A 46116-nucleotide genomic window follows, 5' to 3' on the forward strand; every position below is an offset into this window, starting at 1 on the left:
GCATGCCATGCAAGCGCTCTCCCAGCTGAGCTATACCCCCACTTGATAACCTCGATCACACTGCAACCGTTGTCATCATCTGAGCCTTGAATTATAGACAGATTTTTAGCGGTTTCGCAAACGCGCTACAACTTTTTCGCGTCCGACCAGTTCCAGCACCGCATCGACCGATGGCGTGTGGGCCGATCCGACGGTCAGAACCCGCACCGGCATGGCCAGCTGCGGCATCTTCAGCCCCTGCGCCGTCAACACCTGCTTGAAGGCCGCACTGATAGACGCTTTGTCCCATTCGGATGCGGACAACGCATCGGCCAGCGCATCCAGAGCAGGAGCGATGGCATCGGTCACATGCTGTGCGCGCTCTGCCTCCAGGACCGAAACGGGCCCATAGAACACAAAGGCCCAGTCCGCGAGGGCCACCGTGGTATCGCACCGGTCTTTGAACAGTGCACAGATACGTGGCAGACGGCCATCGGCCAGGTCTGCCGCAGCAATGCCGCGCTTTTCCAGCTGGGGGGCGACCAGTGCCGCCAGCGCATCATCGGCCATGGCCTTGAGGTGTTGGGCATTCACCCAGCGCAGCTTGGCTTCATCAAACTGCGCGGCGCTGCGCCCCAGATGGTCCAGGTTGAACCACTGCAGAAACTGCGCGCGGCTGAAAATTTCGTCGTCCCCATGGCTCCAGCCCAGGCGCGCCAAGTAGTTGACCATGGCGTCTGGCAAGTAACCCTCGTCGCGGTATTGCGTGACGGGCTTGGCGCCGTTGCGCTTGCTCATCTTCTCGCCCTGCTCGTTGAGCACGGTGGGCAGGTGGGCATACACCGGCGGTTCCTTGCCCAGGGCGCGGAAGATATTGATCTGGCGCGGCGTGTTGTTCACATGGTCATCCCCGCGGATCACATGGGTGATGGCCATGTCGATATCGTCCACCACTACGCAGAAGTTGTAGGTGGGCGTGCCGTCAGGGCGCGCAATCACCAGGTCGTCCAGTTCGTCGTTGCTGATCTCGATACGGCCCTTGACCTTGTCGTCCCATGCCACCACGCCGCCTTGCGGGTTCTTGAAGCGCAGCACGGGCTGGACACCCTCGGGCACGGGCGGCAGGGTCTTGCCCGCCTCTGGGCGCCAGGTGCCGTCATAGCGGGGTTTTTCCTTGGCGGCCATCTGCTTTTCGCGCAAGGCATCGAGCTCGGCCACGCTCATGTAGCAGGGATACACATGGCCTGTGGCCTGCAACTGAGCCAGCACTTCCTTGTACCGGTCCATGCGTTGCATCTGGTAGAACGGACCTTCATCATGGTCCAGCCCCAGCCAGGCCATGCCTTCAATGATCACATCCACTGCCGCCTGGCTGGAGCGCTCCAGGTCGGTATCTTCAATGCGCAAGATGAAATCCCCGCCCGTGGCGCGCGCAAACGCCCACGGATAGAGCGCCGAGCGGATATTGCCCAGGTGAATGAAGCCAGTAGGCGATGGTGCGAAACGGGTGCGCACATGCACGGGGAAATTCTGTTCAGTCATGGCAGGTAGGCCGGGCGCATCGCCCCGGCTTGGTGGTCTTGGTCTGCAATAGGGGCAGCATGCACAGGCTCATGAGGAAGCCCGGCCTGCAATCGTCGTGTCAGGCGACCTGCGCGTTGGGTAGCGCCAGGCGGGAAGTGTCTTCTTCGCCCTCCTCCCCACCCACGCGGCCTTCGTTGAGGCGCGCAATATCGTCCGCCGTGATGTCTCCGGTGACATAGACACCGTCGAAACACGAGGCATCAAACCCCGCAATGGCGGAATTGAGGGCACCGACGGCCCGCTTCATGCCATCCACGTCCTGGTAGATCAGCGCATCACAGCCAATGGCCTGGCGCACCTCTTCCACCGTGCGGCCATGGGCCACCAGTTCGCTGCTGGTGGGCATGTCAATCCCGTACACATTGGGGTAGCGCACAGGGGGCGCAGCGCTGGCCAGATACACCTTGCGGGCACCGGCGTCGCGCGCCATCTGCACGATCTCGCGCGAGGTCGTGCCACGCACGATGGAGTCATCCACCAGCAGCACGTTGCGGCCCTTGAATTCGCTGCCGATCACATTGAGTTTCTGGCGCACAGACTTCTTGCGCACGCCCTGGCCGGGCATGATGAAGGTGCGGCCCACGTAGCGGTTCTTGACGAAGCCCTCGCGGTACGGAATGCCCAGCAGATGCGCCAGCTGGGTTGCGCTGGGGCGGCTCGACTCTGGGATGGGAATGATCACATCGATCTCGTTCGGTGGCACGGTGGACACCACCCGTTTGGCCAGCGCCTCGCCAAGATTCAGCCGCGCCTGGTAAACCGAAATGCCGTCAAGCACCGAATCCGGCCGCGCCAGATAGACAAACTCGAAAATGCAGGGGTTCAGCTGCGGATTGTCCGCGCACTGGCGCGCATGCACCGTGCCGTCGAGCGTGATGAAAATGGCCTCGCCCGGATCGATGTTGCGTTCGAAAACATGCGAGGTGCCTTCCAGCGCCACCGATTCGCTACCCACCATCACGGTGCCATCCTGGCTGCGCCCCATGGCCAGCGGGCGGATACCGTGGGGGTCGCGGAAAGCCAGCAGACCATGCCCAGCGATCAGGGCGATGACGGCATACGAGCCCTTGATGCGCTTGTGCACGGCACGCACCGCCGTAAAAACGTCCTCGGGCTGCAGCGGCACACCCCGGGTGGCGCGTTCAAGTTCGTGGGCAAACACGTTGAGCAACACTTCCGAATCGCTGTCGGTATTGGTGTGCCGATGGTCGGTCTGAAAGAGCTCGTTGCGCAGGGACAGCGCATTGGTCAGGTTGCCGTTGTGCACCAGCACGATGCCAAACGGCGCGTTCACATAAAACGGTTGCGCCTCTTCTTCGCTGAAGGCGTTGCCGGCCGTGGGGTAGCGCACCTGGCCCAGCCCCACATTGCCTGGCAAGGCCCGCATATTGCGCGTGCGAAACACATCGCGCACCATGCCCTTGGCCTTGTGCATGAAGAATTTGCGGCCCTGCTGGGTCACGATGCCTGCGGCATCCTGGCCCCGGTGCTGCAGCAGCAGCAAGGCGTCATAAATCAGCTGGTTGACGGGCGCTGCGCTGACGACGCCGACGATTCCACACATAGTTCGATTCCATCCATTTGCGGGAACATCCCGCGCCAATTTTCTCGGCAGCAGCTTGTGACCGCCACCCTGTCATGAAGGCAAATGCCTTGCAAATTCTTCGGGCAATGCCGGCCTCAGGCTCTTGAGCAAGCCACCCAGCACCGGTGCGCTGTACGACGCCTGCCACCACGCAGCCTCGTGCAGGGGCGTCAAGCCCACCACCACGGCCACTGCCAGCAGCAACACCAGGCCCCGCACCACGCCAAACAAGGCCCCCAGCGTTCGGTCCGCCGGACGCAACCCCATGGCGTCCACCAGTTTCTTGGCCAGCCAGGCCAGAAAACCGCAGGCAAACACAGCGCCGACAAAAACCACGATAAAGCCCGCCGCATAGCGCAGTGCCCCTTCGCTCCCCCCCAAAGGCAGTAACGCCGCCATGTCGGAGGCAAACCACTGGGCCACAAAAAACGACGCCACCCAACCTGCCACCGACAACACCTCAAACACCAGGCCGCGCCAGGCGCCGATGGCCATTGACGCCAGCAAAACAGCTGCAAAAATCCAGTCCAGCGAGGCCACGGTGTGCGATGGGGTATGCAAGCAATCGTGCAGTCGACTGCGGCTACAGCGTCAACACCGAGGCCGTCAACCCCAGTCCCTTGATGCGGCTGGCCGCCTTGTCGGCTTCGGCCCGGCTGGCCAGCGGCCCCACACGCACGCGCACGCGCTTGCCATCCTTGGTATCCACCACCTGGGTGTAGGTTTTGAGCCCCGCGCGCTCCAGCTTGGCGCGCGCCTCACGGGCCTTGTCGGCATCGGCAAAAGCGCCCACCTGAACGATGAATCGCCCGTCCTCGGCCTGCGCGGCGGCAGCGGGCTGCGCCGCACGCCCTTCCAGCAAGGCACGGGCGCGGGCGGCGTCTTCGGCCACTGCCGGCTTGGGTTCGGGGGCCGATGGTGATTTGGCATCAGGCTTGGGTTTGGGTTCCGGCTTTGGTTCGGGAACCGCCACGGCCTTGGGCTTGACTTCGGGTTTGGCGATGGCCTTTGCAGTGGCGGATTCGCCGGCCGACTCCTTGACAGCACTGCGGCTGCTTGCCACCAGCTCTTCGCCATCCCCCAGGCCGGCCGCAGCAGCGCTGCGCTCAGGCGCTGGCGCGGCTGCCGCGGGCGCCTTGAGCGGCGGCACAGCGGGCCGCGATGACGCAGAATCAGGCGTGCCGGCGGGCACAACCAGCGGCGCCACCTTGTTGCGGTCGGGGATCTCGATGGGAATATCCACCGGAATGGGGCGCGGCTGGGTATCAAACAGCAGCGGGAAACCCACCACACCGAGCAAGACCAGCACCCCAGCGCCAATGAGCCGATGCCTTGCGCGCCGGCGCATGACTTCAATGCTCTCTGCCTGGGGCGAACGGGAGCGCTTGCCCGGCTTGTCAGCCTGCTCACTCTGACCCGGCCACCGAAACTTGAAAAATGCCATGGAATAGGGACTTGTGCGGAGCTTATGCGCCCAGATGCTTGGCGTGCAGGCGGGGGATTCCATTGATCAGCACACCACCCACCGTGTAAAACGAGCCAAAGACCACAATTCTATCAGCGGGGTCTGCCGCAGCCACCGCAGCCTGCAAGGCCTGCAGCGGGTCGGCGTGGACGCTGGAGGTCACCGGCCGCCGGCCACCCGACACCATCTGCAGCGCGTTCCATTTTTGCTGCAACGTGGCACCTGACTCGGCCCGTGGCGTGGGCAGATCGGTGAAATACCAGTGGTCCACCAGCGGCCCCACCTTGGCCAGCATGGGCGCCAGGTCCTTGTCGGCCATGGCGCCAAACACGGCGTGCGTGGCCGGAAAATAGCCCATGGCATCCAGGTTGGCCGTCAGCGCCGCCACGGAATGGGGGTTGTGCGCCACATCCAGCACCAGCGTGGGCTGCCCGGGAACGATCTGGAAACGGCCCGGCAATTCGACCAGTGCCAGCCCATTGCGCACGGCCTGCGCTGTCACGGGCAGGCGTGTGCGCACCGCTTCGAACGCCGCCAGCACCCCCGACGCATTGACCAGCTGGTTGGCCCCGCGCAGCGCCGGATAGGCCAGCCCGGCATAGCGGCGCCCCCTTCCGGCCCAGCTCCACTGCTGCTTGTCGCCCGAAAAATTGAAATCGTGGCCAAAACGCCAGAGGTCGGCCCCCATTTCACGCGCATGGTCGATGACGCTTTGCGGCGCCATGGGATCGCTCACGACCACCGGGCGGCCCGTGCGCATGATGCCGGCCTTTTCCCGCCCGATGCTCTCGCGGTCCGGCCCCAGGTATTCGGTGTGATCGATATCGATGCTGGTGATGATGGCGCAATCGGCATCGATGATGTTGGTGGCATCGAGCCGGCCGCCCAGCCCCACCTCCAGGATGGCCACGTCCAGCAGGGCGTGGCTCATCAACCGCAGGATGGCCAGCGTGGTGAATTCAAAATAAGTGAGCGAAACATCGTTGCCATTTTGCGTTCTGGCGCTTTCCACGGCTTCAAAGTGCGCTATCAGATCAGAAGCATTGACAGCTTCGCCATGCACGCGGCAGCGCTCTTCGAAATGCACCAGGTGCGGCGAGGTGTACACCCCGGTGCGAAAACCCGCCTGCTGGGCCACGGCCTCCAGCATGGCGCAGGTGGAACCCTTGCCGTTGGTGCCCGCAACAGTGATCACCGGGCAGTCAAAACGCAGGCCCATGCGGGTGGCCACTTCACGAACCCGGTCCAGGCCCATGTCGATGTTCTGAGGGTGCAGCTGCTCGCAATGGCGGAGCCAGCCTTCCAGGGTGTGGATTTTGGTGTGCATACCCGGGCAATTGTCGCCGAGGCGCGCCTTCGCGCATGATGGCGGCCATGAAGACACCTCACATCACGTTGTACGGAATCCCCAACTGCGACACGGTCAAGAAAGCACGCGCCTGGCTCACCGACCAGGGGCTGGAATACGCCTTCCACGACTTCAAGAAACAGGGCGTTCCCGCTGACCGTCTGCCCGCCTGGCTGGCCGCCGCAGGCTGGCAAAAGCTGGTGAACCGGCAGGGAACCACCTGGCGCAAGCTGGACCCGGGCGCCCAGGCGGCCGTGCAGGACGACGCCAGCGCCAGTGCGCTGATGCAGGCGCAGCCCAGCATCATCAAGCGCCCGGTGGTGGAGTGGAACGGGGGCGAGCACTGCACCATCACGGTCGGCTTTGATGCAGCGCAGTGGCAAGAACTGCAGAAAACGCTGTCCAGTGAATGAACCGACTGAACTTGCGAATTGCCGCGCTGATCTTTACGCAGATTTACGGGCCCGAGCCGAGTGATTGACGCGGCGCGCCTAAACTTTTTCCCGGTCTGGTGCGTTATGCACCGAACCGTCAGGAGTTTTGTCATGAAAAAGATCGCCCTATTTTCCGTTCTGGCCGCCGTGGCCACTGTCGCGGCAGCGCAGGAACAAGGCCGCGTGCTGTCGGCCACGCCCGTGGTGCAGCAAGTGGGCATTCCGCAGCAGGTGTGCGGCAACGAAACGGTCTATAACGGCTCGCGCAACTCGGGCGCGGGCGCCTTGCTGGGCGCCATCGCCGGGGGCGCGGCCGGCAACGCCGTGGGCCATGGCGGCGGGCGCGCGGCAGCCACCGCCATAGGCCTCATCGGCGGCGCCGTGCTGGGCAACCAGATTGAAGGCAGTGGCCAGCCCCAATACCAGAACGTGCAGCGCTGCACCACCGAGACGTATTACGAGAACCGCACCATGGGTTACGACGTGGTGTATGAATATGCCGGACGCCAGTACAGCACCCGCACCCCAACCGATCCGGGTGGCTGGATCCCCGTCAGCGTCCAGCCGCTGAACGGCAACCCGGGACAAAACTATTCCACCCAGCCCAATTCTTATGGACCACAGGGTGTGTATTCGCAGCCCGGGGTGGTCACGTCCACTTACACGGCCCAGCCCGCCTATCCGGCGCAACCTACCTACGCGAGCCCGCCAGTCACGGTGATCGAATACGGCTATGGCCGCCCCTACTACCCGGCCCACCGCAACCCTTACTGGCGCTGAACAGCATCCAGCGCCCAGCGGCACCCGAGCCCCTGCATGGGGCTCTTTTTTTTGCCCGCCACGCCAGCAAACCCCAGCCAGCGCGGACGACGCCGCCCTGCGGCCACGCCCCCTGCCCTAAAATCTTGGGTTTCCCACAATCTATCTACCCGCGCAACCATGACCACCGAAAAAATCGACGGCGTGTCCGTCACGACCAAGGCCAGTGTGTATTTCGACGGCAAGTGCGTGAGCCACGGCATCACCTTCCCCGACGGCACGAAGAAGTCGGTGGGCGTGATCCTGCCCGCCACGCTGACGTTCAACACCGGCGCGCCCGAGATCATGGAAGGCGTGGGCGGTTCGTGCGAATACAAGCTCGACGGCTCCGACATCTGGGTGAAGTCTGGCGCGGGCGAGCAATTCAGCGTGCCGGGCAACTCGAAGTTCGACATCCGCGTGACCGAGGCCTATCACTACATCTGCCATTTCGGCTGAAATTCAGAGCATTTTTGGCCTCTAGCGCTTATGCAGCAAGCGCAAGCAGCTATCATTTTTGAGAAAATTCCATGGCAACCATCCTCCAACACCTCCCCCTCGGCCAGAAGGTCGGCATCGCGTTTTCCGGTGGCCTGGACACCAGCGCGGCCCTGCGCTGGATGAAGAACAAGGGCGCCCTGCCCTACGCCTACACGGCCAACCTGGGCCAGCCCGATGAGCCCGACTACGACGCCATCCCGCGCAAGGCCATGGAATATGGCGCCGAGGCCGCCCGCCTGATCGACTGCCGCACGCAACTGGCCCACGAAGGCATCGCCGCGCTGCAGGCCGGGGCCTTTCACATCAGCACCGCCGGCGTGACCTACTTCAACACCACGCCGCTGGGCCGCGCCGTCACGGGCACCATGCTGGTGTCGGCCATGAAGGAGGACGACGTCCACATCTGGGGCGACGGCTCGACCTTCAAGGGCAACGACATCGAGCGGTTTTACCGCTACGGCCTGCTCACCAACCCGCTGCTCAAGATCTACAAGCCCTGGCTGGACCAGCAGTTCATCGACGAGCTCGGCGGCCGCGCCGAAATGTCGGCTTTCATGACCAAAGAAGGCTTTGGCTACAAGATGAGCGCCGAAAAGGCCTACAGCACCGACAGCAACATGCTGGGCGCCACGCACGAGGCCAAAGACCTGGAGTTTCTGAACAGCGGCATCCGCATCGTCAACCCCATCATGGGCGTGGCGTTCTGGAAGCCAGAGGTCGAAGTCAAGGCCGAGGAAGTGTCCGTCACGTTCAACGAAGGCCAGCCCGTGGCCCTGAACGGCAAGGAATACACCGACCCGGTGGAGCTGATCCTGGAAGCCAACCGCATCGGCGGCCGCCACGGCCTGGGCATGAGCGACCAGATCGAAAACCGCATCATCGAGGCCAAGAGCCGCGGCATCTACGAGGCCCCGGGTCTCGCGCTGCTGCACATCGCCTACGAGCGCCTGGTGACCGGCATCCACAACGAGGACACTATCGAGCAGTACCGCATGAACGGCCTGAAACTGGGCCGCCTGCTTTACCAGGGCCGCTGGTTCGACCCCCAGGCCATCATGCTGCGCGAAACCGCTCAGCGCTGGGTGGCGCGCGCCATCACCGGCACCGTCACGGTGGAGCTGCGCCGCGGCAACGACTATTCGCTGCTCAACACCGAAAGCCCCAACCTGACCTACGCACCCGAGCGCCTGTCGATGGAAAAGGTGGAAGACGCGCCGTTCTCGCCGCTGGACCGCATTGGCCAGCTGACCATGCGCAACCTGGACATCGTGGACACGCGCGCCAAGCTGATGACCTATGCCAAGTCCGGCCTGCTGACCCTGGGCCAGGGTTCGCCACTGCCCCAGCTGAGCGACGAATCCTGAACGAGCTGCCTTGCCGCTCAGCCAATAAACAAAAACCGCCTTCGGGCGGTTTTTTCATGGTCTTATTAGCCTTTGGCGCTTACAGATAAAGCGCAAGCAGCTATAAATATTGAAGCACGAAAGGTGTCAATCACCACACCACCGGCTCGGGCTCCAGCCGGATGCCGAAGCGCTCGTACACGCTGGTCTGGATGGCGCGCGCCAGCGTCATCACCTCGCCGCCGGTCACGCTGTCGTCCGGTGTGCCGCGGTTGACCAGCACCAGCGCCTGCTTTTCGTACACGCCGGCCTTGCCGATGGACTTGCCCTTCCAGCCACAGGCGTCGATCAGCCAGCCGGCGGCCAGCTTGATGCTGCCATCGGGCATGGGGTAGTGCACGATTTTCGGGTCGCGCGCAATGATGTCGGCGCACTGCTCAGGCGTCACGGTGGGGTTCTTGAAGAAGCTGCCGGCGTTGCCCAGCACGGCCGGGTCGGGCAGCTTGGCACGGCGGATGTCGCACACCCAGTCGAAGATCTGCTGCGCCGTGGGCTGGTCGACACCGGCCTCGGCCCGGCGCCGCTCCAGATCGAGATACCCGAGCACCGGTTTCCACGGCTTGGGCAGCCGAAAGCGCACATGGGTGATCACGGCGCGGCCCGCCAGGCCCATGCCGCGCGGCAGGCCGCTGCCGTCCGTCGATTCGGAAGGTGCGTGCTTGAAAACGGAGTCGCGGTAGCCAAAGGCGCATTGGGCCGCATCGAGCGTGAAACTTTGGCCGGTGGCCAGGTCCACCGCATCCAGCGACTCAAAACGGTCTTGTAGCTCCACGCCATAGGCACCGATGTTCTGCACCGGCGAGGCACCCACCGTGCCAGGAATCAGCGCCAGGTTTTCGAGCCCCGCAAATCCCTGCGCCAGCGTCCAGGCCACGGTGTCGTGCCACACCTCGCCCGCGCCCGCCTCGACGATCCAGGCGCGGTCGGTTTCTTGCACCAGGCGCAGGCCCTTGATCTCCATCTTCAGCACCACGGGTTTGACATCGCCCGTCAGGATGATGTTGCTGCCCCCGCCCAGCACAAATTTCGGCAAAGGGGCCCGTTGGGGATCTGCCAGGACGGCGTGCAAATCTGCCACGGAACGCACCCGAACCAGGGTGTGGGCGCGTGCGGCGATGCCAAAGGTGTTGCAGGGCTGCAAAGGGACGTTTTTCTCGACTACCATTGGTCCGATTGTCGCACCGGGGGCCTGCGCGCCTGTCCGGCCCACCCCGTTTTTCCAGAGACTACGAACCGCCATGCCCTCTTTTGACACCATCTGTGAAGCCAACCTCGTTGAAGTGAAGAATGCGGTGGAAAACACCGTGAAAGAGATCACGACCCGCTTTGATTTCAAGGGCACCTCGGCCAGCATTGAAATCAAGGACAAGGAAATCACCATGGTGGGCGATGCCGAGTTCCAGCTCACCCAGATCGAGGACGTGCTGCGCAACAAGCTCACCAAGCGCAACGTGGATGTGCGCTTTCTGGACATGGGCGATGTGCAGAAAATGGGTGGCGACAAGGTCAAGCAGGTCATCAAGGTGCGCAACGGCATCGAGAGCGAGCTGGCCAAGAAGCTGCAAAAGCTCATGAAGGAAAGCAAGCTCAAGGTGCAGGCCGCCATCCAGGAGGACAAGGTGCGTGTCACCGGCGCCAAGCGCGACGACCTGCAGGCGGCCATGGCGCTGATCCGCAAGGAGATCAACGACGTGCCGCTGTCGTTTGACAACTTCCGCGACTGACCTGCGGGTCTGGCCGATATCACCGCCCCCTTGCCGCCCCACGCATTGCACCATCGCGCACCAGCCGCTCACCATGAAAAAGCACCTGTTTCGCCCCGCCGCTGCGCTGCTGGCCGCCGCACTGCTGGTGCCCCTGTTGGCGCACGCACAAACGGTGGCGTTGGGCGGCATTCTGGGCACCAAGGCCCTGCTGATCGTGAACAACAGCGCGCCCCGGGGTGTTGCGGCTGGCGAATCCCATCAGGACGTGAAAGTGGTTGCCGTCGGCAAGGACCAGGCCGTGGTGGAAATCGCGGGCGCCCGGCGCACCCTGCACCTGGGCGAAGCACCAGTAAGCGTGGGCAGCAAGAGCGGGAGCCGGCGCGTTGTGCTGACGGCCGACAGCCGGGGGCATTTTGTCAACAGCGGCACCATCAACGGCAGCACGATGCAATACATGGTGGACACGGGCGCCTCCACCGTGGCCATTGGCCGCCCCGATGCGGAGCGCATGGGCCTTAATTACATGAGCGGCCAGCCCGTGCGCATGAACACCGCCAACGGCGTGGCCCAGGGCTGGCGCATGAAACTCGATTCGGTGCGCATCGGCGACGTTGAAGTGTTTGGCGTTGACGCCATCGTCACGCCACAACCCATGCCCTTTGTGCTGCTGGGCAACAGCTTTCTGACCGAGTTCCAGATGACCCGCACGAACGACCAGATGGTGCTGGAAAAGCGCCACTGACCCACTGCCCATGTCCGTCCGACATTCCCCTGGCAACCAGCGCCACGATGACGAGTACGAAGACCTGCTGAGCCTGTGGTCCGATCTGGAGTCGGCATTGTCGATCGTGCTTTCTGCGCCGCTGCGGGTGCAGGATTTTCCGGCCAAGGTGCGCCAGCTCGACCACTGGCTGCAAGACCTGGTGGCCCACGATATCGACGCCGCGCTGTACTTGATGTTCCAGCTGGCCTCGACCTCCACGGTGGGCTACAGCGCCTCGCACGCCGTGGTGTGTGGCACCCTGTGCCACATCATGGCGCAAGCGTTGCAACTGCCCACGCAAGAGCGCGACAGCCTGGTGCGCGCCGCCCTCACCATGAACATCGGCATGACGGCGCTGCAGGACCTGCTGTCCGAGCAGCGCGAAAAGCCCAGTGCCACACAGCAAGATGCGATTCGCAACCACCCCCAGGAAAGCCAGGCCTTGCTGGAACGCCTGTTCATCACCGACAGCCTCTGGCTGGACGTGGTAGGCCAGCACCATGCCAGCATCTCCGACCGCGTGCCGCTGGCCAACCAGGAGCCGCAAGACCGGCTGACCCGCATCCTGGGCACCATCGACCGCTATGCCGCCATGATCAGCCCCCGCAAGTCGCGCCCCGGCCGCAGCGCCACCGACTCGGTGCGCGCCATCGTGGGCAACGAAGTCGATCAGCGCGACGAGGTGAGCTACACGCTGGTGCGCTCCGTGGGCCTGTGCCCGCCCGGCACCTTTGTGCGCTTGGACAACGGCGACACAGCCATCGTGCTGCGCCGGGGCGAAAAGGCCAACCAGCCCCTCGTGGCAAGCCTGCTCGACCGTGCGGGAGCGCACCACGCGCGGCCGGGCATCTACCACACGGGCACCACGGGCAAGCCGCGCATCCAGTCGGCACTGGCCCGCTCCGCCGTGACGGTGGAGCTCAACCACCGCACGATGGTGCGGCTGGGCTTGTATGCGGCGTCAAAGCACAACTCGGGCTTGATGGGACTGGTGACCGCGTCCGGGGCGCTCTGAGCCGCCAACCGCTCTGAGACGCCCGTCGGGGCACGCACCAAAGGTGCCCGAAAAATGCCAGGCGACGCGCGCTACGGCTTGTGCTTGGGCGCAGGGGCCGCCTTGGACCGGCCCAGGCGCGATTCCTTGCCTTCGATCAGGCGCCGGATGTTGTCCTTGTGGCGCCAGGCCAGCAGCGCGGACATGATGGCAATGGCCACGGCAATGCTGGCTTCGGCATACCATGCCACGCCGCTGACCAGCAGGTAATACACCGGCGCAAACACCGCCGCCACCAGCGAGGCCAGCGACGAATAGCGAAAGAAAAATGCCACGATGAGCCAGGTGGCCGCCGTGGCCAGCCCCAGCCAGCCGCTGATGCCCAGCAGCACCCCTAAAGCGGTGGCCACGCCCTTGCCGCCCTCAAAGCGAAAGAACACGGGCCACAGATGCCCCAGAAAAGCCGCCAGCCCCACCAGCGCAACCGTGCCGTCTTCCATGCCGTAAGGCTTGCCAAACCAGCGCACCAGCACCACGGGCAGCCATCCCTTCACCGCATCGAGCAGCAGCGTGACAATCGCGGCGGCCTTGCTACCCGAGCGCAGCACATTGGTGGCGCCGGGGTTCTTGCTGCCATAGGTGCGCGGGTCGTTCAGCCCCATCAGGCGCGTCACGATGACTGCAAACGACAGCGAGCCCAGCAAATAGGCAGCCAAAGCGGCAAGGACGGGATACACGGCGTTCAAATCAACTCCTTCGGGGGAACAACAACGCGGCGCAGGCACGCCGGGGCGGCCTATTCTGCCAGCGCGCAGTGCACCGGCGTGGCACCCAGCAACTGAACGCACACCTGCGGGTCGATCTGCACCAGATAACCGCGCCGCCCGCCATTGATGGCAATGCGCGGCAGCTCCAGCACCGATGCTTCGATGTACACCGGCATGGCCTTGCGCGTGCCAAACGGCGAGGTGCCGCCCACCAGGTAGCCGCTGTGGCGGTTAGCTACCTCGGGCTTGCACGGCTCGACCGATTTGGCGCCGATCTGCCGCGCCAGGTTCTTGGTGGACACCTTGCAGTCGCCGTGCATCAACACAATGAGTGGCTTGGCGTCCTGGTCCTGCATCACCAGGGTCTTGACGACCATGTGCTCAGCAAGCCCCAGGCTGGCCGCGCTGTGCGCGGTGCCGCCATGCTCCACATAGTCATAGGGGTGTTCAGTGAACGCCACCTGGTGTGCCTTGAGCATTTGCGTGGCGGGGGTCTCGCTCACATGCACGCCCTTGCCGTCTTTCTTGGCCATGATTACTTCAAAAACAATAGCTAATAGCGCTTTACCAGCAAGCGCTGCAGGCTGATTTCATCTCAAATAGCGGGGTCGCCCACCTGCCAACGAATCTGGTCGATGGCCGCCAGCAACTCGGGCGACAGCGCGGTGCCCCAGGCGGCCAGGTCTTCGTCGAGCTGCGCCAGCGAGGTCACGCCGATGATGGTGCTGGCCACGCGCCAGTTGGTGTAGCAAAAGGCCAGCGCCAGCTGCGTGGGCGTCAGGCCATGCTCGCGCGCGAGCTGGTTGTAGCGGCGCGCGGCGGCCAGCGCCTCGGGGCGGCCCCAGCGTTGCTTGCGCACCGATTCATAGCTGGCAATGCGGGCGCCCTGGGGCGCGCCCGGCCCCTCGATGCCGCTGGCGTCGTACTTGCCCGTGAGCAGGCCAAAGCCCAGCGGCGAATAGGCCAGCAGCGACACGCTCAGGCGGTGGCAGGTTTCGTCGAGCGCGTTGTCGTAGCTGCGGTTGATCAGGCAATAGGGGTTCTGCACCGTGGCCACGCGCGGCAGGCCATGCTGCTGAGCCAGGCGCACGAACTCGTACACGCCGTAGGGCGTTTCGTTGGACAGGCCAATGTGTCGCACCTTGCCGGCCTTGACCAGCCCGGCCAGCGCCTGCAGCTGCTCGTGGATGGGCGTCTGCTCGGTTTCCTTGGCCGGGTCGTAGTATTTGGTGCCAAAGGCCGGCACATGGCGCTCGGGCCAGTGGATTTGGTAGAGGTCGATCACATCGGTCTGCAGGCGCCGCAGGCTGCCCTCGCACGAGGCCACGATGTCGGCGGCCGTCATGCCTTTGCCTTCGCGAATCCAGGGCATGCCGCGCGAAGGCCCGGCCACCTTGCTGGCCAGCACCAGCTTCTGGCGCGCGCCCGGGTTCTTGGCAAACCAGTTGCCGATGATGGTTTCGGTGGCGCCAAAGGTGGGCGCCCGGGCCGGCACGGCATACATCTCGGCCGTGTCGATGAAGTTGACCCCGCGCGCAAGCGAGCGATCGAGGATGGCATGGGAATCGGCCTCGCTCACCTGCTCGCCAAAGGTCATGGTGCCCAGGCAGATGGGGGTGACATGCAGGTCGCTCTGACCGAGCTGGATGGTTTTCATGCAGGCTCCAAAAATGATGTGCCGCAGTGTAAGAGCTGCTTTGGCATGGCCGCTTGCCGGCAACGGATCGCTCAGTCCGCCAGGGGGGCATTCCCTGCCCGCAAAAGCCGGCGCAATCGGCCAGCACCCGGCAGTCTTGTGGTTGACAGCCATCGGCTGCAGCGCCCCCAATAATGCCGCCATGTACACACCACTCCGCCCGCACCGCAGCCACTCCATCCCCCTGCGCACGCTGCGCTACCACCTGCATCTGTGGGGCGAGGCCCGGCCCGGCAGCACCCCGCTGGTGCTGGTGCATGGCTGGATGGATGTGGGCGCGTCCTACCAGTTCGTCGTGGATGCGTTCTCCGAGGCCTTTGCGGCGGGGCGCCAGATCATTGCGCCCGACTGGCGCGGCTTTGGCCAAAGCCGCCTGCCCTCGCCCTGCGATCACTATGTGTTTGCCGACTACCTGGCCGACCTCGACCAGCTACTGGACCAGATGGTGGGCGAGCAGCCCGTCGATCTGGTGGGGCACAGCATGGGCGGCAACGTGGCCATGCTGTATGCGGGCGTGCGGCCCGCGCGCATTCGGCGCCTGGTCAACCTCGAAGGCTTCGGCCTGCCCGCCACCCGGCCCAGCCAGGCGCCGGCGCGCTATGCGCAGTGGCTGGACGAGATGAAGCAGCTGCCGCAGGGCGGGATGGCGCTCAAGGCCTATGACAGCGCGGCCAGCGTGGCCCAGCGCCTCATGAAGACCAACCCGCGCCTGTCGCAGGACAAGGCCGACTGGCTGGCCCGGCACTGGGCCGCGCCCAAGGCCGGCGGGCAGTGGGAAATCCTGGGCGACCCGGCGCACAAGGTCACCAGCGCGCAGTTGTTTCGCCTGGACGAAGTGCTGGCGCTTTACGAAGCCATCAGCGCGCCCACGCTGGCCGTAGAGGCTGGCGACGACAGCCTGGGCCGGTGGTCGAAGGGCCAATACAGCCTGGACGAATACCACCAGCGCCTGACCCATGTACGCAACTGCCGCATTGCGGTGGTGCCCGACGCCGGCCACATGCTGCACCACGACCAGCCCGAAGCCGTGGCGGCACTGATCGAGCAGTTTGTGGGTGATATATAAAGAAAATGGCTCTAGCGCTTATGTACCAAGCGCAAGCAGCTATCTTTTTTGATATTTTTTGGGCGATATCCCGGTGATCGCCGTGGCCGCCCGGCTGGCCGCAGGGCCTTGGGCACCGGGGATCTGCTCCCATGAGAAAATCACGGGTTATTCCACAAGACACCCAGGACAACACCATGGACGCAGAACGTATCAACCTCATTGGCAACACCCTCAACGACCTGGCCGTGCGAACGCAAGAGTTACGGAGGTATCTTTGACTTCGATGCCAAATTTGAACGCCTGCGCACGGTAAACGCATCGCTCGAAGACCCTTCGGTCTGGAACGATCCCAAGAAAGCCCAGGAGCTGGGCAAGGAAAAGAAATCCCTGGACGGCGTGGTACTCACGCTCGACAAACTCACGCGTGAGCTGGCCGACAACAGCGAGCTCTACGACATGAGCAAGGAAGAAGGCGACGAAGCGGGCTTGATGACCATCGAAGCCGAAACCGCCAAGCTCAAACCCGAGATCGAACAGCTCGAGTTCCGGCGCATGTTCCGCATGGAAGCCGATCCGCTCAACTGCTTTGTCGACATCCAGGCCGGCGCCGGCGGCACCGAGGCTTGCGACTGGGCCAGCATGCTGCTGCGCCAGTACCTCAAGTACGCCGAGCGCAAGGGCTTCAAGACCACGGTCGAAGAAGAAACGCCGGGCGACGTCGCCGGGCTCAAGAGCGCCACGATCAAGATCGAAGGCGAATACGCCTATGGTCTGCTGCGCACCGAAACCGGCGTGCACCGCCTGGTGCGCAAGAGCCCGTTCGATAGCTCGGGCGGGCGCCACACCAGCTTTGCCAGCCTGTTCGTCTACCCCGAGATCGATGACTCGATCCAGATCGACATCAACCCGGCCGATGTGCGCACCGACACCTACCGCGCATCGGGCGCGGGCGGCCAGCACATCAACAAGACCGATTCGGCCGTGCGCCTGACGCACATGCCCACGGGCATCGTGGTGCAGTGCCAGGATGGCCGCAGCCAGCACGGCAACCGCGACATTGCCTGGCAGCGCCTGCGCTCCAAGCTCTACGATTTCGAGATGCGCAAGCGCCAGGAAGAGGCGCAGAAGCTGGAAGACACCAAAACCGATGTCGGCTGGGGCCACCAGATTCGCAGCTATGTGCTGGACAACAGCCGTATCAAGGACCTGCGCACCAACGTCGAAATCTCTGCCACCCAGAAGGTGCTGGACGGCGACCTCGACGCATTCATCGAAGCCTCCCTCAAGCAGGGCGTTTAAGGAAAACCCATGTTGCAAATGCGTGACGGCCAGGGCCCAGCGCCCGCCATTCACCGCGCCGACTACCAGGCCCCGGCTTGGTGGATCGACACCGTCGACCTGACGTTCGACCTGGACCCCGCCAAGACCCGCGTGCTCAACAAGATGCGCCTGCGCCGCAACCCGGACGTGGCCGCGCAGCCGCTGCGCCTGGACGGCGAAGAGCTGAACTTGGCACGCGTCATGGTCAATGGCGGCGGCACCTCGTTCAAGATGGATGGCAACCAGCTGGTGTTGGAGAACCTGCCCGAAGGCACCGAGCCCTTCGATCTGGAAATCTTCACCACCTGCGCGCCGGCCAAGAACACGCAGCTCATGGGCCTGTATGTGAGCCAGGGCACGTTCTTCACGCAGTGCGAGGCCGAGGGCTTTCGGCGCATCACCTATTTCCTGGATCGCCCGGACGTGATGGCCAGCTACACCGTCACGCTGCGCGCCGACAAGATGCTGTACCCGGTGCTGCTCTCCAACGGCAACCTGGTGGACAGCGGTGCGCTGGACGATGGTCGTCACTTTGCCAAATGGGTCGATCCGCACAAAAAGCCCTGCTACCTGTTCGCCCTGGTGGCGGGCAAGCTGGTGGCGCGCGAGCAGAAGATCAAGAGCCGCTCGGGCACCGAGCACCTGCTGCAGGTGTATGTGCGCCCCGGCGACCTGGGCAAGACCGAGCACGCCATGAACTCGCTGATGTACAGCGTGGCCTGGGACGAAGCCCGCTTCGGCCTGCCGCTGGACCTGGAGCGCTTCATGATCGTCGCCACCAGCGACTTCAACATGGGCGCCATGGAGAACAAGGGCCTGAACATCTTCAACACCAAGTACGTTCTGGCCAGCGAGTCCACCGCCACCGACACCGACTTCGGCAACATCGAAAGCGTGGTCGGCCACGAATACTTCCACAACTGGACCGGCAACCGCGTCACCTGCCGCGACTGGTTCCAGCTCTCGCTGAAGGAAGGCCTCACGGTCTTTCGCGACCAGGAGTTCAGCCAGGATCTGGCCGGCAGCCCGTCGGCCCGCGCCGTCAAGCGCATTGAAGATGTGCGTGTGCTGCGCACCGCCCAGTTCCCCGAAGACGCCGGCCCCATGGCCCACCCGGTGCGGCCCGACAGCTACATCGAGATCAACAATTTCTACACCGTCACCATCTACGAAAAGGGTGCCGAGGTGGTGCGCATGATGCACACCCTGGTGGGCCGCGAAGGCTTTGCCAAGGGCATGAAGCTGTATTTCGCGCGCCACGACGGCCAGGCCGTGACCTGCGACGACTTCGCCCAGGCGATTGCCGACGCCAACCCCACCAGCGACCTCGCGCGCCTGCTGCCCCAGTTCAAGCGCTGGTACAGCCAGGCCGGCACGCCCCGCGTGCAGGCCACGGGCCAGTACGACGCTGCTGCCCGCAGCTACACGCTCACGCTCACGCAAAGCTGCGTCCCTACGCCCGGCCAGAGCGCCAAGGAGCCGTTCGTCATTCCGGTGGAGCTGGGCCTGCTCAGTGCCAGCGGCGATGCCCTGCCCTTGCAGATGGCGGGCGAAAGCGCCGCAGGCGCCGCATCGCGCACCGTGGTGCTCACCGAGCCCACGCAAACGCTCACCTTCGTGCATGTGGATGCCGAGCCGGTGCCCTCGCTGCTGCGCAACTTCAGCGCCCCCGTGGTGCTGGACATCGAGTACACCGATGCCCAGTTGCTCACGCTGCTGGCGCACGATGCCGACGCCTTCAACCGCTGGGAAGCAGGCCAGCGCCTGGCGCTGCGCACCGCTATCAATGCAATAGCTGATAGCGCTTATGCAACAAGCGCTAGCGGCAGTTTTGATCATCAAATTCTTGGTACCGACTTCATCGAAGCCATGCGCAGCGTGCTGCGCAACCCGGCGCTGGACGCGGCCTTCAAGGAACTGGTGCTCACGCTGCCGTCCGAAACCTACATCGCCGAGCAGCTCGATGTGGTGGACCCGCAGCGCATCCATGCCGTGCGCGAAGCCATGCGCGAGCAGCTGGCACTGGCCCTGCAGGCCGACTGGGAACAGGCCTGGGAGCAAAACCAGGACACCGGCGGCTACCGCCCTGACCCGGTGTCGTCGGGCCGCCGCGCGCTCAGCGGGCTGGCGCTGCACATGCTGTGCATCGCCGCCCGTCGCACTGGCGATGTGGTGTGGCCCGGCAAGGCCTACCAGCGCTTCAAGGTGGCGGCCAACATGACCGACCGCTTCAACGCCCTCACCGCGCTGGTGGCCAGCGGCAGTGAACTGGCGGCCCCGGCCCTGGCGCGCTTTCATGCCCTGTTCAAGGACGAACCCCTGGTCATCGACAAGTGGTTTGCCCTGCAGGCAGGCGCGCCCGACCGCGGCGGCAATGTGCTGCCCGCCGTGCGCCAGCTCATGCAGCACCCGGACTTCAGCCTCAAGAACCCCAACCGCGCGCGCAGCGTGATCTTCAGCTACTGCAGCGCCAACCCCGGAGCGTTCCACCGCGCCGACGCGGCCGGCTACGTGTTCTGGAGCGACCGCGTGATCGAGCTCGACGCCATCAACCCGCAGGTGGCCGCACGCCTGGCGCGCGCCCTGGACCGCTGGAAAAAGCTGGCCGAACCCTGGCGCAGCGGCGCCCGCGAGGCCATCGCCCGCGTGGCCGCACGCCCCGACCTGAGCAACGACGTGCGCGAGGTCGTCACCCGCGCACTGGCTGAATAAGTGCCCCCTGTGTCGCTTCGCGCCGTCCCCCAAGGGGGACGCCACCCTGGCCCGGCAAAGCCGGTTCCACGGTGGCACTGGCCTTGGACGCGCCAGTTTTACCGGCTGCGCGGGGCGTGCAGTGACATGCTGGATTAATGAAAGGAAACTCTGAGATGGCAAAAAACATCAGCCTGACCCGCTACCTGGTCGAACAGCAGCGCGTGGACGGCCTCATCCCCGGGCAATTGCGTCTGCTGCTGGAAGTGGTGGCGCGTGCCTGCAAGAGCATCAGCCACGCCGTCAACAAAGGCGCCCTCGGTGGCGTTCTCGGCAGTGCCGAGAGCGAGAACGTGCAAGGCGAAATCCAGAAAAAGCTCGACATCATTGCCAACGAAGTGCTCATCGAAGCCAACGAATGGGGCGGCCATCTGGCTGGCATGGCCAGCGAGGAAATGGACGGCATCTACGTGGTGCCCAACCGCTACCCCAAGGGCGAATACCTGCTGCTGTTCGATCCCCTCGACGGCTCCAGCAACATTGACGTCAACGTGAGCATTGGCACCATCTTCAGCGTGCTCAAGATGCCCGAAGACGACCGCGACGTGGACGAGGGCGACTTCCTGCAGCCTGGCAACCAGCAGGTGGCTGCCGGTTATTGCGTTTACGGACCACAGACCACGCTGGTGCTCACGGTGGGCGACGGCGTGGCCATGTTCACGCTCGACCGCGAACAGGGCTCGTTCGTGCTGACGCAAGAAAATGTGCGCATTCCCGAGGACACCAAGGAATTCGCCATCAACATGAGCAACATGCGCCACTGGGACGAGCCGGTCAAGCGCTACATCGACGAATGCCTGCAAGGCAAGGAAGGCCCGCGCGGCAAGGACTTCAACATGCGCTGGATCGCCAGCATGGTGGCCGACGTGCACCGCATCATGACGCGTGGCGGCATCTTCATGTACCCCTGGGACAAGCGCGAACCCCACAAGCCCGGCAAGCTGCGCCTGATGTACGAAGCCAACCCCATGGGCTGGCTCATCGAGCAAGCAGGCGGCGCCGCCACCAACGGCAAGCAACGCATCCTGGACATCCAGCCCACCCAGTTGCATGAACGCGTCAGCGTGATCCTGGGTTCAAAAAATGAGGTGGAGCGGGTGACAAGCTATCATTCCAAGCTATAATCGCAGGCTTACGCCGGTGTAGCTCAGTCGGTAGAGCAGCTCATTCGTAATGAGAAGGTCGGGTGTTCGATTCATCTCTCCGGCACCAAGTCAGTAAAGGAAACCCCGCTATCCAAAAGATAGCGGGGTTTTTCTTTTTCCGTCCGATGTAAGGGCGGATGTAAGACGATTTTTTGCATGGGAGTGGAAGCACCGTGGATGCTGGCTTCTTCCCGCAGATGTTGGCCTACTCTTGCCTACGGCCTGAATTTGCTCCGGCCCTCTTCCCAGCCTTCTTTGACCCCAGCAAAGAAGTCACGCAACCCCGTCAAGCCAGATTGGCCTTTCTCCGCCAGGTTTTGCCCCAAGGTGGGGCGCAGCTCCATGACGCGCAGCCACTGCATCAACTCGACCTGATACACCGCAGGATGTAGCGTGCAAGTACCGATCCACAACAGCAGTTTTTCGGCGGCGGCCTCAATATCCGACTCGGCCCCCTGAGAAATGGTCTGCAAACGCAGCCATGTCTCGCGCAGAAAGCGCAGCTCATCGTTCAGCCGCCACCTTACGTAGTCCGTCGCAAAGTCTGTTCCTGAAGTTGTGCGTAACTTCAGCCGTTCTGCCTTGTCCTTCAAACCTGACTCCAGTCGCTCGACCAGGGTTCTATGCGCCTGACAAGCTTGCTCCTGCCAAACCATGTAACCCTTGCCACGCACCACCTTGTCGGCCAAGGCCTTAGCGCGCTCCGATTGTGTGCGGCTCAGTATGGGCAAGACCGAGCCCAACACCAAACCACCGGCAGGGCCAAACACGAGCAGGCCAATGGTCACACCAGCGAAATTGCCCGCCACCGCCAGGCCCGCTCGAATCGATCCATTGATCATCACCTCCTGCAGCGCCAATGAAGCCGTGGTTTGCCCCGCGCTGTATCGCTGCCATTCGCGCAGGGCACTCAGCACCACAGCAAACGCAGGCACATGGGGGTGCAGCAATGCGTCCCCCGCATCCAGCGTGTGCTCCGTGACATGTTGCACCCCTTCCTGGCTATAGCCCTCGACAAAATGGACCTGACTGGCCCACTCCGGCAGCTGCCCTTTTTCATCCGCTAGGGCCAGCATCTCCGCCACCTCGGCATTGGCCAGAACTGGGTAGTCGTAGCGCTCAAAATGCTGCTCCAACAATGACAGATCAGCCGCGTTTTTCACCTGGAACTTGATGCCATCCACCATCAAATCCCAGCCTGGCTCATTGGCTGTGGCCGGAAACTCAACAATGTGCCCTTGCTGTACCAACTGGCTCGCAACCACCTGTTCCGCCACATAGCCCTTCAAGTTGCTGATGGCACCCAACTGGGCCTCGACGCCCAGCGAAGCCACGGCATGGGCAAACGCGCCGAATTCCAACGGATCGGAAAGGTCAGGAATTCGCGAAAAATCGGCCGCCTGCAGCACCTGCGGGTTAAGCACATGCAGGTGGTACAAAAGCTCGCCCAGCGTCAACGCTGACATGGCAGCCATGTCGGAATGCGCACCGTCACCCTCGCGCATCACACGGGCCCAGCCGTCCGCCTCTGGCTGACCGGGCAAACCGCGCTCCATCATCCGGGCAACCTCGGGGCGCAAGGCCACTGGGTCGCGATGGGCGGGGCAAATCAAGGCCCAGTCGCCCCGGTAGCGCTCATGCACGCTGCGCGGCAGTGTCCCCAGGCGGTCGAGCTCAGACACACGACCAAAAGCCTGCGCCATGGCCCGCAAGCCAGCGTTACCCGCCGTCAAACCGTTGAGCGCCAGCAACGCAATCACCCGCATGGCGATGGCGGCCTGGATCTTTTGATTGGCAGAACGCGCGGCCCACCATCCTGTGCCCAGCGTGGCCAGCACAATGGTGACCGGGTTGGAAAGCACCGCCACAAAAGACACCAGCGCTGGGCCACTTACCAGCGGAATGAATGCCGAAGCCTGCGCTGCCAGGATGTACGCAGAAAACCCCGCCACGCTCACCGCTGTGCCCAAGGAGGCCAGCCCGCCCCCGGTAAGCAAGATGGTTCGAATGGCGTCGTCATTCAGTTCACGCGCACCGATAGCCTCCAGCAGTTGGGCGCGTACCGTCGGATCAAGCTGCGACACCCGCTGCCGAACATCGGCCACCAAGGCCTGACGCGCTGTGGCGTGGGCGGCATCGTCGCCTTGCATGACCTGGGCCAGCATTTCATCCAGCGTCTGGCGGGCCAAGGCGTCCAGGCTGTCGGGGGCCGTGCGGGTCTCCATGCCCAAGCCTGCCTTGGCCTTGTCGAGCAGGCCCGGCTGCAACGAAGCCAGCAAAGTGGCCACCAAGTCATCGGCGGCCGTACCGGCCGAACGAAGGCTGCCAAACGTCGAGGCATCCAACCCGAAGGCCTCACGCAGACGCATCCACAGCAACAGGCGCAAATCATCGTCCGGCACGGGCGCCTGCTGCCAATCGATCACGCCCTGCTGCAACGAAGCCACGGGAGACGGCATGGCGGCTGCGTCACCCTCCTCCTGCCCACGGTGGCCTCTGGATGCCCACCTTTTCCCCAGGGCATCAATGCGCTCTGACAGGCGCTGCTGCAAGGTTCCATCTTCAAACAACGCCAGGCAAGTGGCCAACAAATGGCGCGGCGCCGCGCCCAGTCCGGCCACCAAATCCCGCGACTGAAGGACCGAGACCTGCTGACAGGTCGATGGGGAAGGAAGCTGGTGATGCATACCGTTTGTGGATCAAACCAAAGTGCAAGCAGCTTATCGGCTCAGAATGTCCAAGTCAGCCAAAAAATGGCACCGGACATCGAGGCTCGCTGGCACCCACGCCGCCTCCGCAAGAAAACCGGCCCAGGTTTTCTGCGTTGCCCTATGGGCCAGTGAGAAACCGTTGCCTGTGATACCCCATGTACCGCTGGTGCTCCGGTGCCATCCAGCGCATCTGCATCGTTGGTCGCAGCCCCAGTACCTCACACGCAGCCACATCCAACTGCGGCGAAATGAGCGCACGGCCATGCTCGTCAAAACTCAGCAAGAACTGGTCGAACAGCGCATCGAGGTGCGGCGCCAGCAGCAAGCCATTAAAAACATCCAGCCGCTCCGCATCGCTATCGCACACGACCCAGGGTTTGGCGTGGCTGGCACGCAAAACGGGCGCCAGGGCCAGCCCGGTGACCGCACACGCGCCCCCCCAATAGTCCAGCATGGCCTGGCGGTAGGCCTGCTGCCCCAGCCGCTGGCGCACCATGCGCAGCACCTCGGTGCTCTGCGCCACGGGCGGGGCCAGCTGCGACAGCTCGGCCTGCACTTGCTGTTCGAACGAAGCCACCGCCTGGTTGGGCAGCGCCTGGGACAACGCTGCGGCACGGCGCAGCCATTGGGCCAGCAGGGCTTCGGACGGCAGCACAAACGTGGTGGCATCCGCGGGGCTCGCGGCAAAGGTGCGCGCAAGTTCTTGCGCCAGCGTGGCACTGCCGGTGTCGATTGCCACCTCGAAGCCCTGCCCCGCCACCGACACGCGCACCCGTGCCGGGTGCCGGGCCGACGCCAGGGCCATATGCTGCACATCGCCCGGCAGCACGTATTCAAAGCCGTTATCGTGGCCGACTTTTTCGATGAGGGCGCGTTGCAGGGGGTTCATACGCGCTCAAAACTGGACGGCGCATCCATAAACCACCCGTAAACCACCCATAAACCACCCGAATTCATCCGATTCATCCGAAATTCACCCCGTTTGGATGGCACCGAGTACATACACCGCACTTTTGCCAGACCCGTTCAACACAATGCTTCCCGCTGCATTCATGCGTTTAAGCAAATATTTCGCCTGCCACTCGCTCAAACGGCACAGCTCCATCACCTCTGCCCGCTTGATGCGCCCATGCTGGCGCACGTAGCTCAGCACCATCTGCTCGTGCTGAATGGGCGCAAAGCCTGCTTGCCGCGTGTAGGCCGCCTTGTCAGCCACAGCGCCATACACAGCGGCCGACAGCATGTAGGTGCGCCCGCGCGTGGCGCCATGCGCCTCCACAAAGCCTGCCTCGGTCAATGCCTCCAGCGTGCGCTTGGCCGAAGCCACATCGCGCTGAATGCGTTCGGCCAGTTCTTCCACCGTCAGTCGCTTGAGCTCTCGCAAAGCTCCCAGGGCAATCAGCGAATCAATGGGCAGTTCGGCATTGCGGCGGCGCTCCTCGTCCACCACCAGGCGGCGAAACTCCAAGTCGGCCGGACCGGTGGGCAGGCGCAGCACCACGTTCTGCGCATCGGTGCGGCTGTAGTCGGGCGCCGGGCGGCCAAACTTGAGCAGCCCCCGGTAAATGGTGTCCACGCCACGACCCGAGCGCTCCACCACGCCAATGCGCTTCATGGCATCGGCCAGCGCCCGATTGCGCGGACGCGGCTCGGTCACCAGCAGGTTGGCCAGCGTGACGCCATCCACCAGGCCGCCGGGGTTGCTCACCACCAGCGCGTCGTCCTCCAGCCGCACATGCATCGCTCCCAGGCGGTGGTAGTCGCGGTGGATCAAGGCATTGGCCACGGCCTCACGGAAAGCGCCCATGTCCACCAATGGCACCGGCACACGGAATAGCCCTACCTGCAACTCCTCCTCGGGGTTGTAGGGGCGGAAATTGGTCTCCAGCCAATCCACGGCCTTGAGCAGCGGGTAGCGGCGGAACTCGTTGAACTTTACCGCCTGCTGCGCCAGCACCTGAAAGGCGAACTCGTGCGTGGGCACCCGCTGCTGCAGCGCTGCCTCGCGCCCCACCAGCAGCAGCCCCGTCAGCGTGGGCAGGCGGCTGCCATCGGGCTGGCGGGCCGTGAGCCCCAAGGCACCGTCCAGCGCCTCATCGTCCAGCTCCAATAGCACCCGGTCGCCGCCATATTGCTGCACCGCCTGGCGCAGGCGCTCGCGCTCCAGCGGGTCAAAGTCGGCCAGCGTGGCGCCCGCCACGGGTTGGGCCGACACATCCACCAGGCCAAAACTCGACGCGCGGCTGGTGCGATCGTGCGGCAGCATGGGCGCGCACTCGGGGGTGCCGTCATGCTTGATGCGCCGTCGCAAATACACCCCGCCCTGCGTGGCCACCTCGCCCTGGGCCTTGGGCACGCGGATGCAAGCCACAGCCACACCGCCCACCTCTACCGCCAACACGCTGACATTGACCGAGGGCGACGTGCGCGCCGCCACCATGCCGGCCAAGCCAGCCAGCAAGCGGTGGTCTGGGTGCAGGCCGGTGGGCGTGCCATCGTCCTCCACGCCCAGCCAAAGCTCGCCGCCTTCGGCATTGGCCAGGCACACCACGGCCTCGACCAGCTCCGTGTCAGGAAGGCGTTTGCGGTCGCTTTTGAATTCGACGGTGAGGGATTCGACCTTCGGGATGGGTAGATTCATTTCAAACTCAGTATCCCAATGTCGCTTGCACGAGCGATGGGGCTGCAGAAAACTCTTCGAACGGCTTATTCCAATCCATCTTGGGATAAGCATCGCGCACCAGCTTTTGGAATTTGGGTTCTTTGAGCATCTCGTAGGTCACCGACTTGATGACCAGCCTGACCTCCATATCTTGAAGCAAGCTGTCCACGGCGGGAAAACACTTGTCCAGCTGGTCATTGATCCAATCGCGCACCTGCTCCTTGATGGGCTTGTCAGTTCCTCCGTATACCAACTCGAACTCAAGGTCCTTTGGCGGTTTTTTTACAAGGGCAGGCAAAAAACTCTCCACCAACTGCTTGCGCGAATTGTCAATTTCCTTGCCCAACTCTTTTTTGATTTCCTCTGAGTAGGCTTTGACCTGTGCCGCTACACGTTCGATGGCCTGCCTTAATGGCTCTCGGTCCGTACGCAGCGCAACCACACCATAGGGCGCGACCGAGTGCGTGTATTTTTTTCGGATGGCGTCGAGTACCTGGCGCAACTCTTTGGATTTATCAGCAATTTTGGCTTGCGGTGAAATCAGGCTGAAGCTGGTGGTGAGGCGTTTGCGGGTGGCATCGTCAGCCACTGACAGCAACTTAGATGGCAGCGACACCTTTTGGTGTGCCAGTTGCGTGCCCGTCATTTCAATTTCGACAAAGTCCACCAGCGAGTTGAACACTTGCACCTTACGCGCCACGTCAAATGCCTGTGGCGGATTGATGCGGAGTTTTTCCTGCACCGGTTGCAGAGCCTCTATGGTGGCCACAACACGTCCAATGGTGCGCAAATCATCTGTCTCTGCGGACGTTGGCGCCTCGGTACTGGTGGCGTTTTCTGCTTTGTCCGCAACCTCTGGCTTCTTTGCGGCTGCGTGCGGCGGCTCCACCTTCGGCGTGGGCGGAACATAGCCCAAGGCTGAGAGAGTCGGTTGAATTTGAGACGGATTAAGCGCCAGCGCGTTGGGTGCCGTGGCCTGCTCCATGGTGGCATCGACCAACAAAGGAGGCGTGGCAAAGCACCAACCTTGCTCGTCCGCGACCAAAACACCCAGCCGCAGGCCTTGCTCCAGACGCATGGGCACGCCCGCCTGCAGTACCTGGAACACTGCGTCAAAGTGACCGTAGCCCAAGCGGGCAGCCTTGTCGGTACCGTCCACCACGATCAGCAATTGCCCAACCGGCAATCGCTGGTGCGCCTCAATGACAGCGGCGCCCACCACGTCACCAAAGCCAGGAATGCACAGCACCACACGGCTTTTGGCGTCACGCACAGTCTGGGCAATCAATGCCTCGTCCATACATACAAACATGGGTCTGCCCTCTTTCAATTTTTATATTGATACGCGAGAAATAGCACCCGCATCCCACGCCGCCAGCACCAGCCTTTGCGTGCGGTACTCGCCAAACTCGCGCAGCTCTTTGTTTTTGAGCACGCGGAAGGTTTCGCTGGGGTAGTCATCGCCCAGGACATCGGCGGGGTCGAGGATGTAGCGCAACTCGTCGCGGGTCAGGCCGTAGAGGCGGGCGTAATAGGCGTCGAGCTCGGCGCGCAGTTGGGCGCGGCGCTCGGGGGCAAAGGGGAATGGCGGGCCGTTGTGGCCCAGGTCGCGCGCCCAGCCGGCCAGGTCGTGCGCGGTGTAGGTGAGTTCGAGCACGCGCGGGACGATGTAGGCCAGGTCGGCTTCGGTGTAGCGGTCGGGAGGGAGGACGGGGAATTGCTTGATGTAGAAGTAATTGAGCGTGGTTCCGCCAATTTTTTGCCGCGCCACGAAATCAAAAACCAATGCTGTCAGGTTGCCCAAAAAAGCTGCTGCGCGTTTCGGCTCGACTTTCTGACTGTCCATCACGAACAACGGAATTTTGTTCCCCACTCCCGCCAACGGCAGCACCGACGCAATCACCGTGCGCTCGTTGGTGGCGTTGGTGATGTCGCGCCAGCCCATCAACCACGGTGGGCACGACTGCTGCAGCCACTGCTCGGCCAGCGCCAGCACGTCGTCGGCGTTTTGCAGGGGTGCGGCAGGGGCGCTGAGGTGGCGCTGGCGGGCGGTGTGGGCCAGCACGGCCTGTTCGGCCTGCGCGTCCACGGCAAACCAGCCCGATTGCTTGAACTCGGTGGACATGAACACTTCCACGGTGCCCTGCCCGGGCAGGTAGTGGTCGTTCAGCGGTTCCAGGACGGCGGGGTTGTTGCCGCACAGGCCCAGGCTGACGGGCGCGACATCGCTGGCGTAGGGGTACTGGCGCACAAAGGCTTGCCAGGCGGTGTAGGTGCCCACGGCGGGGTTGTGCTGGCGCGCGTCCTGCAGGTGCCAGCCAAACAGTAGTTGCGTGGCGCACAGCAGGGCCGCTTCGGCATTGCCGGTCTGCAGGGCTTTGCGCAGGCCCTCGGGCAGGGTGGAGACGCGCAGCCACACTTCGCGCGCGCTCACCCAGTAGCGCGGGGTTACGGTGTGGGCGGGGTCTTGCTTTTCTGCCAAGGTGAGGTCGCGGCTGTCGCCCGCCGGGGTGTAGGTGGCCCAGCGGTGGTCGAATTGGTGGATGAGCTTGGCTTCGTACAGGGGCAGGCGGCCGGGGGCGGGTTCGTTTTTGAAGCGGTAGCTGTCGGTGTTCATCATGAACATCAGCATCAGGCTCAAGCCCCAAGGGTTCTCTTCTGCTTCCTCGTCTGTCTTCTCGCGCCACAGCACAGGCGTGGCGCGGTAGATCTTCTTGGTCAACTCGGCATCGGCATTGGAGCGAAAGACCGGGCAGGTGCCGGTGTTGGGGTTGAGTAGCTTGAAGTCTTCGGGCGTGAGTTGGAAGCGCCGACGGGTGTCGTGCAGGTCATCCATCTTGCCGGCGAAGCAAACGAAGTCAGCCTTGTCTGCACGTCCCAAGGTCAACAGACAAAACTTGTAGCTGCGATGCACTGATTCGAATATCGCTTCGCGATTTTCAATATCGTAGAAGCTGATCAGATTGCCCCTGGCAATTTTGTTAAACAGGTGCTGGGTGAAAGAGTCGGTGGCGATACCCGAGGGCACGATGAGCCCGGCACGACCATCGGCACGTTTCATATCAAGGAACAACTCGGCAAAGAGATAGGCCAGGTTCAAACGGCCAAAGCCTGAAGCGGGGAAACGACCACTGGAGTGGATAAAGGCTTGCGCGGCCTCGGTGGTGCGCTCGGCCAACTTGAACGCGTCGTACAGCGCCCGGTTGCTGTGCGCCAATGCCGCAATCATCTTGTCGCGCGCAGCCATGTGCTGGGCGTTGGCCACTTCGGGGGCGCGGCTGGCGAAAAATTCTTGCGGGTCAAGCTGCAGCATTTCCCACGGCGGGTTGCCCAGCACGCAGTCAAAACCGCCTGCTGCAAACACCTGCGCAAAAGCCAGCGGCCAGTGCAGCACGCGCGCCTGCTGGCAGGCGGCGCGGGCGGCGGCCACGGCGGCGTGCTGCGGGTGGGCGCTGTCGGCCAGCCGGTGCGGGGCCGTCAGGGCCAGGTGCAGCGTCTCGCTGGTGGGCACCTGCGCGGCGGTGTCGGGGGTTTTGGGCAGCAGGTAGGCACCTACAGCCAAATCGGCCGCCAGCCCAAGCGGGCTATGCGCTAGCTGCTCACAAATTTGATGGTAGGCGCGCTCTTGCGCGGCCACGTCTGCGGGGGTGTCGGCGCCCAGGGCTTCGAGCGCTTGCAGGGCTTGCAGGCCGGTATCGGTGGCAAAGGCCAGCAGTTGCTGGCCGCTTTGCACGTCTTTGGCCAGTTGCTTGAGGGCGGCGGCGTTGGTTTTGGCCAGCGCTTTGCACACCTCTTTGTCGTCGCCGCTCAGGGGTTTGAAGGCGTCTTTGGCTATGCCGCGCTCCAGCGCTTGCAGGTCGGTCAGGCCCAGCAGGGCGTCGCCCACCTGCAGGTGGTGGTCCAGAAAGCCCAGCGGGCGGCCTTCTTCAAAACCTTCCAGCCACAGGGCGGTGCGCGCCAGCTCGATGGCCATGGGGTTGCGGTCCACGCCAAAAATGCAGCGGCCCACCACTTCGCGCAGGGCGTGGCGGTAGGCCTGGGGGGTGACGGCGCCTTCGGGCGCGCGCAGTTGGGCCAGCTTTTCGGCCAGGCGGCGGGCGGCGGCCAGCAAAAAGTGGCCGCTGCCACAGGCGGGGTCGATGACGCGGATGGCCAGCAGCGCATCGACCGGCTGCGCGGGGCTTTGCGCCAAGCGCTGCGCAATGACGGGGTCAAGCGCGCTGCGGATGAGCTCTTGCACCAGGCTGTCGGGGGTGTAGTAGCTGCCGGTGAGCTTGCGGTCGTTGCCGGCCACCGCAACGATGGACGTGCCTTCACTCGTCAGGCCGACAAAGCCGAAGCGGCGGGCGTGCAAGTCCACCTCGGGCACCAGCTCCAGCAGGCTTTCGTACACGCTGCCGAGTTCTTCGGTGCCCATGTTGCGGTAGTCGATGGGGGCCAGCGGGCCGCCGCCGGGGGTGGGCGCCCAGCGCAGGGCGTGCATGGAGGCCAGCAGGTCGGCGTTGGTGAGCTGGGCGGCATCCAGGTGCGGGCACTGGTGCGCGGCAAACAGGCCGCCCAAGGCGGGCAGCCCCAAGCGTGGCTGGCCTTGGCCCAGGCCGTGGAAGACGATTTTGACGGCCTGCCACAGGTCGTCAAACCGGGTGCGGGCGCGCCGGCGCAGGGCCAAATCGCGCAGGCGGGCCAAGGCGTAGCCGCTGGCGTAGGCCTGGGCGGCGGCGGCCTTGGCGCGGGCAGCGGCGGGGTTGTCTTGGGCTTCTTGCGCGCTGGCCTGGGCGGGGATGAGGCCGCGCTCTTCCACGCTGAAGGTGAAGATGCAGCGGTAAATGAGCCGCAGCAGTTGGGCAAAGTAGTCGGGTGGACTCAGGCTGCCGTCTTGCAGGGCTTGGCGCAGGGCATGGTTGGCGGGGTGTTGCACAAAACCCTGGCCCAGGGTGATGAGGGCTTGCGTGACGCCCGCGCGCAGGCCGTTGCGCACGCGGGTGCCTTCTTCCTGGCCCGCTTCGCGCCAGGCCTCCCAGACGATGGCGGGCGGTGCATCGGTGCTGGCGCCCTGCCCTGCGCTGCTGGCCAGCAGCCCGGCGCGGCTGGCGTGCAGCAGCCGCCAGACAAAGGCGAATTCGGCCAGGCGCTGGCCGGCCAGCAGGTCTTGCAAATCAAATTCGAGGTAGCTGGGGCGGGTGAGCGTGGCGGCGTCGCGCAGCAGGCGCAGGGTTTTGCCGTTGCTGACCAGCGCCCATTGGTGCGCCGGGCTGGCGTTGAGCAGCTCTTGCGCCAGCTGAAAGGCGGTTTTTTTGCGGCTGCCGCTGCCGGTGATGGCAAAGCGTGTGTCGGGCTCGTCCAGCCCCAGGGTGTGGGGCGCCACCACGATGGGCAGGCCGGGGCCGGCGTCACCTGCACCGGGTGCGCTGGCCCAGTGGGTGATGGGGTAGTGGCGTGCATCGCTGCCCTCACCCAGGGTGATGCCGCTGCTGGCGCCCACGCTGGGGTAGGCCAGGGCGTCGCGCAGCAGTTCGGTGATGAAGCTGGCGGCGGCGTGCTGGGGGTTGACGTCGGCCCGCTCCAGCAGCGGGGCAAAGCTGCGCCACTGGGCGCAGGCGATTTGAAAGGCGCGGCCGATTTCGTCTTTGAACTGCAGGCCCTTGGGCAGGCGGTAGTCCGCCTCGGTTTGCAGGCGGGCGCTGCCATGGGCGGCCTTGGCCAGCACGTCGGGCAAAAACAGGCCGCCTTCGAGCCGCAGGGTGGGCAGGTTGAGGGCGGCGGTGTGGCGGCGAACGGTTTTCATGGGCGGGGAGCGGCACAGCGTGCCGGGTGGGCTGACACGGTGGGCCGGTTCAGGTACAGTGGTGCAATTCTGACCTGTCTGGTCAGACTTTTGGAAAGACGGAGGCGCACGATGCAGACATGGCAAATACAGACCGCCAAGGCACGGTTTTCAGAGCTGGTGAAGCAGGCGGCCGAGGATGGGCCGCAAGAAATCACGCTGCATGGCAAGCCGGTGGCGGTGGTGCTGTCGCGCGAGGCGTTTGAGCGGCTGAGCGGGGGCGGAGCGCCGTCGCTGGTGGAGTTCATGCGCCGCTCGCCCCTGCATGGGCTGGATGAGCTGGTGCTGGAGCGCGACAGCAGCCCCACGCGCGAGGTGAAGCTGTGAGCTATTTGGTGGATACCAATGTGCTGTCGGAGTTGCGGCGCAAGCAGCCCGATGCACGCGTGGTGGCCTGGATGGAGCAGCGGCCCGCCCAGGCGCTGTACCTGAGTGTGCTGACGCTGGGTGAGATCCGCAAAGGCATTGAGCGGCTGCAGGGCGATGCCCGCCAGGCGGCGCTGCTGGACTGGCTGGAGGTGGAGCTGCCCCGGTTTTTTTGGGGCCGCGTGCTGGCGGTGGACGCGCACACCGCCGACCGCTGGGGTCGCCTGCAAGGCAGCGCGGGCCGCCCGCTGCCCGCCATCGACAGCCTGCTGGCCGCCACGGCGCTGCAGCACGACCTGACACTGGTCACGCTCAACACCGCCGACTTTGACGGCCTGGGGGTGCGGCTGGTGAACCCGTGGCTGGCTTGAAGCACCACGCCAAACGCTATTTACTTGATAGCTGTTTGCGCTTGCCAGATAAGCGCTAGAGGCCATTTTCATCACAAAGAATCGGGCAACAACACGTACACGCCCATCACGTCCACGGGCAGGCAGGGGGCCACGCTGTATTGGCCCACGTCGCGGGCGGCTTCGCGCACACGGCGGTGGTCGGACAGCAGGGTTTGGGCGCGCTCCTGGGCCAGGGCTTGCAAACGCTCTGGGTGCTGGGCCAAAAACTGCAGAGCCTGGGCCACTTCGCGGGCCATGGCCTCACGCGGCAGGTTGCCGGTGGGCACGCATTCCAGCAGGCGGGCGGTGCCTTCGTCGCTGAGCCACTCGGGGTTGCTGCGGCCTTTGACGGCCAGGGCCACGGTTTCCTCGGCCATCATCTGGTAGGGCTGGCGGCGGCGCACGTAGCTGAGCTGGTGGCGCAAGCGCAGCAGCACGACGGTGGTGACCACGTCCACCGCATCGGTGATGGTGGCGGCGCAGCGGGCGGTGATGGCGGGGGCCTGGGCGGTTGCGGCATCGCCCTGCAAGGCATTTTCAAGCAGGTGGTCGGCCAGCACGCTCACCAGGGGGTGGCTGCGGTGCAGCTCGGCAAAGTCGAGTGCCAAGGTGGTGTGGGCTGCGCGGGTGGCGCCTTCGGGCACCAGGCCTTCGTCGGCCAGGCGCTGGCGCAGGGCTTCGGGCAGGTGCTGGGTGTGCAGGCGGTGGGTATTGCGCCGCGCGGTCTCCAGCGGTGCGCCCAGGCGGGCGCAGGCGCTTTGCACAAAGCGCTGCACGTCGGCATGGCTGCCCAGGGCGGCTTGCTGCTTTTGCCATTCGGGCAGCACCTCGTCGGGGCGGATACGGCGCTGGGCGAACACAGTGCGGTTGGCCTTGGCTTTTTCGAGGGCGTCGGTCCACTGGGTTTGCAAGGGTGCGATCAGCTCTTCGGCCTCAGCGAAGTCAAAGCCCAGCTGCGGGCTGGCGCCCTTGCCCTCGCGCTTCATCAGTGCGGCCTTGATGAGTGCCTGGTTGATGCGCTGCTTGTCTTCGGGCATGGGCACGAGCACGCCCAGCTCTTTTTGAATGGCCTCGCCCTTGCGCAGGATGACGTTGAGCACAAAGCCATCGACCGGGTTGTCTTGCCCGTAGAGCATGGTGCAGCGCACCTCGGGGGCTTGCTGGCCAAAGCGGTCCACGCGGCCTTCGCGCTGTTCGTGGCGGGTGGGGTTCCAGGCCAGGTCGTAGTGGACGACGGCGGTGAACAGGTGCTGCAGGTTGATACCCTCTGACAGGCAGTCGGTGGCCACCAGGATGCGGGCCTGGGTGCCCTCGCCCTCTTCCATGCCTTCGACCTTGGCGCGGCGCTCTTCGGGGCTGAGTTCGCCGGTGACCACGTCCACCAGCACTTTGGGGAAGTGTTTTTTAAGCTCGGCGGCCACGTAATGCGCGGTGGCGACGTAGCGGCAAAACACCACGGGGGCATAGCCGTCTTTGACCAAGCCTTCCATGTGGGCGATGAGGGCGGCAAGTTTGGGGTCGCCGGCTTTGCCGGAGAGGCGCTGGGCCTCGGCAATGAGGGCCTGCAGGCGTGCAGCGTCTTGCAGGGCAATATGGGACTCGTCCAGCTGGCCTGCGGGCTCCAGGTCGTTGCCATGCAGGTCGTCGGCGCCGCCGTCGTGCAGGCGGTCGTCTTCGAGCAGGTCGTCTTCGTCACCGCCCAGGGCGGCGGTTTTGCCTTCCAGCCGGGTGGTGAGCGCCTTGACCGCCGCCGCTGGGGACGATGCCACGCAGCGCAGCAGGGCCAGAGTGGCGTACCAGATCAGGCGGGCGCTGCCTTGCTGCGTTTGCTCGACCGATTCGGCCATTTCACGGCAGTAGGCTTGCACGGCGTCAAAAAAGGCGCCCCAGTCGCCGGTGAGCTTGTAGGTGAGCTCGGTTTTCATGCGGCGGGCAAAGCCCCGGCCGTCGTGGGTTTCGGCCTGCCATTCCACGATGTCTTTGCGGCGGCGCTGCACAAAGTGGCGGGCCAGTTGCTGGCGCAGCGGGTCGTCGGCCGAGGTGCGGCTTTGCAGGCCCACAAAGGCCGGGTCGAGCAGCGACAGCAGGTTGTAGAACGCGGCTTCGTCGCCCGAGTGTGGGGTGGCGGTGAGCAGCAGCAGGTGGCGCTCGGCATCTTTGGCCAGGCGCTGCAGCAGCTCAAAGCGCAGCTGCTTGCCCGCGCCGCTGCTGGCGCAGGTGTGGGCTTCGTCCACGATGATGCATTCGGGGGCAATGCTCAGGAAGTGCTCGCGGTGGCGTTCGCTTTTGATGTAGTCGAGGCTGACCACCACGATGGGGTGCTGGTCGAACAGGCCCACGCCGTGCGGCAGGTCACGCTCGATGCGGCTGGCACTGGCCGATGTAAGGGCCACGGCCTGCAGGTTGAAGCGGTTCTGCAGTTCGCCCTGCCATTGTTCGACCAGGTGTGGCGGGCACAGCACGGCCAGGCGGGCGACTTCGCCCCGGTCGATGAGTTCGCGGGCAATCAGCCCGGCCTCGATGGTTTTGCCGATACCCACGTCGTCGGCAATCAACAGGCGAACGGTGGTCAGCCGCAGGGCCATGAGCAGCGGCACCAGTTGGTAGGCGCGCGGCTCGACGGCAATGTTGCCAAACGAGCGGAACGGCCCGCCGCCCGCGCGCAGCTTGAGGCGCAGGGCATCGCGCAGCAGCAGCGCTGCGGCATGGTTGCCGGCCTGCTCGGGGTTGGGCCAGGCAAACGTGGCGGGGGTGACGGGCTCGAACTCCAGTTCAGGGATCAGGGTGATGATGTCTTCGTCCGCACCGCCCAGGGGGCGCAGGCGCAGCAGACTGCCCCCGTCGCCCTGGTGGGTATCTGCCTGCACCACCCATTCGCGGCCACGGGCACGCACCAGGTTGCCGGGGAGGTAGTCAAGGGTGTCGGTGGTCATGCAATAAATTCGATGGGATTAGCTGAAAACATGCGGGTGGCTGTCGAACTGGTGTGGCCATTGGCTTGGGTTGGACATGTCGAGCACGGTCTGCCCCTTGTCCACCAGCGCCGCAACATGCTCCGCGAGCGGCGGCACGAGCACCACGACCGTGCGCGCGGCCTTGTATTGGCCTGCCACGGTGAGTTGACCACCCAACGCAGGAACCTGGTATTGATCGGGCTCCCGGTGGCCGCCCGCTTGCAGGGCTTGCTGCCACTGGGTGAACAGGTCGTCTGAGCTTTCGGCAGCTGCTGTTGTCTGTCCGCTGGCTTGGGATGTGGGTGCGGGTTCGTCCGGTGCAGCGGCCACCTGGGCGTTTGCCAAGGCGACCAGCATTTCGATGGCCTGGGCGTTGCGGCGGTTGATGTGGTCGTGGTCGGGCTGGTTGAAGTACGACAGCAGGCACTGGTAGCAACCGGCTTCGCAAATGCTCTGGCCGGTGGCGGTTTTTTGCTCCAGGGCCTCCAGACCATCGACCGTCCAGGCGCCGGTGGGCGCATTGTGGTGCATGAGGCGCAGGGCCTGTGCAGCCACCTGGGCCATGGCGCCGGGTTCGGTGGCCAGGCGGGTGAGCACGCCCGCACCGCCCTCGGCCGCTTCGTAGAACAGCAACGCCTTGCGGTCGTCCTGCTTGGGCAGGGGCTCAGCCACCAGTTCGGATTCTTCGATCTGGAAGGTCATTTCAATGCCGCGCTTGAGGGCCGCTTGCAGGGTGGCCATGGCCTCCAGTTCCAGCGGCTTGGCGGGCGCGAGGATCAGGATGTTGCGGTGGTCCTCGACGAACGGAACGATCTGCTGGTTGGGCACCTTGTCGAGCAGGTCGGTCTCGGTGGCGTCTGAGTCCTCGGTCGCGCCGGGCTCGTCTTTTTTGCTCCACTGCCCAGTGATGGGGTTGATGTAGAAGCCGAGTTGATCTTTGTTCTTGCGACGGCGCCAGCCCCGGTTGATGCGCCAGATTTGCGCGGCAGGGGCATAGGTGAGAGCGGCAAGAGCATCTTCAGCGGGTCCATCGAGGCCGGTCACCAGCGACTTGTGCTGGGCAATCTTGCCGTCAGGCCCGGGCAGGAAGCGGTAGGTGGTTTGCAGGTCAAAGCCCTGGCGCTGGCGGTCTTCGTCGTTGATGGAGATGCGCTCGACCGGGATGGTTTCAACGGTTTCAATGCGGTAGAGACTGCGCACCCAGTCGAGGTCGGTGAGGAGCGCACCGCAGTTTTCGCACAGGTTGTGGTGTGGTTCGGTGCCGTCTTCGCCGCCCATGTGGGCGTAGCCGCACTGGCTGCAGACGCGGCTGGCCACGGTTGCAAGCTGGCTATTGCCGGAGATATGGTCCTTTGATCCCACGTTGAGCTTGGCGCGCACCACGCGGTACATGCGGCCCTGGTGGTAAATGAGGCTGCGCGGCCCGAATTCAGACAACGCCAGAAAGCGCGGGCGGCTGACCATGCTGCCTTCGTCGTCCTTGCCTTTGGCTGCGGTGCCGCCCTTGGCGGGTATCCAGGCCATGAGGGGCAAGCGCGGAAAGTTGTAGCCAGGCAAAAAGCCCTGGCTGGCCAGGTAGCGGTAGGTGTAGAAGTCGGAGTTCTGGCCGTTGCCTGACTTGAGCAACACCGCGTATTGCCGGGCGGCGTCACCGTAGCGGCGCTGGGCGTTTTGCTTTTCGGCATGGGTGGTGGTGTAGCTTTTGACCACCTGGTCTGCCATGTCCATTTGCTTGCGGGTGGCGTCCACCAGCACGCGCCAGCGCTCGAAGGCGGCGCTGAAGTCGTCGGCGGCGCGTCGCACGGTGGCATCGATCTGCTCGGCGGAAAACCAGCTGCTGCCAGCCAGCACGGGGGCGAGCTGGGCCATGAAACCCTGGGTGCTGTGCAAGGCGCGTGCGGTGACTTCGGGGGCGGCGAGTTTGTCGCGCAATGCCGGTTGCAGGGGCTTGTCGGGTTGCTCCAGGTCTAGAAGCGGGGCAATGCTGGTATCGAGTTGCACCTGCGCGGCTGCCATCCAGACGGCGTGCAGGTGGCTTTCGACCAGGTCGCGGTTGGCCAGGTCGAGTGTGGGCGGCTTGACGATGCCATGCACCATTTCGGTGGCATGGTGAAAAAACCATTGATCGTGCGGGCTGAGCGCAGCGCAGTAGGTGATCACCAAGGCCTGCTGGCCCGAGCGCCCTGCCCGGCCGCTGCGCTGCGCGTAGTTGGCGGGTGTGGGTGGCACGTTGCGCAGGTACACCGTGTTCAGGGCCGAAATATCCACGCCCAGCTCCATGGTGGGCGAGCAGAACATGACTGGCAGGCGCTCCAGCGGGGCTTCGTGCGCGGGGTTGGCAAGCCAGTCTTTGCGGTCTTTTTCGGTGTAGCGAAAGCGCTGCTCCAGCAGTTGGCGGCGGCTGGCGTCCACCTGCGCGGTGTGTTCCTGGGCCTCGAAGTCGAACAACGGGTGATCTTGCTGGCGCAGGTTTTCCGCCACGGCCAGGTAGAGGCTGCGGAAAAACTGGTTGTGCTTGCCGATTTCAAGGGCCTGCGCCTCATCGACCAACATCCAGTCCATGCTGGAGGCGTTAAGGCGCCAGCCAACAACGGCCCCTTCCACATCGAGCTTGTGCACGTATCCGTAATGTGACGCGGCCTGGAGCAGTTGCTCCGTGAGCTCCACCCATTGAGGGTCTTTCCAGGTGGACACCTGGGATGCAGCCGCACTGTCCTTCCAGAATTTGGCGGCTTTGATGTCTTTGAGCAAACGCGAGCGGGAACCACCAGGCACCAGATCTGTGCGAGGCTTGCCCTTGTATTCGGGGCGCTTGGTGAGGATGAGGTATTTGGCCGTCTCCAGGTTTTCATCAGCGGCGAAGGCCCAGCGTTCATTGAGGTATTGGTGGGCGGTGGCCTTGGCCTTGTCCTGCTCCACGGGGTCGAGGTAGCGGGTTTCCAGGCACAGGCTACGGCGCATGCTGTCAAAAAGCAGGCTTGCCACGGTGGCGCGCTGCTGCGGGCTGATGCAGGCCAATACCGTATGGGCGGCGAACAATGAGGTCTCAGCCACGAATTCATCCAGCCCGCGATATGCGATGGACAGCAGATTGAGCTGGTCCAGGTTGGGGTTGTTGAAGCGCCAGCCCCGGCGCAGGTCACGCAGGAGCCTGTAGCCGATGATGAAGCGCATGGTGCGCTGGGCATCCTGGCGGGCCAGCCCCATCAGTTTGGGGGTGCGCAGGTATTCGGCCAGAGTGCCGAAATCGGTCTTGTCGAACCCCAGCGCCTTAAATACAGCGTCGGCCAGGGTTTCTTCATTCAGCATGCCCTGGTGGTTTTGCAACGCGCCAATCAAGGCCGAGCGCAGCGTGAGCAGAAACACGAAGTCATTGAAATGCCCGGCCTGGAGGGCGGCATCCTGGCGGTTGTCGGTGAAGCCCAGCAGTTTGCGTGGGTCGGGCTGGTCAGCCGGTAGGTCTTGCGCCGCGAACAGTTGCCGTATGGCGCTGAGCGTGAGGATGGTGGTGGCCGAAGAGCGACCCTCGCCTGACAGGCTGGCGAGGCGGTTGATGTCCTTGCCGTGCACTTCGTGGGTCTGCCCGCAGTTCAGACAAAAACGAAACTTGCCGGGGATGAACCAGTAGTCACCGCCGCCACGGCCTTGCCAGCCCTGGGGGCTGACCTGAATGTCCTCGGGTACGTATTTGCGATAGGTGCTCTTAACCTTGGGCTCGGCCTTGGTCAGGTCAAGCCAGGATTCGGGCAGGTCTTCGATGCTGCCACGGTAGGTCTGACCCGGTCTGGCCGGGCACAGAAAACCATAGCGGGCGTTTTCATCGTCATCGCCCGAGATGTCGTCGATTTCGCGGGGGGCATATTCCACCTGCGACTGGCCTGAACGCCACACCGGGTGGTACTCCTGCCCACAATCGCGACAAAAATGAACAGGGTAGAGCTGCGTGCCCTCGTCCTGACGGCCGGGCGCAAAGCGCTGGGCGTCCAAAGTGAGGTGGCGCACGCCCTCGGGCTCCAGCGTGGCCAGCACCTTGCCGGGGCCACTGATGAATTGGTGCAGCTTGAAGGCGAAGGGGGCGCGGCCCTGGGGCGTCTTCACGTCGTGCGCGGCCACCAAGAAGCGCTGCAGCCCGGCATGCGCATCTTCCACCGTGCATTGCGCATCGTCAGCCAGGCGCTTGGCGGCATCGCCCAGGGTCACCGGCCTGGCCCGCCGGGGTGGCTCATCGAGGGGCAGTTCTATGCCAAGGCTCAACTCCACCCACACGGCCAAGGGGTCGTCGCTGAACGCGGCGAAGTCCGGCCAGTGGTAGCTTTCTTTCAGTAACGCTGGCTTCAAGAGTGATTTGACGGCCTCGATGTCCTTGGCGGGGTTGGTGACCCGCTCCAGGGTTTCTCCAATCACATCGTGCTCGGTGATCTGTGCGCCAAACAACAGGCTGGCGACGCTGGCAACGGTCTGGTTTCTGTCGGCCTGCGTGCCCGTCGATGACATGGTGGCGGAGGTGCCAATGCATACCAGCTGGTGGGCCTGCAAGCGCTCGCGCAAACGGCGCACCAGCAAGGCCACGTCGGCACCCTGGCGTCCACGGTAGGTGTGCAATTCGTCCAGCACCAGGAATTCCAGGCCCTGGCAATGCTCGACCACGCGCCTGTCCACGTCCTCGAAACGGGTCAGGATCAACTCCAGCATCATGAAATTGGTGAGCAGGATGTCAGGCGGATTGTCGGCAATTTGCTTGCGATCGGCGTCACTTTCCTGCCCGGTGTATCGGGCCACGGTAAAGGGCTTCTGCTCGTCTGGATAACCATGCAGGAATTTGTCCAACTCTTCCAGCTGGCTGTTGGCCAGGGCGTTCATCGGGTAGATGACGATGGCCCGGGTGCGCTTTTGCGGATCGGCCTGCTTGGCTTTGAGGATGCGGTCGATGATGGGAACAAAAAACGCCAGCGACTTGCCCGAGCCCGTTCCAGTGGTGACCACGTAGCTCTGCTGCTTCTGCGCCTTGGCCAATGCCTGCAACTGGTGCACGTAAAGGTGCAGATCGGCCGCTTTGCCCTCGGTTTTACCCGTCTGAAAGATGTGGGAGCAACTGGCATGAAGCATCCCCTCATGCGCCAGTTGCTGGACGGTGCTTTGCCGCTTGTAATTCGGGTTGATCTGAATCAGTGGCTCGGGCCAGTAGCGGCCACGGTCGTATTCCTGCTCCACCTTGGACAGGATGTCCTGGGCGGAAACCTTGGAGAAACTACGAGAAAACGAGCTGTATTCGCTGATGAGCCGATTGCGGAAATCAAAGACGTTATCCATGCTTTTTTCCCGCAGCGGGACAGAGTGATCAGAACCAGTTGCATTATGCAGATGTAACCAAGACGGGACTGCCGATAATCCTGCAAATGAAAAGACCTGCTGAGGTGGGAGTGACGTACTTCTTCATCTGTCGCCTCTGGATGACTGCATCGACGAAAATCGCTATCTGTCGCCACACGGAAAAGCCAGGCGAGGCAAAAGGCGCTTGAAATAGTGCAATTCACACAGTCAAGGGAGATCCATATGACCATGGTTCGCGGTGTCCGCATCCTGGCCGCACCCTGCTGTGGCGCTCAATACGCCTTGCCCAACTACATGTCGATGAACTTTTCGGCATTCGAGTTCTGGACGGATGGCTGGCGCGACGGCTCGCTCATGCCCAACGACGAAGGCCTGCGCCGCTGTCAGTGTGGGCAATTTGTTCTTCTGAAAAACCTGGTCGAAGTCAGCACGGCGGACGACTCCACTCTTCCGTCCCTCGGCCATGTTTCCACCGAACAACTTCCTGAGTGCATTGCCAGCGCCGCCAGCGATGAGGTGGAGCTTGCCGCCCGCATTATGGTTTGGCACCACCTGAACCACAGCTACCGTGAGCGCTACCGCCAGCACCGGGATGCCGAGGAAGCGGCCACCAAAGCGAAGTGGCTCGCGGCCCACCCCGACAACCGCTCCTGGTGGGACAAGCTGCGCAAGCGCAAACCGCCGTCGTACATCAGACCTGCGGACAGTCCGTTCACCTACCCAACCTTCGAGCCAACGCCAGAGCAACAACAAAACATGGAGCGACTCAGCACCATTCTGGCCAGTCGCGATGGTGAATCGCTGCGCTGGAACGCCATCCCTCTGGCCGAGCTGTACCGGGAACAAGGGCGGTATGAAGAAGCCCAGCGGGCCATTGATGCCGTAGAAAAGCGGGAGGACGATGTAACCGTACGGCTAATTTCAAGGCTGATCAAAGAGCGGGATGCTGCGCCAATGCGCTATCGGATGTGATCCGAAGATACCAATCGGTCGGCAATGCCCCCGCCATGCGCATTACCTCTCAATCCAAAGCTGTATGGCCTGTCTCGGGTGGGAATGCACCTATTTCGGCATTTCAACCGGTTTCTGATTCCTTGCATCCTCATGGCGTTTGAGGATGGCCATGACCGCTTCGTGGACTGGTGTGCCAGACTGCAAATGAGCAATACGCACGGCCCGCTCGGCATCGGTGAGGGCTCGCTGGAAGGTCTTGGCTCTGGATTCCTCCAGGCGCCGAATACGCAGCTCAATGGATGTCATGCCCACCTCCTGCATGTTCGGGGTCTTCGACCACGACAGGAAAAGCGCTACGGTGCCGGAGAACCCGGGCAATCACGGCGTCGTAAAAGGCAGGGCTGCCAACCTCCAGCGTCCTGATGTGCCGGTCCAGCTCCTCGTCGGTCATCGCCTTGAGGTTGGATTTGACCCGTGCTGCTTCCAGCAGCGCTATGCGTTTTTCAAGACTGGTTGCCATGGTCGGTCTCCTTGGCCTTTATCACCAGCGCAGCCCGCAACAGGAACTGCGCCTCGCTTTCGTTGTCCTGGCGTTCGATACGCAGACCCGAAGGCATGTGGCGCATTGCCACCGTGCCATGACCGGGGCGGATGAAGTGCACCAGGACCCTCGGGGCGTTGACCGGCGTGGCGACCTTCTCCAGCACGGCGACTCGTCGTTCAAGACTTGCCATGTTTGGATTCCAGAGCTTCGATACGTGCCAAGAGTTCGGTGGTCTCGACAATCTTGGCCACGCCGCCCAGCGCGGTGATGATCTGCGCAGCCTGGCTCGGCGCAATGTCGCCCTCGGCTGCAGCCTGCACCACGGCATGTGCCTGCTGCGCCAGGGTGCCATCGGGCATATTCAGTGGGGTCGGCAGTTCCACAGGCCGCAGACTCGGCAGCACCCGGTCCAGCAGGATGCGGATGGCCTGTGGGTCACCCGCCAGGGCCTGGGCGCGCAGCACGGCAATGATCTGATCCAGATCCTGCGCCAGCTTATCACGCAACTCAGCCACCTTGCCACGTCCAGCCGGTCGGCCGGGGGAAGCGCGATTACCTTTGGTGAAGCGGCCTGCCGGTCCGCGATCCGCCGTTTTTTTGCCGTCTTTATTCGGTGGGGTCATAGTGTGTTTCCTGTTGAGACGTTGGTGTCTGGGGGGCGATGGAGTCTTTGCTGGCATTCACCTTGGCATCCAGAATCAAAGAGGCGTTGCGGAATTGGATGGCGGTCGCAGCGGTGGTGCAGGGGTCGAAGTCCACCACCCAATCCAGCAGACGGCCCGTGGTGTGGTGCGCCGATTGGAGTAGCTCAATCAGCGTGGGCTTGTGCTGCCGGATGCCCGCACGAAGCTCATCGTTCAGGCGATTGGCAGGCGTCACCGTCAGCTTGTGGCCGTCGGTTTCCAGAGTCAGGCCAGCGTGGTGCAGCGCCAGGTAGAGGGCGAAGGCGGGCATCAGAAATCCTCGCTTTCAGCAACAACCTGCGAACTATGCGAAGTAAGCGAAGAATCAAGACTGGCGCGGGTTTCAGGCGTTTTTGAGGCATCGCTAACTATGCGAACTTGTCGAACTAACTCCGGTTCGGGGTGGCTTTGTTCGCTTACTTCGCTTTGTTCGAGAAGGCGAACATCTGCCGCAAACCCGCGTGGTTGCTGGTTGTTCGCATAGTTCGCTTTGTTCGCTTTGTTCGCAGCCAATTCATAGAACTTGGTCGGTCGGCCTGGGCCGCTGCGGTCCTCGTGCACGGTGATGTGCGGCGGGTTGCAGGTCAACAGCTCCTCCAGCGCTGCATCAATCCGCGTTTTGTTCACATGGCCACCGAAGCAATCCACGGTGATTTGCTTGCGCGTCACGCGCTGGCGCGCAGTCAGGAAGTCCACGATCTTTTGCGCCGTATCGTTTGTCTCGGCCACTTCCACTTCGTCGGCTGCGCTGCCAAAGACGAACTTGATGGAGTCCACGCTGTAGCGCACCCAGGCCAGAGCCGCATTGATGTGATGCACCTCCACCGTGGTGGTCAGGTCGCACAGAGCGAACAGCATGGCCAGGCGCAGCAGCATGGGGGCACGGCGCTCAATCAATGCTGTGATGCGTTCGCCCGCCGAGTTGTCGTTGAGCTCGCTGTGATACAGCACCTCGTAGCGCTTGCGGGCGTCTGGCGACAACTCCACGCGCATCTTGTCCTTGTCGGCCCAGCGCTCGGCCTGGCAGAACTGCAACACAGCCAGCACGCGCGCTGCCAGGGCATCCACGTCCTCCTGGCGCGTGGCGCGGGGGAAGGCCAGCATCTTGGTGCGTTCGGCCCAGAACATCAGAAAGCGGTTGGCAAAGCCGTTGGTGAGCTCGCGTGACGCCATCAAACTCCGCAGTTCTGACGGAGTGACAGCCCCCACCATGGCGATATGCGGGTCAGTCGCCCAAAGGCGGCTGCTCTTGGTTGCGGGCTTCATGCTCACCCCGTCCCAGCAGTCGCGCAGCGCTGCCGACAACGTATTCCCTTCGCGCTTGCCTTGGTGCAGGATGTTGGCGAACTCGCTTTCGATCACCAGCAAGCGCTTGTCGAGGATGGGTTCGACTTCAGTTTTCCCCTCGATGTAGCCATCGTGGATCAGGAACACCAGGCCCTCACGGGATGACAGGCCGCCACGGTGAACATGGGGCGTGGCGTCCTGGCTCAGGGCCTTGAGCGCTCGCTCGATCCGGCCGATCAGAGCAACCGCATCACCCTTGCGACCACGGCCCGAGCGACCAATATGCAGCATGAACATGCGTGCGTGGTGCCAAGTGTTGCCGATGGGCATGTACGGCCCACGTCCCACGGCGCAACCCATGAAGGCAATGAAATTTGCTGCGATGGCGTAGGGGTTGGCTTCGGTGGTGTCGCCGCCTGCGCGGGCCACGTCGCCCACCAATCCATACAGGCAGGCAGGATCAGGCCGGGGGGCGTTGCGGTGGTTGTCGAGGCCGTCGTCATCTGCCGCGTCGGCCAGGATGTTGAAGTCGCTTTTCATTGCTGACCCTCCAGCCACACGTCGGCCCAGTCGGCGCCGGGGCGCGATGGCGTCAACGTCTTGTTGTCGATTCCGGCCTTGTCGGCACGTTGCGCCAGGGCGGTAGCGGACTGTTGGCCTGCGAGATCGTTGTCGGCAAAGATCACCAAGCGGTCGATGCCACGGGGCCAGTGAAAGCCGCTGAGGGCATTGGCACAGTACGCGGCGACTACGGGCAGGTCCGAACCCAACGACGCGGCCACGGCGGTTTCGATACCCTCTGCGATGCCCAGCACGCCACCACGAGGAGCCGCCAGGGGAATGCAGGCGCCAGCCAAAGATGCGGAAGCGGCCGTCAACTTTTTGGGCGTTGGAACGTCTGCCTTCTTGCCGTCTGTCAGATAGGTGCGGTGGATAGCAATCAGTTCGCCGTCACGCACGATGGGGGCCAACATGGCCGGAAAGCGCCCCAAGAGCTGAATCTCACCGTTGTCGTCGGTGTGCCAGTACGCCAGGTTGGGGTGCTCATGGAGGCAGGACGGGATATTCCAGCCCCCCAGGCTGCGAAATCTCCCTCCAGTTGACCACCCAAACGCATCCGA

The 46116-nt window shown here is 63.7% G+C and carries 37 protein-coding genes and 1 tRNA gene; 15 read left to right on the forward strand and 23 right to left on the reverse strand.

The features are described from left to right. Positions 1-105: 105 nt before the first annotated feature. The 5 genes from gltX to folC all read right to left on the reverse strand — a co-directional run bounded on the left by gltX (position 106) and on the right by folC (position 5940). Positions 106-1521 (reverse strand): glutamate--tRNA ligase, encoded by a 1416-nt coding sequence (gene gltX / locus J8G26_RS16010; protein ID WP_210570124.1) that lies wholly within the window; start codon positions 1519-1521, stop codon positions 106-108. Positions 1522-1621: 100 nt separating this feature from the next. After that, positions 1622-3127 (reverse strand): amidophosphoribosyltransferase, encoded by a 1506-nt coding sequence (gene purF / locus J8G26_RS16015; RefSeq protein WP_210570126.1) that lies wholly within the window; start codon positions 3125-3127, stop codon positions 1622-1624. Positions 3128-3199: 72 nt separating this feature from the next. Next, a complete protein-coding gene (locus J8G26_RS16020; RefSeq protein ID WP_210570175.1) occupies positions 3200-3688 on the reverse strand; it encodes a CvpA family protein in 489 nt (162 codons plus the stop codon). 43 nt (positions 3689-3731) lie between these two features. Continuing rightward, on the reverse strand, positions 3732-4592 hold the full coding sequence (locus J8G26_RS16025) for an SPOR domain-containing protein (protein WP_210570128.1): 861 nt from the start codon (positions 4590-4592) through the stop codon (positions 3732-3734). Positions 4593-4614: 22 nt separating this feature from the next. Then, complete coding sequence (folC, locus tag J8G26_RS16030; protein ID WP_210570129.1) at positions 4615-5940, reverse strand: bifunctional tetrahydrofolate synthase/dihydrofolate synthase; 1326 nt, start codon at positions 5938-5940, stop codon at positions 4615-4617. A 47-nt stretch (positions 5941-5987) separates the two neighbouring features. Between folC and J8G26_RS16035 the strand changes: the two genes are divergently transcribed. The 4 genes from J8G26_RS16035 (at position 5988) to argG (ending at position 9058) form a co-directional block, all read left to right on the forward strand. Further along, on the forward strand, positions 5988-6374 hold the full coding sequence (locus tag J8G26_RS16035) for an ArsC family reductase (RefSeq protein WP_210570131.1): 387 nt from the start codon (positions 5988-5990) through the stop codon (positions 6372-6374). Between the two features lie 132 nt (positions 6375-6506). Then, entirely contained in the window at positions 6507-7175 is a 669-nt protein-coding gene (locus tag J8G26_RS16040) for a glycine zipper 2TM domain-containing protein (RefSeq protein ID WP_210570133.1), read from the forward strand. A 159-nt stretch (positions 7176-7334) separates the two neighbouring features. After that, positions 7335-7652 (forward strand): pyrimidine/purine nucleoside phosphorylase, encoded by a 318-nt coding sequence (locus J8G26_RS16045; RefSeq protein WP_087745030.1) that lies wholly within the window; start codon positions 7335-7337, stop codon positions 7650-7652. Between the two features lie 71 nt (positions 7653-7723). Further along, positions 7724-9058: an argininosuccinate synthase gene (gene argG, locus J8G26_RS16050; RefSeq protein ID WP_087745028.1), complete on the forward strand. Its 1335-nt coding sequence runs from the start codon at positions 7724-7726 to the stop codon at positions 9056-9058. Positions 9059-9188: 130 nt separating this feature from the next. Here the strand turns inward: argG and murB are convergent, their stop codons facing one another. Continuing rightward, positions 9189-10262: a UDP-N-acetylmuramate dehydrogenase gene (gene murB / locus J8G26_RS16055; protein ID WP_087745026.1), complete on the reverse strand. Its 1074-nt coding sequence runs from the start codon at positions 10260-10262 to the stop codon at positions 9189-9191. A 73-nt stretch (positions 10263-10335) separates the two neighbouring features. Between murB and J8G26_RS16060 the strand changes: the two genes are divergently transcribed. From J8G26_RS16060 to J8G26_RS16070, 3 genes are all read left to right on the forward strand, one after another. Beyond that, positions 10336-10821: a YajQ family cyclic di-GMP-binding protein gene (locus tag J8G26_RS16060; protein WP_024814772.1), complete on the forward strand. Its 486-nt coding sequence runs from the start codon at positions 10336-10338 to the stop codon at positions 10819-10821. 73 nt (positions 10822-10894) lie between these two features. Next, complete coding sequence (locus tag J8G26_RS16065; protein WP_087745025.1) at positions 10895-11545, forward strand: TIGR02281 family clan AA aspartic protease; 651 nt, start codon at positions 10895-10897, stop codon at positions 11543-11545. A 10-nt stretch (positions 11546-11555) separates the two neighbouring features. Next, positions 11556-12581 carry a phosphodiesterase gene (locus J8G26_RS16070; protein ID WP_087745023.1) on the forward strand — a complete coding sequence of 342 codons (1026 nt, stop codon included), beginning with the start codon at positions 11556-11558 and terminating at the stop codon, positions 12579-12581. Between the two features lie 71 nt (positions 12582-12652). Here the strand turns inward: J8G26_RS16070 and plsY are convergent, their stop codons facing one another. The 3 genes from plsY to J8G26_RS16085 form a co-directional block, all read right to left on the reverse strand. Further along, positions 12653-13306 carry a glycerol-3-phosphate 1-O-acyltransferase PlsY gene (plsY, locus tag J8G26_RS16075; RefSeq protein ID WP_210570135.1) on the reverse strand — a complete coding sequence of 218 codons (654 nt, stop codon included), beginning with the start codon at positions 13304-13306 and terminating at the stop codon, positions 12653-12655. Between the two features lie 50 nt (positions 13307-13356). Next, positions 13357-13860 carry a Cys-tRNA(Pro) deacylase gene (gene ybaK, locus J8G26_RS16080; RefSeq protein WP_087745020.1) on the reverse strand — a complete coding sequence of 168 codons (504 nt, stop codon included), beginning with the start codon at positions 13858-13860 and terminating at the stop codon, positions 13357-13359. Positions 13861-13922: 62 nt separating this feature from the next. Then, positions 13923-14984: an aldo/keto reductase gene (locus J8G26_RS16085; protein WP_087745018.1), complete on the reverse strand. Its 1062-nt coding sequence runs from the start codon at positions 14982-14984 to the stop codon at positions 13923-13925. Positions 14985-15165: 181 nt separating this feature from the next. On the opposite strand from J8G26_RS16085, the gene J8G26_RS16090 reads away from it, so the two are divergent. The 5 genes from J8G26_RS16090 (at position 15166) to J8G26_RS16110 (ending at position 21354) form a co-directional block, all read left to right on the forward strand. Then, entirely contained in the window at positions 15166-16089 is a 924-nt protein-coding gene (locus J8G26_RS16090) for an alpha/beta hydrolase (protein ID WP_210570136.1), read from the forward strand. Positions 16090-16265: 176 nt separating this feature from the next. Continuing rightward, positions 16266-17370, forward strand: a protein-coding gene (gene prfB / locus J8G26_RS16095) for a peptide chain release factor 2 (RefSeq protein WP_210570138.1) whose coding sequence is annotated in 2 segments (ribosomal slippage) — positions 16266-16346 and positions 16348-17370 — 1104 coding nt in all. Because the reading frame shifts where the segments join, the coding sequence is not laid out codon by codon here. Positions 17371-17379: 9 nt separating this feature from the next. Continuing rightward, positions 17380-20103, forward strand: coding sequence for an aminopeptidase N (gene pepN, locus J8G26_RS16100; RefSeq protein ID WP_210570140.1), 2724 nt, complete (start codon positions 17380-17382; stop codon positions 20101-20103). A gap of 155 nt (positions 20104-20258) precedes the next feature. Next, positions 20259-21266, forward strand: coding sequence for a class 1 fructose-bisphosphatase (locus tag J8G26_RS16105; protein WP_210570142.1), 1008 nt, complete (start codon positions 20259-20261; stop codon positions 21264-21266). A 12-nt stretch (positions 21267-21278) separates the two neighbouring features. Continuing rightward, positions 21279-21354, forward strand: a tRNA-Thr gene (locus tag J8G26_RS16110). Between the two features lie 148 nt (positions 21355-21502). Here J8G26_RS16110 and J8G26_RS16115 read toward each other — a convergent pair. From J8G26_RS16115 to J8G26_RS16135, 5 genes are all read right to left on the reverse strand, one after another. Next, the gene (locus J8G26_RS16115; protein ID WP_210570144.1) at positions 21503-23746 is read right to left on the reverse strand and encodes a hypothetical protein; all 2244 of its coding nucleotides are present in this window, start codon (positions 23744-23746) and stop codon (positions 21503-21505) included. A gap of 370 nt (positions 23747-24116) precedes the next feature. Beyond that, positions 24117-24887 (reverse strand): HNH endonuclease, encoded by a 771-nt coding sequence (locus tag J8G26_RS16120; protein ID WP_210570146.1) that lies wholly within the window; start codon positions 24885-24887, stop codon positions 24117-24119. Between the two features lie 84 nt (positions 24888-24971). Further along, on the reverse strand, positions 24972-26639 hold the full coding sequence (locus J8G26_RS16125) for an ATP-binding protein (protein WP_210570148.1): 1668 nt from the start codon (positions 26637-26639) through the stop codon (positions 24972-24974). 7 nt (positions 26640-26646) lie between these two features. Further along, on the reverse strand, positions 26647-27960 hold the full coding sequence (locus J8G26_RS16130; RefSeq protein WP_210570150.1) for a hypothetical protein: 1314 nt from the start codon (positions 27958-27960) through the stop codon (positions 26647-26649). Between the two features lie 33 nt (positions 27961-27993). Continuing rightward, on the reverse strand, positions 27994-32445 hold the full coding sequence (locus J8G26_RS16135; RefSeq protein ID WP_210570154.1) for an N-6 DNA methylase: 4452 nt from the start codon (positions 32443-32445) through the stop codon (positions 27994-27996). A 111-nt stretch (positions 32446-32556) separates the two neighbouring features. Between J8G26_RS16135 and J8G26_RS16140 the strand changes: the two genes are divergently transcribed. Both J8G26_RS16140 and J8G26_RS16145 read left to right on the forward strand, forming a co-directional pair. Beyond that, a complete protein-coding gene (locus J8G26_RS16140) occupies positions 32557-32811 on the forward strand; it encodes a type II toxin-antitoxin system Phd/YefM family antitoxin (protein WP_210570156.1) in 255 nt (84 codons plus the stop codon). Beyond that, positions 32808-33221 (forward strand): type II toxin-antitoxin system VapC family toxin, encoded by a 414-nt coding sequence (locus tag J8G26_RS16145; protein WP_210570158.1) that lies wholly within the window; start codon positions 32808-32810, stop codon positions 33219-33221. Before J8G26_RS16140 ends, J8G26_RS16145 begins: the two co-directional genes overlap by 4 nt. Before the next feature lie 71 nt (positions 33222-33292). Here the strand turns inward: J8G26_RS16145 and J8G26_RS16150 are convergent, their stop codons facing one another. Together J8G26_RS16150 and J8G26_RS16155 are read right to left on the reverse strand one after the other, a co-directional pair. Next, a complete protein-coding gene (locus tag J8G26_RS16150; protein ID WP_210570160.1) occupies positions 33293-36175 on the reverse strand; it encodes a helicase-related protein in 2883 nt (960 codons plus the stop codon). Between the two features lie 18 nt (positions 36176-36193). Next, positions 36194-41506 (reverse strand): DEAD/DEAH box helicase, encoded by a 5313-nt coding sequence (locus J8G26_RS16155; RefSeq protein ID WP_210570162.1) that lies wholly within the window; start codon positions 41504-41506, stop codon positions 36194-36196. Between the two features lie 243 nt (positions 41507-41749). Between J8G26_RS16155 and J8G26_RS16160 the strand changes: the two genes are divergently transcribed. After that, positions 41750-42499, forward strand: coding sequence for a hypothetical protein (locus J8G26_RS16160; protein ID WP_210570163.1), 750 nt, complete (start codon positions 41750-41752; stop codon positions 42497-42499). A 90-nt stretch (positions 42500-42589) separates the two neighbouring features. On the opposite strand, the gene J8G26_RS16165 is transcribed toward J8G26_RS16160, so the two are convergent. The 7 genes from J8G26_RS16165 to J8G26_RS16195 all read right to left on the reverse strand — a co-directional run. Continuing rightward, on the reverse strand, positions 42590-42787 hold the full coding sequence (locus tag J8G26_RS16165; protein ID WP_210570164.1) for a hypothetical protein: 198 nt from the start codon (positions 42785-42787) through the stop codon (positions 42590-42592). Then, positions 42774-43001 carry a hypothetical protein gene (locus tag J8G26_RS16170; protein WP_210570165.1) on the reverse strand — a complete coding sequence of 76 codons (228 nt, stop codon included), beginning with the start codon at positions 42999-43001 and terminating at the stop codon, positions 42774-42776. Before J8G26_RS16170 ends, J8G26_RS16165 begins: the two co-directional genes overlap by 14 nt. Beyond that, the gene (locus tag J8G26_RS16175; protein ID WP_210570166.1) at positions 42985-43215 is read right to left on the reverse strand and encodes a hypothetical protein; all 231 of its coding nucleotides are present in this window, start codon (positions 43213-43215) and stop codon (positions 42985-42987) included. Before J8G26_RS16175 ends, J8G26_RS16170 begins: the two co-directional genes overlap by 17 nt. Beyond that, positions 43202-43531: a hypothetical protein gene (locus J8G26_RS16180; RefSeq protein WP_210570167.1), complete on the reverse strand. Its 330-nt coding sequence runs from the start codon at positions 43529-43531 to the stop codon at positions 43202-43204. The genes J8G26_RS16175 and J8G26_RS16180 overlap by 14 nt, the downstream gene beginning before the upstream one ends. 100 nt (positions 43532-43631) lie before the next feature. Next, a complete protein-coding gene (locus J8G26_RS16185) occupies positions 43632-43979 on the reverse strand; it encodes a hypothetical protein (RefSeq protein WP_210570171.1) in 348 nt (115 codons plus the stop codon). Then, positions 43979-45535 carry a DUF3987 domain-containing protein gene (locus J8G26_RS16190; RefSeq protein ID WP_246881436.1) on the reverse strand — a complete coding sequence of 519 codons (1557 nt, stop codon included), beginning with the start codon at positions 45533-45535 and terminating at the stop codon, positions 43979-43981. Before J8G26_RS16190 ends, J8G26_RS16185 begins: the two co-directional genes overlap by 1 nt. Next, on the reverse strand, positions 45532-46116 hold a 585-nt coding region (locus J8G26_RS16195; RefSeq protein WP_210570173.1), incomplete at its 5' end, for a toprim domain-containing protein. The genes J8G26_RS16190 and J8G26_RS16195, both read right to left, overlap by 4 nt.

Source organism: Acidovorax sp. JG5, assembly GCF_017939685.1.
In the GTDB taxonomy this organism is placed as follows: domain Bacteria; phylum Pseudomonadota; class Gammaproteobacteria; order Burkholderiales; family Burkholderiaceae_C; genus Acidovorax.

Bases quoted from the DNA above. Each gene is read 5' to 3' on its own strand.
- J8G26_RS16185 (WP_210570171.1), bottom strand. From the start codon at position 43,979: ATGCCCGCCTTCGCCCTCTACCTGGCGCTGCACCACGCTGGCCTGACT.
- J8G26_RS16070 (WP_087745023.1), top strand. From the start codon at position 11,556: ATGTCCGTCCGACATTCCCCTGGCAACCAGCGCCACGATGACGAGTAC.
- purF (WP_210570126.1), bottom strand. From the start codon at position 3,127: ATGTGTGGAATCGTCGGCGTCGTCAGCGCAGCGCCCGTCAACCAGCTG.
- J8G26_RS16085 (WP_087745018.1), bottom strand. From the start codon at position 14,984: ATGAAAACCATCCAGCTCGGTCAGAGCGACCTGCATGTCACCCCCATC.
- J8G26_RS16035 (WP_210570131.1), top strand. From the start codon at position 5,988: ATGAAGACACCTCACATCACGTTGTACGGAATCCCCAACTGCGACACG.
- J8G26_RS16150 (WP_210570160.1), bottom strand. From the start codon at position 36,175: ATGACCACCGACACCCTTGACTACCTCCCCGGCAACCTGGTGCGTGCC.
- J8G26_RS16045 (WP_087745030.1), top strand. From the start codon at position 7,335: ATGACCACCGAAAAAATCGACGGCGTGTCCGTCACGACCAAGGCCAGT.
- J8G26_RS16090 (WP_210570136.1), top strand. From the start codon at position 15,166: ATGTACACACCACTCCGCCCGCACCGCAGCCACTCCATCCCCCTGCGC.
- gltX (WP_210570124.1), bottom strand. From the start codon at position 1,521: ATGACTGAACAGAATTTCCCCGTGCATGTGCGCACCCGTTTCGCACCA.
- J8G26_RS16165 (WP_210570164.1), bottom strand. From the start codon at position 42,787: ATGACATCCATTGAGCTGCGTATTCGGCGCCTGGAGGAATCCAGAGCC.
- pepN (WP_210570140.1), top strand. From the start codon at position 17,380: ATGTTGCAAATGCGTGACGGCCAGGGCCCAGCGCCCGCCATTCACCGC.
- J8G26_RS16160 (WP_210570163.1), top strand. From the start codon at position 41,750: ATGACCATGGTTCGCGGTGTCCGCATCCTGGCCGCACCCTGCTGTGGC.
- ybaK (WP_087745020.1), bottom strand. From the start codon at position 13,860: ATGGCCAAGAAAGACGGCAAGGGCGTGCATGTGAGCGAGACCCCCGCC.
- J8G26_RS16175 (WP_210570166.1), bottom strand. From the start codon at position 43,215: ATGGCAAGTCTTGAACGACGAGTCGCCGTGCTGGAGAAGGTCGCCACG.
- J8G26_RS16140 (WP_210570156.1), top strand. From the start codon at position 32,557: ATGCAGACATGGCAAATACAGACCGCCAAGGCACGGTTTTCAGAGCTG.
- J8G26_RS16105 (WP_210570142.1), top strand. From the start codon at position 20,259: ATGGCAAAAAACATCAGCCTGACCCGCTACCTGGTCGAACAGCAGCGC.
- J8G26_RS16125 (WP_210570148.1), bottom strand. From the start codon at position 26,639: ATGAATCTACCCATCCCGAAGGTCGAATCCCTCACCGTCGAATTCAAA.
- J8G26_RS16115 (WP_210570144.1), bottom strand. From the start codon at position 23,746: ATGCCGTCTCCCGTGGCTTCGTTGCAGCAGGGCGTGATCGATTGGCAG.
- J8G26_RS16040 (WP_210570133.1), top strand. From the start codon at position 6,507: ATGAAAAAGATCGCCCTATTTTCCGTTCTGGCCGCCGTGGCCACTGTC.
- J8G26_RS16120 (WP_210570146.1), bottom strand. From the start codon at position 24,887: ATGAACCCCCTGCAACGCGCCCTCATCGAAAAAGTCGGCCACGATAAC.
- murB (WP_087745026.1), bottom strand. From the start codon at position 10,262: ATGGTAGTCGAGAAAAACGTCCCTTTGCAGCCCTGCAACACCTTTGGC.
- J8G26_RS16025 (WP_210570128.1), bottom strand. From the start codon at position 4,592: ATGGCATTTTTCAAGTTTCGGTGGCCGGGTCAGAGTGAGCAGGCTGAC.
- J8G26_RS16135 (WP_210570154.1), bottom strand. From the start codon at position 32,445: ATGAAAACCGTTCGCCGCCACACCGCCGCCCTCAACCTGCCCACCCTG.
- J8G26_RS16130 (WP_210570150.1), bottom strand. From the start codon at position 27,960: ATGGACGAGGCATTGATTGCCCAGACTGTGCGTGACGCCAAAAGCCGT.
- J8G26_RS16065 (WP_087745025.1), top strand. From the start codon at position 10,895: ATGAAAAAGCACCTGTTTCGCCCCGCCGCTGCGCTGCTGGCCGCCGCA.
- folC (WP_210570129.1), bottom strand. From the start codon at position 5,940: ATGCACACCAAAATCCACACCCTGGAAGGCTGGCTCCGCCATTGCGAG.
- J8G26_RS16155 (WP_210570162.1), bottom strand. From the start codon at position 41,506: ATGGATAACGTCTTTGATTTCCGCAATCGGCTCATCAGCGAATACAGC.
- J8G26_RS16060 (WP_024814772.1), top strand. From the start codon at position 10,336: ATGCCCTCTTTTGACACCATCTGTGAAGCCAACCTCGTTGAAGTGAAG.
- J8G26_RS16190 (WP_246881436.1), bottom strand. From the start codon at position 45,535: ATGAAAAGCGACTTCAACATCCTGGCCGACGCGGCAGATGACGACGGC.
- argG (WP_087745028.1), top strand. From the start codon at position 7,724: ATGGCAACCATCCTCCAACACCTCCCCCTCGGCCAGAAGGTCGGCATC.
- J8G26_RS16170 (WP_210570165.1), bottom strand. From the start codon at position 43,001: ATGGCAACCAGTCTTGAAAAACGCATAGCGCTGCTGGAAGCAGCACGG.